This is a genomic window from Sinorhizobium sp. P24N7 (assembly GCF_042436655.1).
Lineage (GTDB): Bacteria > Pseudomonadota > Alphaproteobacteria > Rhizobiales > Rhizobiaceae > Sinorhizobium > Sinorhizobium meliloti_A.
Genome location: NZ_JBHMIW010000016.1, coordinates 55,915 through 113,585 on the forward strand (window position 1 = coordinate 55,915; position 57,671 = coordinate 113,585).

Below are 57,671 nucleotides of genomic sequence, written 5' to 3' on the forward strand. Positions count from 1 at the left end.
CCACCATCTTGTCGATCAGCGCCATGTGTCTGGGATCGACGGCCTTCTCGCCGAGATCGGCGTCGGCCGCCTTCAGGATCTTCTGGCTGAGGTCGATCGCCACCTCGTCGTTGAGCGACAGCGGTCCGACCGGCATGCCGGCCATCTTGGCGGCGTTCTCGATCATCGCCGGCGGTACGCCCTCGATCAGCATGTCATAGGCTTCGTGGATATAGCGGAAGACGCAGCGATTGACATAGAAGCCGCGCGTGTCGTTGACGACGATCGGCGTCTTCCTGATCGCCGAGACATAGTCGAGCGCGGCCGCGAGTGCACGGTCTCCGGTCTCCTTGCCGAGGATCACCTCCGTCAGCATCATTTTCTCGACCGGCGAGAAGAAATGGATGCCGATGAACCGGTCCGGCCGTTTGGAATTCCTGGCGAGGCCGGTGATCGGCAGCGTCGAAGTGTTGGAGGCGAAGATCGCGTCCTCGGCGATCACCGCTTCGACCTTCTCGATCACGTCCTTCTTGACCTGCCGGTCCTCGAAGACCGCCTCGATGACGAGGCCGGCATCCTTGAGATCGCCGTAGTCCGCCGAAGGTGTGATGCGCGAAAGCAGCGCTTCGCCTTCCTCTTTGGTCAAGCGTCCCTTGCCGATCGCGTCCTTGACCAGGCCTTCCGAATGCGTCCTGCCCTTTTCGGCAGCTTCCATGTCGCGGTCGATGAGGGTGACGGGGATGCCGCCTGCCGCGGTTACATAGGCGATCGAGGCGCCCATGAAACCGGCGCCGACGACGCCGATTTTCTTGAGCTCGGTCTTCGGTACGCCGGCCGGCCGGCGCGCGCCCTTGCCGAGTTCCTGCATCGAGACGAACAGCGACCGGATCATCGAAAAGGCTTCGGTCGTCTGCAGGATTTCGGTGAAATAGCGCTGCTCGATCTTCAAGGCCGTATCGAAGGGAACCTGCAGCCCCTCATAGACGCATTTCAGGATCGCGATCGCGCCGGGGTAATTGCCATAGGTCTCGCGGCGCAGGATGCCGGAGGCGGCCGGCCAGAGCTGCGCGGAGGCGGGCGTCCAGATGCCGCCGCCCGGGAGCTTGAAGCCCTTCTCGTCCCAGGGCTGCACCGGCTTCAGGCCGTTCTTGATCATCGCCTTGGCGGCCTCGATCAGTTTGTCCGGGTCGACCACCTCGTGAACGAGCCCCATGGCCTTTGCTCGCGCCGGCGTAAGCGAGGAGCCGGTCGTCATCATCTGCAACGCGTCCTGCGTATTGGTCAGCCGTGGAACGCGCTGGGTGCCGCCGGCACCCGGGAAAATGCCGACCTTGACCTCGGGAAGCGCGATCTTCACCGATTTCGCATTGGAGGCGACACGGCCGTGGCACGCGAGCGACATCTCGAAGGCGCCGCCCATGCAGGTGCCGTTGATGGCCGAGACCCAGGGCTTGCCCGAGGTTTCGAGCTTGCGGAAGAGACCCGTCATCCGGCCGACGAGGTCGAAGAGTCTCCGGGCCGCGTTGTCCGGGTCCTTCTTCTTCTCCTCCGCCTGGAAAGTGAACATCGACTTGATCATCGAAAGGTCGGCGCCGCCGGAGAAGGAGGATTTGCCGGAGGTGACGACCACGCCCTTGACGGCAGGATCCGCCGTCGTCTGATCGATGATGGCGTCGAGTTCCTTCATCACCTCTTCGGTGAAGACGTTCATCGACTTGTCGGGCATGTCCCAGGTGACCAGCGCGATGCCGTCGGCGTCGGTTTCGATCTTGAAGTTCGTGTAAGACATATTCTCTCTCCCGGGATCGGATCAGACGCGTTCGATGATCGTGGCGGTGCCCATGCCGGCGCCGATGCAGAGCGTCACCAGCGCCGTGTTGAGGTCGCGGCGCTCCAGCTCGTCGAGCACGGTGCCGAGGATCATCGCCCCGGTCGCGCCGAGCGGATGGCCCATGGCGATCGCGCCGCCATTGACGTTGATCTTGTCGTGCGGGATGTCGAAAGCCTGGCAGTAGCGCAGCACGACGGCCGCGAAGGCCTCATTGAGCTCGAAAAGATCGATGTCGGAGAGCTTCATGTCCGCCCGCTTGAGGAGCTTCTCGGTGACGTCGACCGGCCCGGTCAGCATCAGGGCCGGGTCGGAGCCGATATTGGCGAAGGCGCGGATGCGGGCGCGGGGTTTGAGCCCCATGGCTTCGCCGCCGGCCTTGGAGCCGATGAGCACGGCCGCGGCGCCATCGACGATGCCGGAGGAATTGCCGGCGTGGTGGACGTAGTTGATGCGCTCGATCTCCGGATGCGCCTGGATGCCGACGGCCTCGAAGCCGCCCATCTCGCCGGGCATCTGGAAGGAGGGGTTTAGCGAGGCAAGTGCCTGCATGTCCGTGCCGGGGCGCATATGCTCGTCGCGGTCGAGGATGACGAGGCCGTTCTGGTCCTTGACCGGGACGACCGAGTTCTTGAAATAGTCCTTCTCCCATGCATTGGCGGCGCGCTTCTGGCTTTCCACCGCATAGGCGTCGACGTCGTCGCGCGAGAAACCGTATTTCGTGGCGATCAGGTCGGCGGAAACGCCCTGCGGCATGAAATAGGCGGGCAGGTTGACCGAGGGGTCCATGAACCAGGCGCCGCCCGACATGCCGAGGCCGACGCGGGACATCGACTCCACGCCGCCGGCGATCACGATATCGTCCGCTCCTTGGGCGATCTTCGCGGCGCCGAAATTGACGGCGTCGAGGCCGGAGGCGCAGAAGCGGGAGATCTGCATGCCGGGCGCACGCGTCGAATAACCCGCCTCGAAGGCTGCGGCTTTCGGGATGACCGCACCCGCATCCATGACCGGGTCGACGCAACCCATGATGACGTCGTCGACCGTCGAAGTGTCGAGCCCGTTGCGATCGCGCACGGCCTCGAGCACCTTGGCGGCGAGCCGGACGGAGGGCACTTCGTGCAGCGCGCCGTCCTTCTTGCCACGGCCGCGCGGCGTGCGCACGTGGTCGTAAACGAAGACTTTCGTCATCTCTTGATCTCCCTTTCGGCGGCGTTTCCTCGGGCCGCGCATTATCAATCGGAGCGGGATTCGGGCGGAAGACCGCTTCTCGCTTTCGATCCGGCTCCAGTCTGAAATCAGAACGCGGCCGCGTCCAGCGCCATCATCGTGTCGGCGCCCGTTTCGATGCGGATCTTGCGCAGCGCCGTTTCAGGCAGGACGCGCTCCATGAAGAACCTCGCCGTGATCAGCTTGTTCTTGAGATAGTCCGCGCGCTGCGTTTCGCCAGCGGCAAGCTTCTCCTCCGCCGTCTTGGCCATCCGCGCCCACATATAGCCGAGGACGACGAGGCCGAAGAGATGCATATAGTCGGTGGAGCCGGCTCCGGCATTGTCGGGTTTGGCCATGGCGTTCTGCATGAACCACATGGTCGCGGCCTGCAGGTCGTTCAGCCCTTTCTTAAGGGCCTTGGTGTAGCCGGAGAGCTTTTCGTCGCCGCGGTTCTCCTCGCAGAAGTCGCCGATCTCCTTGAACAGAGCCATGACGGCGCGGCCGCCGTTCATCGCGAGCTTGCGGCCGACCAGGTCGAGCGCCTGGATGCCGTTGGCACCCTCGTAGATCATGGCGATGCGGGCATCGCGCACATACTGGCTCATGCCGTGCTCTTCGATATAGCCGTGGCCGCCGAATACCTGCTGCGCCATCACCGCGTGATCGAAGCCCTTATCCGTCAGCACGCCCTTGAGGATCGGCGTCATCAGGCTGAGGATGTCGTCCGCCGCCTGGCGCTCCTCTTCGCTGTCCGAACGATGGGCGATGTCCGACTTCAGCGCCGTCCAGAGCGTGAAGGCGCGGCCGCCTTCGTTGAAGGCCTTGATCGTCATCAGCGTGCGGCGGATGTCCGGATGGACGATGATCGGATCGGCCTTCTTGTCCGGCGCCTTGGGGCCGGACAGGGAGCGGCCCTGGATGCGCTCGCGCGCGTAGCTCGCAGCATTCTGATAAGCGACTTCGGCAATCGAAAGCCCCTGCATGCCGACGGCAAGCCTGGCCTCGTTCATCATCACGAACATGGCGCTGAGGCCCTTGTTCTCCGTGCCGATCAGATAGCCGGTCGCCCCGTCATAATTCATGACGCAGGTCGCGTTGCCGTGTATGCCCATCTTGTGTTCGATCGCGCCGCAGGAAACGCCGTTGCGTTCGCTCGGCTCGCCGCTGGCGTCGAGCTTGAATTTCGGCACGATAAAGAGCGAGATGCCCTTTACACCGTCGGGCGCACCCTCGATGCGCGCCAGCACCAGGTGGACGACATTTTCCGCCATGTCGTGCTCGCCGGCGGAGATGAAGATCTTCTGGCCGGAGATCCTGTAGGAGCCGTCGCGGTTCGGCACGGCCTTGGTGCGCAGCAGGCCGAGGTCGGTGCCGCAATGGGGCTCCGTCAGGTTCATCGTGCCGGTCCAGGTGCCGTCGACCATTTTGGGCAGATAGGTCCGCTTCTGGTCTTCGGAACCGTGCACCAGGATCGCCGCGATCGCCCCCTGCGTCAGGCCCGGATACATCATAAGCGACATGTTGGCCGCGGACATGAATTCGCCGACGGCGGTGTGGAGCGTGTAGGGCAAGCCCTGGCCGCCGAATTCCTCCGGGGCGGCAAGACCAAGCCAGCCGCCTTCGCGATAAAGGTCATAGGCTTCCTTGAAGCCCTTGGGCACGGTGACGGAGCCGTCCTCGTGACGCTTGCAGCCCTCCTGGTCGCCGGAAAGGTTGATCGGGAAGAGGACCTCTTCCGCGAGCTTTGCGGCCTCGCCGAGGACTGCGGCCGTCATGTCCGGCGTCGCATCCGCAAAGCCCGGGAGATTGTGGTAGCGCTCGATGCCGAGCACGTCGTTGAGGATGAACAGGGTGTCGTCGACCGGAGCCTTGTAGATGGGCATGCTTTTCCTCGCCTTGATGTCCTTTCGGGCCGCGCCGCACGGCAGACCCGCTTCCCACTGTGTCGAGCGCGCACCGGTGCCGGTGTGCGACTTGGACGGATGCTATCGAATTTTGACGTTTGCGTAAACGTCAAAATTTCCCGCAAGGCGAAAGTTTCGCTCCTGCGGCCAGCCGCCCCAAATGGCCATGCGGCGAGGGATGCGGCGTAGCGGGCGACAATAATCGTTAAAAATCGGATCGGTTAACGGCTTATTTACCACGTTTAATGAATTGTGCGCTTTGAGATGGTCAAAGCTGCAACCGGTCCCGTCTTTGCATTGTTGCGGTTTTGCCCACATCGGCGGTGCCGCCGAAATCGGAGCGAAAGCCGGGGAAGCCCGGGCTCCTTCGGCGGCTTCGATGACGGTCGAATTAATAGGGCCAAAGCGACACAGGGGCGAAGAGGCAATGAACGGATCGCGATCCACTTCTCAGCGCATGGGCAGCCCGTCCTATGGCGACCGGCCGTCGCTCGATGCCCTGAACCGCACCATCGAAGGGCTCGAAGCGCGCATCGAGGGGCTCATGAGCAGCGTCAGCCGCGAGACGCGGCAGCCCGAGCGGCCGCGTCCGGCCCCAAGCGAAGCGGTCTCCGAAATCATCGACCGTCAGCGGGCGCTCAATGCGGCGCGCGAGCGGTCGCCGCTGCGCGAACGCGCTGCGCTCACCGACCCCGATCGCCTCGCTCCCACCCGCCTCGCGGTAGAGCCACGCTACCAGCCCTCTCAGGCAGCAGCCGCGCCATCGGGACGCTCTTCGGCTGCAGCGGATATCGCCGAGGCGCTGGTCGGTCTGCGGCATGAGCTGAAGCGCGATCTCGATGACGGCCTGTCCCGCGAGATGCATGCGCTGCGTTCGGAAATCCGCGGCATCAAGGCCGAAGCCGCCCAGGACCGCCGATTCGCCGAGGACGTGCGACACGATATCGAGCGGCTTTCGGCCGGCATCAAGGAACTTGGCCGGCAGGCTTCGCCCGCCGAGGCCGATGCGCTCAGGATCGAATTCGATGACCTGAGGTCCATGCTCGAAGGCCTCGCGCGCGAAGACAGCATGCGCCGCATGGAAAACCGATGGACCGGCGTCGAGGATCGGCTGAACGCCTTCGACCAGAACCGCGACGATGAGTTGGTGGCGCTCGCCTACCGGCTCGACGAGATCAAGGCGCAGATCAATTCCCTGGACAGGGGCACCGGGATCGAGGTGCTGGAAAGCAAGCTCGTCGCGGTCGCCCAGGCGATCGAGATGCTCGGGCGCCAGATCCAGCCGGACGAGAGGCGCCTGGCGCCGCAATTCGCCGACCTCGGCAAGCGGCTCGATGAGATCAGCCGGGCGATCAACGCAGGCAGCGGTAATGTGGCCGGCACCGACGGTTCGTTCGTCGATCGTCTGGAGAACAGGCTCGGCGATCTGTCCCGGCAGATCGGCACCCTCTCCAATCCCGCCGATTCCGGCCTCGGCGCGCGGATCGAGGCGCTGGCAGCTCGCGTGGAGGACCTTGCCGGCGAGAAGGCGGCGGCCAGATTGGAAGAGCGCCTGGACCAGCTTTCCGCGGTGCTGGAGCACAATCGGCAAGGTGCGGAGCCGGATCTTACAGATCGTCTTGCCGACATTTCGCGGAAGATCGAAGCCCTCTCGGGCGACAGCGTCACCGATGCACTGGCCGAACGGCTCGACGATCTCGCCCGCCGTATCGATGGGCTTGCGCGAAATGTCGAGCCTACGGCGGACCCGCGCTTCGATCGCCTCGAGGATCGCTTGGCAGGTATCGCCCAGCGCCTGGAGGAGACGCATGCCGCGCCGTTCGACGACCGGCAGGCGCTGCGCAATCTCGAAGCTCAGATCGGAAATCTCTCGACTCTGATCAGCCAGTCCCACGGTGAGACGGTAGGCGTGCCCGCGGAATTCGAGAGCCGCATGAACACGCTGGAAGACTATCTCGCCACCAGCGACGAATACATCATCGAAGCTGCTCGGCAGGCTGCGGAAGCCGTGATGGAGGCATATTCCAGAAACACCGCACCGCAGATGGCGGCGAGTACCGACATGGCGGCGATCTCGGCGCTCGCCGAGGATCTGCGTACATTGGAGGAGCTCAGCCGTTCGAGCGACGAACGGACGGCACGCACCTTCGAGGCGCTGCATGAAACGCTCGTCCATATCGCCGAGAAACTGGAGCGGCTTGAAGAGCGGGAGCCCCTGGCTTCTCATGGTCCGATGCCCAAGGCTGCGCCCGTCGAAGCCGCGGACCCTTCGACGATGGCGGAAAGCGACGAGGACGTGGAACGCGCGCCACAGGCGTTGGCGGCCGCAAGCGAAACCTCCATCCACGCACCGATGCCGGCCGCAGCCGAGGCGAATGATGCCGCCGAAGTCGCAATGGTCGAAGACGGCGAGATCAAGGTGGAGGCCCGTGCGGCGAAGACGAGCCTGCTTGCCGGTCTGACTCGGCGCTTCGCGCCGAGGCAGAACGAGGGAATGCCGATCCAGGCGCGGCAGATGGTCGAGCCCACCCCCTCGATCGACCCCTCCGAAATGCTCGCTCCCGAGGACGCCAATCAGCTCCTCGAGCCGGGCTCCGGCGTGCCGGACGTCAAGAAGATACTCGAACGTGTCCGTGCCGGTCAGATGGCCCGTGGCGCGCAGGAGGCGAACGACGGCGAAAAGGCGGACTTCATCGCCGCCGCGCGGCGCGCGGCGCAGCTGGCCGTCGAGGAATCCGATACGCTCAATCGCGTCAAGGAAAGCAAGGCACCATCCGCCGTCGGCGGCGCGCTCGCCCGCCACCGCCGTCCGATCCTGATCGCAGTCGGTGCCGTGCTGCTCGCGATCATGTCCTATCCGCTCGTCAGCACGGTGCTGAAAGGCAAGGAGGCCCCGAGCGCTCCGCCGGTTGCAGCGATCGAGCGCAAGGCAGAGGTTGCGGAGCCGAAGGCCGCCGTCGAGCGCCTCGTCCAAACGGCAGCTACCGCGAAGGCTGGAGAAGAGCCGAGGGCTCCCGCTGGCATGGAGAAGACGGATGCGCCGCCGATAGCGGCAAAGCAGCCGCCAAAGCAGCCAACCGCTGCCGAAGCCCGCAAGGTTGACAATGCCATTGGTGGCGCTGGCGACGGCCAGGCGGCCTTGATGCGGCCGGCGGAGGCGCGAACGCCTGGACCCGTCTCGACCTTGCAGCCGCCTTCAGGAAGTTTAGCCGCTGAGCCGGCCAGGATGAGCGAGATCGTTCTGCCGGAGGGCTTCGGACCGCCCGCGCTCGTAACCGCGGCCAAGGGCGGCGATCCTCTCGCCTTCTATGAAATAGGCGCCCGCTTCACGGAAGGGCGGGGGGTCGAGGAAGATCGGGCGGAAGCCGTCAAGTGGTATCAGCGCGCCGCCGACGCCGGCGTGGTACCGGCCGCGTACCGGCTTGCCAACCTTTATGAGAAGGGCGCGGGCGTTGAGCGCGACGCTGCAAAGGCCAAGGCGCTCTATCTCAAGGCGGCTGCAGCCGGCAACGCCAGTGCGATCCACAATCTCGCCGTCATGCTCGCCGGCGGCCGGGACGGCGGGCCGGATCTCGCCGAAGCGGCCAAATGGTTCGAGAAAGCCGCCCGTCTCGGCGTTCGCGACAGTCAGTTCAACCTCGCCGTCCTCTATGCGCGGGGCGACGGTGTGGCCCGCAATCTGGAAGAATCCTATAAATGGTTTGCTATCGCGGCCCGCGACGGCGACAAGGACGCGGCAGAAAAGCGCGACGAGATCGCCAAGGCGCTGAAGCCCGAGGAGCTTTCCAGTGCCAAGGCAAAAGTCGACGCCTGGAAGGCTCAGCCTCTCGACGCCGAAGCAAACACGGTGGAGATCCCGGATGCCTGGGTCGGTCCGCCGACCAAGACGGCCACCGTCGATATGACCAGAGCCGTTCGCAACATCCAGGCGATCCTCAACAATAACGGCTTCGATGCCGGCAAGCCGGACGGCCAGGTAGGCCAGAAGACGATTGCCGCCATCAAGGCCTTTCAGAATTCGGTCGGCCAGGAGCCGACGGGTGAGATCACCGATGGGCTGGTCCGGGAGCTTCTGAAGCGGAACAGCTGAACCGTTTCGGCCGTACCGCGCATGACGTGGCGCCACAAGGTCGCAGGCGTGCCTGCGGGGCCGCGCATGTGCCTGAAAAGGTTGACAGCTCTGGTCCGGGAGCGCATGAGAGAAAGTGTCGCCCGTTTCTCCCTCGGGGGCGCGAACGGTCCACCCATATACCCCCCGTCCGTGGTTAATCATGTACCACTTCGAAGGACAGCGCCGTGCGCCTCTTCGAGCGCGTGAGGCTTGAGAATAGTGAAACATTGCACAATTCCTCAATTGTTTGCGGTTAGGAATTGTGGAGGAGCAATTTCCGCCCGCAATGCGGGCCGCTGGCATATCGAGGTTCGGCCGTGACGGTCTATCTGCCCATTGCTGAGTTGTCGGTGAACATCTTCGTCATTCTCGGCATGGGCGCGGCCGTCGGTTTTCTGTCCGGCATGTTCGGCGTCGGCGGCGGATTTCTGATCACGCCGCTTCTGATCTTCTACAATATTCCGCCCGTCGTGGCGGTGGCGACCGGCGCCAACCAGGTGGTCGCCTCGTCGATATCAGGGGCGATCGCCCATTTCCGCCGCGGCACCATCGATATCAAGCTCGGCACGGTGCTCTTGTGCGGCGGCCTTGTGGGCGCGACCGTCGGCGTCTGGCTGTTCTCGCTGCTCAGGAGCGTCGGCCAGCTCGATCTGGTGATCTCGCTGCTTTATGTGGTGCTTCTCGGCTCGGTCGGCGCGCTGATGCTGTGGGAGAGCATCGGCGCAATGCGCAAGGCAGCGAAGAACCAGCCGGCGCAGCTCAGACGGCCCGGGCAGCACAATTGGATCCACGGCCTGCCGCTGAAGATGCGCTTCAAGAAGTCGAAGATCTATCTGAGTGTCATCCCTGTGGCGACGCTCGGCTTTTCCATCGGCGTGCTGACCTCGGTGATGGGCGTCGGCGGCGGCTTCATCATGGTGCCGGCCATGATCTATCTGTTGCGCATTCCGACCAGCGTCGTCGTGGGCACATCGCTCTTCCAGATCGTCTTCGTCTCCGCCTATACGGTGATCGTCCAGGCCTCGACCAACTACACCGTCGACATCGTGCTGGCCTTCGTGCTGATGATCGCCGGCGTCATCGGGGCGCAATATGGCGTGCGCGTCGGCCAGCGGCTGCGCGGCGAGCAGCTCAGGGCACTGCTGGCGCTGCTCGTTCTCGCCGTCGGCATCCGCCTGGCGGTCGAGCTCGTCATCCCGCCGAAGGACATTTACTCGGTCGTATCCGCGGGGGCCGGTTTCTGATGCGCTCGCTTCTCCTTCACCCGATCGTCGCCCTGGTCCTCGCCGTCGCCACCCCGGCCGCAGCGCAGGTTCTGGAGCGCCAGGTCACCAATTTCACCGAGAAGCTCGAGATCGGCATTTCGACGGAAGAGATTGCCATCACTTCCGATTTCCGGGGCGCCGACCTGACGATCTTCGGCGCCATCGATGGTTTCGACGCCAGCCTCCTGGCGCAGGGCAAGTACAATATCATCGTCGTGCTGGAAGGGCCGAAGGACAACGCCACGGTGCGAAAGAAGGAGCGGGTATTCGGTATCTGGGTCAATACCCAGTCGATGACCTTCGAGCTCGTGCCGGAGGCCTACTCGCTTTCGAGTACCCGCGCCATCGAGACGATTGCGCCGCGGCGCGACATCGCCAATATGGGCATCGGCGTCGACCATATGCGGCTGGTGCCGCTCGGCTTCGTCGGCGACGGCAGCACGCTCGGCGAGTTCCGCAACGCCTTCCGGACGATTCGCGAGACGAGCGGCGTCTATCAGCGCGATCCGGGCGGGGTGCAGTTCATCAGTTCGAGCCTGTTCAAGGCTTCGGTGCGGCTGCCGACCAATGTCCCGAACGGCATCCATGTCGTACGCGCCTATCTCTTCCGCGACGGCGTCTTCGTCGCCGCCAAGGCTCTTCCGCTCAGGGTGGTGAAGACCGGCCTCGAACAGGCGATTACCCGCGCCGCGCACGATCAGCCGCTGATCTACGGCCTTCTGGCCGTAACCCTCGCCGTCGTCACCGGCTGGGGTGCCAGCCTGCTCTTCCGCAAGGAGTGAGGGAGCCGGCAAACCGAGTTGGCGTTCCATTTTGCGTTATGGCGGTTTAAGGAAGCACGGGCATCGGCGGCAAGCGATGCGAAACTTGAGGAAACCCCATGAAACCGATTTTCGTGCAACTGCAATGCGCCCCCGGCAAGACCTATGAGGTGGCCGACGAGATCTACCGCAGGGAGATCGTCTCGGAGATGTATTCGACCAGCGGCGACTATGATCTGCTACTGAAGGTCTATGTCGAGGAAGGCCAGGATATCGGAAAGTTCATCAACGACAATATCGCCAGCGTTCCGGGCATATCCCGCTCGCTGACGACGCTGACGTTCAACGCGTTCTAGGGCCGTGAAACTACGCACTTCCGGACGGAAACCGTTACACGCTTTTCCTGGAAGTGCTCTAACCTCACCCGAGAAGGTTGGCGAAGCGCACCGAATAGATTCGGTCGCGGCCAAGCATATGGGCGACGAGCTGCTGCCGCTCGAAAAGGCCGCTCATCTCACGGTGCCTGAGGTCGAGACCTCCCGTCGTGACCCCGAAAGCAGGCATGACGAGGCGCTTGCCGTCGGTCGCGAAGCAGGCGCGCCTCACCGATCTTTCCCGTCGCCTCACGGTCGCCGAAGGATGCAGGTGGCCGGCGATCTCGCCGATGCCGTCGCGTCTCGAAGGCTCGTGCCGGAAGACCAGGCCCGCGTGGCGGAGCTCGTCCATGGAGGCGCCGGGAAGCCCCTGTGCGCCGTCCGGATCATGATTGCCGTTGATCCAGATCCATTCGCGGCCGCAGGCCATGGCCGCGATCATCTGGCGGAAGGTCTCCGGCATTGCAGCCGATCCCTTCCGGTCGTGGAAATTATCGCCAAGACTGATGACGGTCGCGGGGTCGTGGCGGGCGATGACCGCCTCCAATATCCTGAGCGTCGCAAGCGTATCGTAGGGAGGCAGCATCATGCCGCGCCGCGCAAAGGCGGAGCCTTTTTCGAGATGCAGGTCGGATACGACGAGCGTGCGGCTTTCGGGAAAGTAGAGACCGCCGAGCGGATCGCAGATCGCGGCGATTCCATTGATGGACGTGCGCGCGTGCAGGGATGGGCTGACGGCAGGTGATGTCGCGTAGATGAGCCGATGCATGGTCATTGCGGTGTTCTTGTGTGTGGGCGAAAAAGGCTTCTTTCCTCCGGCTTGCCCCTCACCCTAACCCTCTCCCCGCACACGGGGAGAGGGGACGTGCCCCACGATACCGGTGAAAACGGTAGCGGCGGCGCTTGCCGCGGGTCCCTTCTCCCCGCCTGCGGGGAGAAGGTGCCGGCAGGCGGATGAGGGGCGCCGCGGAGGGGTTGGGGGCTTGGGGAGGATTTTCGCTCTCTCATAATTCTCTCATCCATCCTTACCGTGGCCGCTCATCGCCTCGTTGATCAGGTCGTCGGCCGCTTCCGTGAGCAGGAAGTCCTGGGCTTCTCCATGCACCGATTCCCGTCCGATCTCCAGCATTACCGGGATGGCAAGCGGCGAGATCTGATCGAGCCTGCGATGGGTGATATGGCCCTTGATCCGCTTTAGCATGGAGCCGAGGCGGCCGATGTCCAAAAGTCCCGTGGCCGCATCGTTGCGCGTCGCCTCGAGGAGAATGTGATCCGGCTCGTGCGCGCGCAATACGTCATAAATGAGATCGGCGGAAACGGTGATCTGCCGCCCGGTCTTCTCCCTGCCGGGGTGGCGCTGCTCGATGAGCCCGGCGATGACCGCGCAATTGCGGAAGGTACGTTTCAGGAGGAAGGATTCGTTCAGCCACGCCTCCAGATCGTCGCCCAGCATATCCTCGTCGAAGAGCTGCCCGAGCGACGGCGCCCGCGCCCGGAACGCCGCGCCCATGTCGTCGAGCGCCCAGATGGCGAGCGAATAGTCGGTCGCCACGAAGCCGAGCGGCTTCAGCCCGGCACGGTCGAGACGGCGGGTAAGGAGCATGCCGAGCGTCTGGTGGGCGAGCCTGCCCTCGAAGGCGTAGATGACCATGTAGTGCCGGCTGCCTCGCGGGAAGGTCTCGATCAGGAGTTCGTCGTCGCGCGGAAGCATCGACACGTCGCCCTGCAGCGCCAGCCAGTCCCTGACCTGGTCGGGCAGACCTGCGCGGCGGGCCGGATCGGCGACCATCTTTCGCACCTGTGCTGCGAGATAGGTGGAGAGCGGAAACTTGCCGCCGGCATAGCTCGGCACCTTGGGATCGAAGGAAAAGGCCTGCGAGGCCAGGCACTCGTTCTCGCGGATGCCTTCGAAGCGCAGCACCTTGCCGGAAAAGACGAAGGTGTCGCCCGGGGAAAGCATTTCCAGGAACGACTCCTCGACTTTGCCGAGCGACATGCCGCCGCGGCCAAGCGAACCGCGCTGGTTGCGCTTGACCATGCGGATGTTCAGCATCGGCGATTCGACGATCGTCCCGACATTGAGGCGGTATTGCTGAGCAACCATCGGGTTGGAGACCCGCCAGAGCCCGTCCTTCGTCTTGCGGATGCGGGCATAGCGCTCGTAAGTGCGAAGCGCGTAACCGCCGGTGGCGACAAGATCGACGGCGCGCTCGAAGGTTTCCCAGGGAAGCCGGGCATAAGGCGCAGCGCTGATCACCTCTTCATAGAGTTCAAGCGCATCGAAAGGCTGCGCGCAGGCCATGCCCAGGATATGTTGCGCCAGCACGTCGAGAGCGCCCTTGCCGATCGACGGCGTGTCCTGAGCGCCGACGTAATTGGCGTCGAGCGCCGCCTGGCACTCCATAACCTCGAAACGGTTGGCCGGAACCAGAATCGCGCGGCTCGGTTCGTCCATGCGGTGGTTGGCGCGGCCGATGCGCTGCGCAAGCCGGCTTGCTCCCTTCGGCGCCCCCACATGGACGACCAGATCGACGTCGCCCCAGTCGATGCCGAGATCGAGGGTCGACGTGGCGACGACGGCGCGCAGGCGGTTTTCGGCCATCGCCGCCTCGACCCTGCGGCGCTGGGCGACATCGAGAGAGCCGTGGTGCAGAGCGATCGGCAGATTGTCGTCGTTGATTTTCCAGAGTTCCTGGAACAGCATCTCGGCCTGGCTGCGGGTATTGACGAAGAGCAGCGTCGTTCGGTGTTCCTTGATTGCAGCGTAGACATCCGGGATTGCATAGCGCGCCGAATGCCCGGCCCAAGGCACCTGGTTCTCGGTCCGCAGGATGGAGATCTCGGGCTTTGCGCCCCCGGAAACGGTGATCAGTCCTGCATGGTTCTCCTTGGCGAGAGATTGAGCGACCAGCCAGCGCTGCAGATCCATCGGATCGGCGACCGTAGCCGAAAGACCCGTCGTCTGGAGACGGGGCGCCAGGCGGCGCAGCCGCGCGAGGCCGAGCGAGAGGAGATGGCCGCGCTTCGACATCACCAGCGAATGCAACTCGTCCAGCACCACATAGCGCAGGTCCTTGAAGAAGCGCTCCGCCTCGCCATTGGCCAGAAGCAGCGCGAGCTGCTCCGGCGTTGTGAGCAGTATGTCGGGCGGGTTGAGCTTCTGCCTCTGCCGCTTGCCCTGCGGCGTGTCGCCGGTGCGGTTTTCGATGCTCACCGGCAGCCCCATCTCGCCAACCGGTTTCATGAGGTTGCGCTCGATATCGACGGCAAGCGCCTTGAGCGGCGAGATGTAGAGCGTGTGAATGCCGGTGAAGGCCGCGCCGGGCGGGATCCTGCCGCGCCTGGTGATGTCGACGAGGGAGGGCAGAAAGCCGGCAAGCGTTTTGCCGGCTCCGGTCGGCGCGATCAGAAGCGTGCTCTCGCCCGCCTCGGCGCGTGAGAGAAGTTCGAGCTGATGGGCGCGCGGACGCCAACCCTTTTCGGCGAACCACCGGAGAAAGGGTGAAGGCAACGTCAGGGCGTCGCCTTCCGGCGACGGAGAATCGATCCTGTCCACGCAGAACAAAGGTAGATCAAACGCGGCAAAAGAGAAGCCGGCATTCTTCGTGCTGCTGCAAGGATTGACTCGGAACGAGAATCATGGATAAAATTTATCTACGATAGGAGATGCAGATGAAACTCGGCGACGGCGTCGAACAGGCCATTCACAGCGTGACGATGCTGAGCTGTCTTCAGCCCGGCAGTACCCTGTCGGCCGCAGCGCTTGCCGAGTTCCACGGCGTCTCGACCAGTTACCTGCTGAAGCATCTGCAGGCGATGTCGGGGGCCGGACTGCTCGAAGCCGTGCCGGGGCCGAAGGGCGGCTACCGGCTTGCGCGCGCGCCCGAGAAGATCACCCTGCTCGATATCGTCCTCGCAGTGGAGGGGGCGGAGCCCGCCTTTCGCTGCAACGAAATCCGCCTTCGCGGCCCCAATCCCTATTCCTGCAAGCCGGCCGCGCCGTGCACGATCAATGTCGCGATGCTCAGGGCCGAGCAGGCCTACCGCGCCGAACTCCGGCGCGTGACCATCGCCGGTATCATGGCCGACCTGAAAGCTATCGACCGCGACGGGGCGATCGCGGCGCGAACGAACGGCTTTCTCGCCCTTCATGAACGGAAATCGGGCAGCGCCGCCTGATGTGAACCACCATCCAATCAGCCAAACAGGAGAAGATCATGCAGTCACGTCTGAATTTTGCGAAAGCCGCTCCGGACGCCTACAAGGCGGTCGCCGCGCTCGACAGCTATGTCAAAGGCTCCGGAATCGAGCCCCGCCTTATCCACCTGATCAAGCTGCGCGCCTCGCAGATCAATGGCTGCGCCTATTGCGTGGACATGCACACCAAGGAGGCGCGCCACAGCGGCCTCAGCCAGCAATGGATCAACCTCGTCTGTGTCTGGCGCGAATCGCCGCATTTCGACGAGCGCGAACGGGCGGTCCTCGGCTGGACCGAGGCGCTGACCAATGTGGCCGAGACACGTGCGCCCGACGACGCCTATGAGGCGCTCAAGGCGCATTTCAACGAGGAGGAAATGACCAAGATCACCGTCGCGATCGGCGCCATCAACGTGTGGAACCGGCTGTGCGTCGGCTTCCGCGCCTTGCCCCCGATCGACGAGCCGGCCGTGGCGGCTTAGAGCGGGATGAGGAAAAGTGTATGCGGGTTTCGGTCCGCACCACGCTCTCTAACCACTGAGACTACAAATTCCCGGAAGCGATAGGGCTGTTACAGCGCGATGTAGCGGTCGGCGCGGTGGTTGATCGCCACGAAAAGGTTGAGGACGACCGCGCCGAGCACCGACCAGATGACGACCGTCGGCGTCGTCACGAAGAATGCTGCCGCCAGAACGATCATGTCGATCGCGAGTTGCACGAGACCGGCGCGAATGCCGAAGCGCTCCTGCAGGTAGATGCCCAATATGCCCACGCCGCCGAGGCTCGCGCGGTGGCGGTAGAGCGCTAGGAGACCGTATCCGAGGAGTAGGCCGCCGATGAGAGCGGCCCAGCCCGGGTGAATCTGCCCGATCTCGAAAAGACGCGATTGCATGTCGGTCAGGAACGAGGTGAGCGCGATGGCAATGAAGGTCTTGAGCGTGAAGGCCGGACCGAGCCGCTTCAGCGACAGGTAGAAGAACGGCAGATTGAGCAGGAAGAAGGTGAGACCGAAGTTCACGCCCGTGGCGTAATGCAAAAGAAAGGCGACGCCGGCGGTGCTGCCGGTCAGAAGTCCGGCGCTCGCCAGGAAGTAGAGACCGAGGGCGGCGACGAGGCTGCCGGAAAAGACGCCTTGAACGTCCTCCACGGGCGTGTGCCGTGTGGGACTTGTATTCCAGAGACCGAAAACGCTGCTTGCCTGTGCCATGGCTGACCCTCAGATCGCGACGACATCACCATTGCTGCAGCGCACAAAAAAATTCAAGCAAAATATGTAAGCAATGCTGACCTATTTTCGCCGCACGCGTCGGGGAGCTGCATCAAGACGGCTTGCGCGCGAGGAATAATATCCCGGCGACGGGCTCGCCGGCATCCCTGCGGATGGTCGTGCGCTCGGTCGCGATTATGGATAGACCGCTCTCTTTGCAGAGGGAGGCGATATAGCTTTCCGGATGCGCGTAGCGCAGCGACGGACGCAGCACGAAGCCGTCGGCCCCGCCTGCATCCTCGGCGGAAAACGCGAAGAGCCCGCCCGGTGCGAGCAGGCGGTCGGCGATGACGAAGACACCTTCGAGATTGCCGAGATACATCAGAACGTCCGCCGCGCTGACGAGGTCGGCACGCCGCTGTTCCAGCCCGCCGAACACGCCCGAATCCTCCGGAGCCAATGAAAGGTCCGCCTGGGCGAGGCGGTCATAGACACCCTTCGCTTCGGCCTTGGCGAGCATATTGGCGGAAAGATCGAAACCCTCGAGGAAATCGGCGCGATCGCGGATACGTTCGCCGAAGAGCCCGGTGCCGCAGCCGAGATCGGTGACGTGGCGAAAACGCCCGACGCCGTTCACCCGGTCGATCAGGGCCGCAAGTTTCTCCGGGACGCTGTAGCCGAGCTTTTCGACGAGCGCGTGGTCGAAGCGCTCGGCATAGTCGTCGAAAAGGCGCTCGACGTAAACACTCGGCGGCTGTTCGGGCGTCTCGGTAGCGCCGAGCAAAGCGAGCTTGAGGCTGGCGCCGAAGATGTCTTCCGGATTGAGCCGAAGCGTATTGCGCAGCGCGTCGACGGCTGCCTCTATTCGGCCCGATTTCTCTTCATAGTCCGCCAGCCGGAACCAACCGGCCGCCCATTCCGGGGCAAGCTCCAGCGCCTGGGCCATGAGTTCCGCCGCACCTGGCGCATCGCCCGCTTCCGCAAGCATCTTCGCGTAGTCGGCGCGGCGGTCGGCGATCAGGTCGCCGGAGGAGAGCTGGTTGAAGGTCATGGAGATGCGGCTTGGTTGCGATGGACGCTTCTGACGCCGCAAAAGGCAAAATACAAGCGGATTCTGAAAGCGGCACCTCGGGCCGTCATGCCTTGCACGCTTGGGAATGGCGGCTTATGTGAAGGGAAACAGGAGAAGTTCTCGCTGATGTCGGACGGAATAAATAAATTCTTGGGGGACTCGCCGCTACGCGTGCTCGTCAAGCTGCTGGTGGTGTCGATCCTGGTCGGCTTCGTGATGAGGGTCTTCGACTGGTATCCGGCAGATATCTATTACGGTATCCGCAACTTCCTCCTCGATCTCTGGCGGACCGGATTCGCGGCTCTCGGACGGGTGGGCGACTACCTGCTCCTCGGCGCGGTCGTCGTCATTCCGCTCTTCATCATTCTGCGTCTCTTCAGCTATCGACGGTAAGCATGCACGACCAGATCTTTGTCGCCCGCAGACGGCTGCTTCTGCGTGCCGGTGCCGTGGCCTCCCTCGGCCTGATCACCGGCTGCACCACCTCGAACCTCCTTTCTCCGGGCAACGGTACGGGCAGCGATCAGACCGAAGCGACGCTCGGTTACGTCAACACGCTGCGCAAGGGCAGGGGTCTTCCTGCGCTTTCCGGCGACCCGGTCGCTTCCGTTGCGGCCATGCATCAGGCGGCACGCATGGCGAGCGCGGGCAAGATGCGGCACAATATCGGCTGGCGGGACAGTTTCTACGATCGGATGAAGGGGCAGGGCGTCACGCTGCCGGCCGCCGAAAACATCGCCGTCGGTCAGAAGGACGCCGGGCGCGCCTACGATGCCTGGTTCAATTCTCCGAAGCATCTTGAAAACATGCTCGGCAATTACCGGGGGCTCGGCGTCGCCGTGGCGCAGAATTCCGCTTCCGGAAACCGCCCCTATTGGGCCATGGTGCTCTGCAGCTGAGCTGATTCCCGGGTGACCTACGGAATCGGACCGTAGGGACAGGATCATGACGGCTACGCAAAGCCTCGAACGCGACACGGACAACCCCGAAGCCGGACCTTTCCTGGTCACCAACCGGCTTATCTTCTCGATCGCCCTGCCGATGACGCTCGGCTTTCTGACGACGCCGCTCCTCGGCCTCGTCGACACGGCCGTCGTCGGCCGGCTCGGCAAGGCAGAGCTGCTCGCAGGTCTCGCGGTCGGCGCGGTGATGTTCGACCTCATCTTCACCACTTTCAATTTCCTGCGTGCCGCAACCACGGGTCTCGTCGCGCAAGCCTATGGACGGGGAGACCGGCGCGAACAGCAGGCGGTCTTCTGGCGTTCGCTCATGATCGCGCTCGTCACCGGCGGCACCATCGTGCTTATATCGCCCATCCTGCTTTCCGCCGGCCTCTGGCTTATGGGGCCCGGTCCGGAGGTTGCGGAGGTGACGCGAACCTATTTCCTCTATCGCATCCTTTCCGGCCCGGCCGCCCTCGCCAACTACGCCATCCTCGGATTCGTGCTCGGGCGCGGCGAGGGCACGCTCGGCCTGATGCTGCAGACGCTGATCAACGGCACCAATATCGTACTCTCGATCCTGCTCGGCCTCGTTCTGGGCTGGGGCGTGGCCGGCGTCGCGATCGGCACCGTGGCGGGTGAGGTGATCGGCGCGCTTGCGGGTTTTGCCGTCGTCTACGGCCGCTTCGACAGGAAGGACGCGCCCGGTTGGGCGATGATCTTTGCCGGCGACCGCCTGAAGAAACTGTTCGGCCTCAACCGCGATATCATGATCCGCTCGTTCGCCCTTCTGGCCGCCTTCACGCTCGTGACCCGGATCGGCACGTCCTTCGGGCCGGTGACGCTTGCGGCAAACGCCGTGCTGATGACGATCTTCCTTGTGGCCGGCTATTATCTCGACGGGCTTGCCACCGCGGCCGAGCAACTGACGGGTCGGTCGATCGGTGCCGGTTATCGCCCCGCTTTCGACCGGGTTCTGCGGATGACTGCCCTGTGGTCGCTGGGCCTCGCCGCATCGACCACGCTCGTCCTGCTCGCTTTCGGCAACACCGTGGTGAACATGCTGACGACTGCGCCGGACGTGCGCGCGCTCGCCTATGAATATATGCCATGGGCGGCCGTGACGGCGCTGACCGGCGCACTCGCCTTCCTGATGGACGGCGTCTTCATCGGTGCCGGCTGGTCGCGCGACATGCGCAATATGATGCTGGCCGCCTTCATCGGCTACGTGGCGGCGCTTGCCGTGCTCGTCCCTGCCTTCGGCAATCACGGTCTATGGGCCGCGCTCAACCTTTTCCTGCTGCTGCGCGGCGCTTTCCTGCTGCTGATGGTGCCGCGCCGGGCGGCTCAGACGTTCCGGCCGCTCCAGTAGTCGAGCCGGCTGTCGCGGATGTCGCGGATCGAGGCAAGTTTCTCGCGCTCGCAAAGGGCCGAGAGGCCGCGCACGATCCGGCCCGGCAATCCCGGTCCCTCATAGACCATGCAGGAATAAAGCTGGACGAGATCGGCTCCGGCGCGGATCTTTTCCGCTGCGGTTTCCGCCGAGCACACGCCGCCGACCCCGATGATCGGCAAGTGCGGTCCTACCCGCTTGCGCATCCGGGCGAGCACTGCCGTCGATTTCTCGAAGAGCGGCTTTCCGGAAAGGCCGCCGGCTTCGTTGGCCTGGCGCCGGTCCTTCAGACCCTCGCGCGAAAGCGTCGTGTTGGAAACGATCAACCCGTCCAGACGATGCGCCAGCACCTCGGCTGCGATGTCGTCCATGCCTTCTTCGGTCAGGTCCGGAGCGATCTTGAGGAAGACCGGAACCTGTCGGCCGCTTTTTCGCGCCTCATCGTCCCGGGCGGAAAGCACGGCCGAAAGCAGCGCCGAGAGACTCTCGCGCGCCTGCAGATCGCGCAGGCCCGGCGTGTTGGGCGAGGAGATGTTGGCGGTGAAATAGCGTGCCACCGAATGGAAGGTATGGATGCCTGTCACGTAGTCGGCGATCCGGTCGGCGCTGTCCTTGTTGGCGCCGATATTGACGCCGATCAGCGCCTCGCGCGAGCAGGCCTTGAGCCGCGCCAGCGCCGCCCCGTGCCCCTCGTTGTTGAAGCCGAGCCGGTTGATCACCGCCTCGTCCTCGACGAGCCGGAAGAGCCGCGGCTTGTCGTTGCCCGGCTGCGGCCTCGGCGTTACCGTGCCGATCTCGGTAAAGCCGAAGCCGATCTTCAGCAGCGCTTCCGGGACTTCGGCATTCTTGTCATAGCCGGCGGCCATGCCGACTGGGTTGGGAAAAACGAGGCCCGCCACGGTTTGCCCGAGCCGGGGGTCCGCCGGCGCGGCGCAGCTCGGCACCAGGCCGCCTTTCAGCGCCTTGATCGAAAGGCCGTGTGCCGCTTCCGGATCGAAGAGGAAGAGGCCGCGCCGTGCGAGGTGCTCCAACCGGCGGATCATGGGGCGAGTTCCGGGAAGCTGTGCTGACCGTCCGGCCGCAGCGGCAGGGGCTTCTCCCACAATACGGCGTCAAGCGGGAGCGGAGCGTAAAGATGCGGAAACAGCGCGCCGCCGCGAGAGGGCTCATAGACGAGTTTGTCGCCCAGCGCCGGCGCGTCGACCGCAACGAGCAGCAGGTCGCCCTGACCCTCGAAATGCCGGGAGGCGGTTTCGACGACCTGGTCCCGGGTCGAAAAATGAATGAACCCGTCGGCGAGATCGACGGGCGCGCCTGCGAACGCGCCGGTCCGCCGCGCCTCCTGCCATAGAAGTGCCGGAACGATCTTGTATATGGTAGCGTTCATCTTTGTTCGCTTATCCGTCGTGAGCATGAGTGATGGCCTTGCCGCAAATATCGGCGCCTGTCCACCGCACAACATGAGATCGAGGCGGATTTTCCGTAAGCATTCAACGGAGAGAACGTCATGAGACAGGCAGTCGCAATACTCGCAGTCGGGTTGGGGTTCGGTCTCATTGCCCCGGCGGCTGCGCAGGAAGCCTCGCCCGGCCGCTACAGCATGCAGAAGTCGGAAACGGGATTAGCCCGGCTCGACACCGAGACCGGCGAGGTCACCTTGTGCCAGGAAAAGGGCGGGGAGCTCATCTGCAGGATGGCGGCCGACGAGAGAGCCGCATTCGAGCGCGAACTCGACCTCCTCACAAGTCGCATCGAAGCGCTGGAAAAGGCCGTGGAAAGCGGTGAAACCGCGGCCGAACCGGCGCTACCCGACGATGAAGAGATTGACCGGGCAATGAGCATCATGGAAAGAATGGTGCGCAAGTTCATGGGAATCGTGAAGGAATTCGAGGACAAGGGCAGCGATTCCGCCGACGAGGGTGAGAATCTGCCGCAGAAGACCTGAAAACGAGCGGTGACGTGCTGGAGGGCACGCGCCGCGCATGTTCCCTGAAACAGGGATCATTTGGGAATAAGATGATACGGCAGATCCACAGCGCAAAGCTGCAGGATGGCAGCCGAGGCTGTTGGGAGGGAGCGTCATCATGCCGGAAATGACCATCATCATCGCCGACGACCACCCGCTCTTTCGTGGCGCAATGCGCCAGGCGCTGAGCGGCATGGCGGGCGCACCGGCCATCGTCGAGGCCGGAGATTTCGCCGCTGCGCGCAGGGCTGCGGCCGACAACCCGGACGCCGATCTGATGCTGCTCGACCTGACGATGCCGGGCGTGAGCGGGCTTTCGGGGCTGATCGCGCTGCGTGCCGAGTTTCCGAGCCTGCCCGTGATGATAGTCTCGGCCCATGACGATCCGGCGACCATCCATCGTGCGCTCGACCTGGGCGCGGCAGGGTTCCTGTCCAAATCTGCCGGTATCGAGGAAATCCGTGAAGGCATCGCAAAGGTGATGGCCGGCGAGGTGTTCGTCCCGGCCGGTTACGACCAGAACCAGGAATACGAGCCGGAGGTTGCCGACCTGCTGCACCGGCTGCAGACATTGACGCCGCAGCAGTCCCGCGTCCTCTCGATGCTCGCCGAGGGGCTGCTCAACAAGCAGATCGCCTATGAACTCGGCGTCTCCGAGGCGACGATCAAGGCGCATGTCTCGGCGATCCTCCTGAAGCTCAACGTCGACAGCCGTACACAGGCGGTGATCCAGCTATCGAAGCTGGGGACGGTCGCGGCGGCCTGAGCGGCCGCTCCCGACGCTGGAGATTTTTGCCCCTCATCCCGCTGCCGCGACCCTCTCCCCGTTTTTGAGCGGTGAGGGTGCGTCAGGAGTCGGCGGCTTGTCCCTTCGCCCCGCCTGGGGGAGAAGGTGGCCGGCAGGCCGGATGAGGGGCGATCCCGAGCTAAGCCAATTATTCCGCCGCTATTCCGCCGCGGCGCGTCCCGCCGCGGCAAGCTGCGTGAGCCAGGCGCGCAGAGCGGCCGGGCGGACGGGCTTGTGCTGCAGCGAGACGCCGTCCCGTTCGGCGGCGCCGCGCACTTCCGGTGACCGGTCGGCCGTTACCATGAGTGCGGGGATACTCTCCTGCCAGAGGCCGCGGATCGCGGCGATCGCCTCGACACCGGTGCCGTCGCCGAGGTGATAGTCGGCGACGATCGCGTCGGGACGCACGCTCAGTCTGCCGGGCGCCATTTCAGTGCAGGCTGCGAGCGACTCGGCGGTCGTCACGCTGCAGCCCCAGCCGCCGAGCAGCAGGGCCATGCCTTCGAGAATCTTCGGCTCGTTGTCGATGCAGATGACGTTCAGCCCAGCCAGTGCTTCGCTCGTTTTCGCCGCTGCGACGGGTTGCGGTCTGACCCTGCCGCCGGCGCTCTTGTCGAGCGGCACGCTGACCTTGAAGCCGGTGCCTTTCCCGGGCTTCGATTGCAGGCCGACCGGGTGATTGAGAACCCGCGAGATGCGGTCGACGATGGAGAGACCGAGGCCGAGCCCCGACGCGGTTCGCGCGCCTTCTTCGAGGCGCGCGAATTCCTTGAAGACGGTGCGGAATTTCGATGTTGGAATTCCGATGCCCGAATCGAGAACTTCGATCGTGGCCGTCTGTCCGTGCCGGCGCACGCCCACCAGCACCTTGCCCCGAAGTGTGTATTTTATGGCATTCGATACGAGGTTCTGGACGAGGCGCCGGAGCAGGTTCGGATCGCTGCGCGCCGCGAGCGATGTCGGCATGATGACGAGTTCGATATCCTTCGCCCTCGCCATCGGCGCAAAGTCCGTCTCGATCCGCCTGAGCAATTCGTCGAGCGGCACGGATTGCAGGCGCGGCTTCATCGCACCGGTGTCGAGCCGCGAAATGTCGAGCACGGCGCCGAGGATGGCTTCCACCGATTCGAGCGATGAATCGATGTTCTGCACCAGCGCCCGGTTGTCGGAATCTCCGAGTCGCTCGACCAGCGACGAGGAGTAGAGCCGTGCCGCGTTCAAGGGCTGCAGGATGTCGTGACCGGCAGCGGCAAAGAAGCGGGTCTTGCCGATATTCGCCTCCTCGGCGGCGGCCCTTGCCTCGCCCAGTTCGCGGTTGACGCGTGTGAGTTCTCCCGTCCGCTCGGCGACGCGCAGTTCCAGCGTTTCGTTCGCCTGTTTGAGCGCCATGTCGGCCGCGACGCGCTGGGTTATGTCGGTGTAGGTCGTGACGATGCCCTTGTCGGGCATGGCATTGCTTCTGACTTCGAGGATGCGGGCGCCGCCTTCGAGTTCGAGCAGGAACGGCTTGTCGAGCGTCAGGAAGTTGGCGATCAACGCCTTCTCCTCATCCTGGCGGACATCCCCGCGGCGGGCAAGGATCGCGACGATGTCGGCCAGCGGAAAGCCCACCTGTCCGGCGGCCTCGGGGAGATCCAGGAGTTCCCGGAAACGGCGGTTCCAGATGATGAGATTGTTGGCGTTGTCGAAGACGGCAATGCCCTGGTCCATCTGCGAGAGTGCCGTATGCAGCATGTCCTGGTTGTATTGGAGCGCCTCGCTTGCCTGGTCGAGCAGCCAGGCGGTGTCGGAGGAGGTGTCGTCCATGCGCTGCAGGACAAGTGAAAGGACGAGCCGGGCGGAAGACGAGCCGATCGCGCTGCCGAGCAATTGTTCCGAGAAGTGGACAAGCGCCATGTCGGCGGAGGCGTTGTCGTCGAGCCAGCGGCCGGATTGCTGTTCATAGGTATGGAAGGAGCGCTGCATGCGCTCCTCGCCCATGTAACGGCCGATCGTCGTCTTGAGGTCGCGCACCGTCACCTTGGTCTTGCGCCCGCGGAAGGTCCGCTCGGTGCGTGAGCGGCGGGTGATGAAGACGCCCGCCTGGAAACGCTCCAAGGGTTTGGGCGCGCGCGTCAGCGAACCCACGATATAGGCCGCGACATTGACGAGCATGCTGAGAGCCGTCGCATTTACCAGCGGGTCTGAATGGGCGCCGGAGAAGAGATCGGCGAAGGGCAGCAGGAAGCTGAGCACCGTGGAGGCGATGTGGGAATTGTCCGGCCCGCCGAGGCTCGGCAGGAAAAGGACATAGGCCCAGACGAGGAAGCCGCTGACCATCCCGGCGATCGCGCCGCGGGCATTGGCCTGCCGCCAGACGAGACCGCCGAGGAGCGCCGGCGCCATCTGCGCGATGGCGGCGAAGGAGAGCAGTCCGAGCGAGGCAAGCCCGGCGCTGATATCGGCGGCGCGATAATAGCCGTAGCCGAGGAAGAGGACGACGAAGATCGCCGTTCGGCGGATATTGAGGAGCGTACCGGCCATGTCCTCCTGGAGAGAGCCGCGCGTGCCGAGCCTGCGGCGCAGGAATACCGGCATGACGATGTCGTTCGAAACCATGATCGAGAGCGCGACCGAAGCGACGATGACCATGGCGGTCGCCGCGGAGAAGCCGCCGATGAAGGTGAAAAGCGTGACGAGCGGCACGTCGCCGGCAAGCGGCAGTGCCAGAAGATAGAGATCCGCATTGCCGGAGCCGGAGAAGGTCAGGATGCCGGCGATCGCGATCGGCAGGACGAAGGCGTTGATTGCGATCAGATAGAGCGGGAAGAGGATGCCCGCCGTGCGCAGTTCGTTATCGGTGCGGTTTTCCACGACCGTCACGTGGAATTGCCGGGGAAGCATGATGATGCCGAAGGCGGAAAGCGCGATCATCAGAATCCAGCGCGCGACCGGCGTCTGGTATTCGAGCGCGGCGAGCACCGTGGGACTCTGCTGCGCTTCTGCCCATAGATTTGCAGGCCCGCCGAACAGGAAGAAGACGATATAGATGCCCACCGTGAGCATCGCCACGAGCTTGACGACCGATTCCATCGCGATCGCGAGGATCAGGCCGTCCTGGTGTTCCGTCGCATCCGTGTGGCGTGTACCGAAGACGATCGCGAAACAGGCGAGAAAGAGCGTGACCAGAAGCGGCAGGTCGACGAAGTTCTCGCCCGAGCCTATGCCGTAGTCGCTGGTGTCGATCATCGTGGCGACCGAACTCGACACCGCCTTGAGTTGCAATGCGATATAGGGAATGGCCCCGACGAGCGAGATCAGCGCGACGATTGCCGCAACGGCCGGGTTCTTGCCGTAGCGCGCAGCCACGAAATCGGCGACGGAGGTTAGCTTTTCGGTCTTGGCGAGCCGGACGATGCGGCGAATCAGCGGCATGCCGAACGTGAACATCAGGATCGGACCGATGTAGATGCCGGTGAATTCGAGTCCGCGCTCCGCCGCAAGGCCGACGCCGCCGAAATAGGTCCAGGAGGTGCAGTAGATCGCCAGGCTCAGCGCATAGACGAGCGGCCTGCCCTTCTCGGCAATCTTGTTTCGTCTGGCTCGCCGGTCGCCATAGCTTGCAACTGCGAAGAGCAGCAACAGATAGGCGAAGGCCGAGGCAAAAATGACCGAACCCGAAAGCATGCCTCACTCCTCCGCTGCCAGCATAGGGCAAGTCCATTTGGTTGGAAATCGGCGGTGCATCAGTCTTAAGTTCAAGATAACGCGCCGATATCCGCAGCGCTTGACCAAATGCAAGGAGTGCGATTTCCTCACGCGGGGCTTTGGTCTAGATTCCTACCGGCGGTTGCCGCGCAAGACAGGTGCGGGTGGACGTTCGGGGGTATTTCGAGGAGAGAGGCATGCTGAACGAATTCAAGGAGTTTATCGCCCGCGGCAACGTCATGGACCTTGCGGTCGGCGTGATCATCGGTGCGGCCTTTAGCAAGATCGTCGATTCGGTCGTCAACGACCTCGTCATGCCGGTCGTGGGAGCGATCACCGGCGGCGGCTTCGACTTCTCCAACTATTTCCTGCCGCTCTCCGCCAGTGTTACCGCGCCGACGCTCGCAGCCGCACGCGAACAGGGCGCGGTCTTTGCCTATGGCAATTTCATCACGGTGCTCATCAACTTCCTGATCCTCGCCTGGATCATCTTCCTGCTGATCAAGCTCGTGAATCGCGCGCGTGCGTCGGTGGAAAGGGATAAGGCGCCGCCCCCGTCCGCACCTCCGCCGCAGGACATCCTGCTTCTCTCGGAAATTCGCGATCTCCTGAAGCAGCGCGCCTGAGACGCGGATCACGCGGCGGCTCGGTGCCGCCGAGTGATGGAAACATCACAAAATTCGATAAACAGGTCAGAGAAATTCGCGTGATCGCCGACGCCAAAGCGTCTAGAAACGGCGGGCAATCAGGAGCCCGCCGATGACGATCATGACCAGTCTCAGCCCCCGCGCGACGGCAGCGCCCGAAAGCGGCATCGTCGAAGTGGTCAACTATGCGCGCGGGCGCGAAGGACTGATCCCGCTCTGGGTCGGCGAAGGTGATCTGCCGACGCCGGATTTCGTCAGTCGCGCGGCGGCCGACGCGTTGATGGCCGGCGAGACCTTCTACACCTGGCAGCGCGGCATCCCGCCGCTGCGCGAGGCGCTGGTCCGCTATTACCAGCGCCGGTTCCAGAAGGCGCTTTCGCCCGAGAATTTCTATGTTACCGGTTCGGGAATGCAGGCGATCAAGCTTGCGATCGAGGCGGTAGGCTCTCCCGGCGACGAGGTGGTTCTGCTGACGCCCGCCTGGCCGAATTTCGCGGCTGCTGCGGACCTCTCCGGCGTTCGCCCGGTCGCCGTTCCATTGCAATTCGAAGGCGGCAAATGGCAGCTCGATCCCGAACGTCTTCAGGCGGCGATCGGGGAGAGGACGCGGGCGCTGTTCATCAACACGCCGTCCAACCCCACCGGTTGGACCGCCACTTACGAGGATCTCAGGGCCATTCTGGCGCTCGCGCGTAAACATGGACTCTGGATCATCGCCGACGAGATCTACGCGCTCTACTATTATCTCGGGGGCCGGGCGCCGTCCTTCCTCGACGTGATGGAGGAGGATGACCGCATCCTCTTCGTCAATTCCTTTTCCAAGAACTGGTCCATGACCGGCTGGCGTGTCGGGTGGATCGTCGCGCCGCCGGCGATGGGGCAGGTGCTCGAAAATCTCATCCAGTATTCGACCTCCGGTGTCGCGCAGTTCATGCAGCGCGGGGCAGTCGCCGCGCTCGATGAAGGCGACGGCTTCGTCGACGAGAACATTGCCAAGGCGAAGCGCAACCGCGATACGCTCTGCGACGCGCTGATCGCGACCAACCGCGTCGAAACGCTGAAACCCGATGGCGCGCTCTACGCCTTCCTGAAGATCGACGGCGTCACCGACTCGCGGGCCGCGGCGCTCGACCTCGTCGACCGGACCGGCGTCGGTCTGGCGCCGGGGACGGCCTTCGGCGAGGGCGGAGCGCTTTTCATGCGCGCCTGCTTCCTGCGTGATCCGCTCCAGATCGCCGAGGCCGCGGAGCGCTTGCAGCGCTACATCCTCAGCCGCTGACGGGCTATTTTCGGCGACGGTACGGCCAATCGGTAAAATCCGAGCGATCGGTGCGGCGGACCCTTAACCACCCCACCGAGAATAGCCGCTGCGTGCCGGCGAACAGCGCCCCGATTTAGAATTTCTGAAACGCGAACGCGTCTTTTCTGATCCCGCATATGCAGAGGGCAGGGGACGGGAAATGGCCGTATTGGTAACAGGCGGAGCAGGTTATATCGGCAGCCACATGGTATGGTCGCTGCTCGACGGCGGCGAAGCGGTGGTGGTGCTCGACTGCCTGTCGACTGGATTTCGCTGGGCGGTCGCACCGGAGGCGCGCTTCTACTTCGGCGATGTCGGTGACCGGGCGCTGCTCCAGCGGGTCTTTGCCGAGAACGACATCGACTCGGTCGTCCATTTTGCGGGCTCGGCCGTCGTACCGGAATCCGTCGCCAACCCGCTTGCCTATTATGAAAACAATACGGCCAATACGCGCACGCTCATTGCCGCAACCATCGAGGCCGGCGTTCGCCATTTCGTCTTTTCTTCGACCGCCGCCGTCTATGGAACCCAGGATACGTCCGACCCGGTCGGCGAGACCGCCGCCCTGCGGCCCCAGAGTCCCTACGGCCGCTCCAAGCTGATGTCGGAGATGATGCTGCAGGACGCCGCGGCCGCGCATGATTTCCGTTTTGTCGCGTTGCGCTATTTCAACGTGGCCGGGGCCGACCCGCTCGGCCGCGCCGGGCAGTCCACCTTCGGCGCGACGCATCTGATCAAGGTCGCCTGCGAGGCGGCGCTCGGGAGGCGCCGGAAGGTCGATGTCCTGGGCACGGACTATCCGACGGCGGACGGTACCGGCGTCAGAGACTATATCCATGTGAGCGATCTCGTGGCGGCACACAGGAGCGCGCTCGCCTATCTGCGGGCTGACGGTGAACCGTTGGTTGCCAATTGCGGTTACGGCCACGGCTTCTCGGTGCTGCAGGTGCTCGATACTGTGCGCCAGGTCTCCGGCCGCGATTTTATGGTGGACTACGCGCCCCGGCGCCCGGGCGATCCGGCGCAAATAGTCGCCGACTCTTCCGTAGCCCGGCTGAAGCTCGACTGGGTCCCGACGCATGCGAGCCTCGAGCATATCGTCCGGAGCGCCTTCGACTGGGAAAGCCATCTCGGCCGCAAGAACAGCTTCGACGAGGAACAGGACGAGCGGTTGATCGCGAACGGATGAGCCTTTGCGTGAAGCTTCAGGGGTGGTCCTCTCCGAGCAGTTTCCGCTCGTGCGCAATGGCGCGTTCGACGAGTTGTGCCCAGAATCGTTCGTAGAAGTCCGGATCGAGGCCGAGCTCGACCGCGTTCCTGCGCGCGTTTTCCTTCACCTCCGCCACCCGTGCCGGGATGTCCGCCTTGAGGTTGAGCGGGCGTTTGATCTCCGCGGCGCGCTCGATATAGCCCCAGCGTTCGGCGAAAAGCGTCATCAAGGCGCGGTCGAGGCGGTCGATCTCCGCACGTATATCGTCCATCGTCGTGCATTCTGCCGGTGTTTTCTGCATGTCGGATCCTCGCGGAGCGGAGGCCGCCCCATTTGATAGCGCCGAACTGCTAGCAAAGGGGGAGCCGGCTGAGAAGGGGTTAAACCGACGCAGCGTGACGGCTCCGCTGCGAGCGGGGGTTTCACGCGCCGAGAGCAAGCTTGATCGCAAGACCGACAATGCTGACCGCCGCGACGCCGGCGGCCCATAGGCCCACGAACCAGAGAAGCTTGCGGGCAGTGCCGCTGGAGCGCGTCAATGATAGCCCTCCTCCGGATCGACCTTGCCGCGGAACACCCAGTAGGCATAGGCGGTATAGGCGAGAATCATCGGCACCAGCACAAGCGCGCCGACGAGCAGGAAGGCGAGGCTCTCGTCCGGCGCGGCGGCATCCCAGATCGTCAGCGAAGGCGGCACCATGAAGGGATAGAAGCTGATGCCGATGCCGATATAGCCGAGTACGAACAGGCCGAGCGCGGCGATGAAGGGCTGGACATCGTGCCGGTCGCGGATGCCCTTGAGAAGAAGGTAAAGGCAGCCGAGGACGAGCAGCGGCACAATGACGCTGAAGATCGCCGTCGGCCATCCGAACCAGCGCTCCAGATAGACCGGCTCGAGAAACGGCGTCCAGAGGCTGACGACGCCCATTGCCGCAACCGTGGCGAGAGCGGTTCGAAGCGCGACGCCGCGCGCGCGTTCGGCGAGCTCGCCACGGGTCTTCATGACCAGCCAGGTCGCTCCGAGAAGCGCATAGCCGATCACGATCGCCACCCCGGTCGCGATTGAAAACGGCGTCAGCCAGTCCCACCAGCCGCCGACATAGGCCCGGTTCTCGACCGGGATGCCCTGCACGAGAGCCCCGAGCGCCAGGCCTTGCGCGAAGGCAGCGAGCATCGAGCCGCCCGCAAAGGCCCAGTTCCACAGGAATTCGCCACGCTGCGTGCGCCAGCGGTACTCGAAGGCCACGCCGCGGAAGATGAGGCCGATCAGCATGGCGATGATGGGCGCGTAAAGTGCGGGCAGGATCGTCGCATAGGCGAGCGGAAATACGGCGAGCAACCCTCCGCCGCCGAGCACGAGCCAGGTTTCATTGCCGTCCCATACGGGGGCCACGGAGTTCATCATGACGTCGCGGTCATGCTTTTCGGGGAAAAACGGAAACAATATCCCGACGCCGAGGTCGAAGCCGTCGAGAACGACATAGGCAAGCACCGCAAAGGCGATGATCGCGGCCCAGATCAGTGGCAGATCAATGGCCATGATGGCCTCCCTGGTTGGCTGTTGCCGGCCCGGGCGTCACTCCGGCCGTGCGCAAGGGTCCTTCGTCGAGTTCCGGCCTCGCATCGCGCGGAAGGCGTGCCATCAGCCGCAGGATGTAGAAGGTGCCGGCGCCGAAAACGAGAAAATAGACGATGATGAAGGCGACGAGCGAGGCGCCCACAGCCGGCGCTGCGATCGGGGAGATCGAGTCCGCCGTCAAAAGGTGCCCATAGATCGTGTAGGGCTGCCGCCCGACCTCCGTGGTGATCCAGCCGGCAAGCACCGCCACGAAGCCAGCCGGGCCCATGAGCACCGCCGCGCGGTGGAGCGCGGCATTCGTGTCGAGCGTGCCGCGCAGCCGACACCAGAGGCTCCAGAGGCCGAGACCGAGCATGGCGAAGCCAATCGCCACCATCACGCGAAACGACCAGAAGACGATGGCGACCGGCGGGTGCCGGTCCTCTGGTATGGTGTCGAGACCGGCAAGGGGCGCGTCGAGCGAGTGCTTGAGGATCAGGCTCGAAAGCTTCGGGATCTCGAGCGCGTAGTCGACGCGCTTCTCGGCGGAGTTCGGCATGCCGAAGAGGATCAGCGGCGCGCCTTCCGGATGGCTTTGATAATGCCCTTCCATCGCCATTACCTTTGCCGGCTGATGTTCGAGCGTGTTGAGTCCGTGCTGGTCGCCGGCGAAGATCTGGATCGGCGCGACGATCGCCGCCATCCACATGGCCATTGAGAACATCGTGCGGGCGCGCCGCGGCGCGGTCTTGCGCAGGAGGTGCCAAGCCCCGCAGGCGCCGACGACGAAGGCCGTCGTCAGATAGGCGGCGAGCACCATGTGCGTCAGCCGATACGGGAAAGATGGATTGAAGATGACCGCCCACCAGTCGTCGGGAATGTACTGCCCGGCCTCGTTGACGGAGAAGCCGGCGGGCGTCTGCATCCAGGAGTTCACCGCGAGGATCCAGGTGGCCGAGATCAGGGTGCCGAGCGCGACCATGGCGGTTGCGAAAAAATGCAGCTTCGGGCCGACCCGGTTGAGGCCGAAAAGCATGACGCCGAGAAACCCCGCTTCCAGGAAGAAGGCGGTCAGCACCTCGTAGCCCATTAACGGCCCGATTACCGGCCCGGCCTTGTCGGAAAACACGCTCCAGTTGGTGCCGAACTGGTAGGACATGACGATGCCGGAGACGACGCCCATGCCGAAAGCGACGGCGAAGATCGTCTTCCAGAAGTTGAAGAGCTCCAGATAGACCTCGTCCTTCTTCCAGAGCCAGAGCGCTTCGAGAACGGCCAGATAGCTGGCAAGCCCGATGGAGAAGGCCGGGAAGATTATGTGGAAGGAGACGGTGAAGGCGAACTGTATGCGTGCAAGGACAGTTGCGTCAAAGGCTTCGAACACGGCGCTGATCCTTTCGGGCGGAAACCGCAAGCTCAGACGCGAACGGCGTCCGGCATTTGCGATCTGCATCGTGTGATTGAATCTGACGCAATATTGCCAAAGGTCAATGACGGGCGGATCGTCACGTTGTCACACTGCGGCAATCGTTCGCCCGCGGCACTTTGAAGCGGTGCCCATCAGGGCCCCGCGTGCGACAGCGTCCTCTAAGCAGCCTGCCGTGTCTCGCTCTCTGGCCTCATCCCTGTGACGTGAACAGGGTTGAGAGGAAAGCACTCCGAGAAATCACCGGCGCGCGAGGTAGGCCTCGGCGAGCTCGGTCCAGAAGGCAGCGCCGATAGGCAGCAGATCGTCGTTGAAATCATAGCCGGGGTGGTGGAGCGATTTTTCCTCGCCTGTCACCCGCGAGCCCAGGAAGAAATAGCTGCCGGGCCTTTCCTTGAGCATATAGGCGAAGTCCTCGCTTCCCATGAACGGCCGGGCGAGATCGACGACCTTGTCGGCGCCTGCGAAGCGGATGGCGGCCTCGCGGAGGAAATCCGTCTCCGCCTTGTGGTTGATCGTCGCATCGTAGCTTCGCTCGTAATCGACGGTTGCGCGCATGCCGAAGCTTGCCGCTTGAGCCTCGGCGATCATCCGGATGCGGCGTTCGAGCTCGTCGCGGACACCCGGATCGAAGGAGCGTATGCCGACGACGATCTCTGCGCGCTCCGGAATGATGTTGCTGGCGGAGCCGGCGTGGAACGCGCCGACGGTCACGACGGAGGGGTCCATCGGATGGATGTTGCGTGCGACGATGGTTTGCAGCGCCATGACCATGCTGGCGCCGCAAACGATAGGATCGGCGGTCTCCTGCGGTTCGGCGCCGTGGCCGCCGCAGCCGTGAACGGTGATCCGCGCCTCGTCGACCGCCGCCATGATCGGGCCCTCGCGCAGAGCGAACTGGCCGAAGGGCAGGTTCGGTTCGTTGTGGAGCGCGAACACGGCATCGCAGGGAAATTTGTCGAAGAGACCCTCGTCGACCAAGATTTTCGCACCGCCCGCATTCTCCTCCGCCGGCTGGAAGATGAGGTGGATCGTACCGTCGAAATTCTTTCGCTCGGCAAGCGCACGGGCCGCGCCGAGCAGCATCGTCGTATGGCCGTCATGACCGCAGGCATGCATCAAGCCCGGCTTCGTGCTTGCATAGGCGGCCCCGGTTTCCTCCTGGATCGGCAGCGCATCGATATCGGCGCGGATGCCGATCGAGCGCGACCCGGTGCCGGATCTCAGCGTGCCGACCACGCCTGTCTTCGCCAGGCCCGTCGTCACCTCATAGCCGAGTGCTTCAAGATGGCGGGCGATGAAGGCGGATGTCCGCGTTTCTTCGAGCCCAAGTTCGGGATGGGCGTGCAGATCGCGCCGGATGGCGACGAGTTCCGGCATGGCATTGTCGATGGAGGCGGAAAGCTTCATGTCAGGCACCACGGGTGGGTATGCGGTTTTCGAAGTAACGGAAGGCCACGACCAGGATGGCCGTCAGGCACATGTAGATCGCCGCGAGCAGCAGGAGCGGCTCATAGGTCAGGTAGGTTTCCTGCCGCACCTTCGAGATCACCGCATAGACGTCGACGACGGTGATTGTCGCGACGAGCGGCGTGGATTTCAACTGCAGCACGGTCTCGCCGTTGAGGGTGGGCAGCGCGCGGTGGATCGCCCGCGGCAGCCAGATGCGCCGGAACATCGTCCAGCGGCCCATGCCGTAGGCACGGGCGGCCTCCAGCTCCCCGGACGGCACGCCGGCGAACGCGCCGCGCATGACCTCGCCCTCATAGGCGGCGAAGGATACCGTGAGCGCCGCTACGCCATAGGGCCATGCCTCGCGCAGATACGGCCAGAGAAAGGATTGCCGGATTGCGGGGAACTGCGGAAAGAGCGAGCCGAGCCCGTAATAGAGAAGCCATAGCTGCAGCAGCAGCGGCGTACCGCGGATGACGGTACAAAAGATGCGGGCTGGAGCCTTGAAGAACCAGGGGCCGGTCACCTGGGCGAGGCCGAGCGGCACGGCCAGGAGGAAGCCGAGGATCGCGGTGCTGAAGAGCATCGCCAAGCTTACGAGAATGCCGGAGCCGAGCCTCGGCAGGTAGCGCGGCAGCCAGTCCCAGCGCATGAAGACCGCGACCGCCACCACGAGCGCCGCGAAGAGAAGCATCAGCACGATGCGATGGGGTTTGAGGAAACTCTCCTTTCTCGGGAGGTCTTCCGGCGTGTATGCGAGCGCGTGGGTGGTTGCGTCGGTCATCGTTGCTCCGCGAAGCCGCGTCGCGCACGGCGTTCGACCATGCCGATGAAGACATTGGAAACGAGCGTCAGCGTCAGATAGAGCGCGCCGGCGGCGCAGAAGAAGAGGAGATAGGCCTTGGTGGCGCCTGCCGCCTGCCGGGTGACCAGCGTCAGCTCGCTGAAACCGACGACAGCGAGCAAAGCCGTGTCCTTGGTGGCGATCAGCCACAGATTGGCAAGCCCGGGGATGGCATAGGGCAGCATCGCCGGAAGCGTGATGCGCCGCAGCACCAGGAGCGGCGACATGCCGTAAGCACGCGCCGCCTCGATCTGACCGGCGGGAACCGCCTTGATCGCTCCGCGAAGCACCTCCGTCGAATAGGCGCCCTGCACGACCCCGATCACGAAGATGCCGGCCACGAGCCCGCTGATATCGACGGCTCCGACCCCGATGGCGCCCAGGAACTGGTTCAGAAGATCGGTGCCGGCATAGTAGAGAAGCAGGATGAGTACCAGTTCGGGCACCGCGCGAACCACCGTCGTGTAACACTCCAGAAGATCGCGAAGCACCGGCCCGCCATAGAGCTTGCCGAAGGCCCCGCCGATACCGAGTGCGAGCCCGAGCGCATAGCCGCCGACTGCGATCTCGATCGAGCTGAGGAAACCCTGCAGCAGGACGCCGCCCCAGCCGGGCGCCGAGAGCGAAAGCAGGCTCCAGTTGATAAAGGAATCACCGAGCACGGCAGCCTCTTAAACAGAGCGGGATCACGGACAATGTCTGCAATCCGCATCCCGCTCGAACACGAATTCAGGCCGGCGATCGCCCGGACCGCCGGCCGCTTGCGGTTATCCGCCGTAGATGTCGAAGTCGAAGTATTTCTTCGAGAAGGCGTCGTAGGTGCCGTTCTCGCGGATCGCCTTGATCGCCGCGTTGATCTTTTCCTTCAGTTCCGTCTCTCCCTTGCGCAACCCTACGCCGACGCCGGGCCCGATGACGTCGACGTCCTCGGCGACCTCGCCCTTGTAATCGCAACACTGCTTGCCCTGGTCGCTTTTCAGGAAGGCATCGAGGGCGATCGCGTCAGCCTGGACGGCATCGACGCGGCCGGCGGCGAGATCCTGGTTCGCCTCGTCCTGCGTCTGATATTCCTTCACTTCGACGCCGGCCGGCGCAAAGTGTTTCACGGCATAGGCCTGGTGCACGGTCGACACCTGCACCCCGATCGTCTTGCCGGCGAGACCCTCCGGCGTCGGCTTGATGTCGTCGCCCTTGGCGCCGATGATGCCGGTCGGCGTATTGTAGTACTTGTCGGAGAAGTCGATGGTCTTCAGCCGCTCCGCGGTGATCGACATCGAGCCGATGATCATGTCGATCTTCTTGGAGGTCAGCGCCGGAATGATGCCGTCCCAGGCAACCGGGGTGACGACACAATCGAGCTTGGCCTCGGCGCACATGGCCTTCATGAACTCGATCTCCCAGCCTTGCCAGTTACCGCTGGCGTCAGGCGAAGTGAAGGGCGGATAAGGCTCCGCCGCAATTCCCACCTTGACCTGTTGGGCCGAGGCGGCGGCCGCACCCGTGATGGCCAGGGCGGCGGCGAGCGCCACGAGTTTCAATGTCTTCTTCATGCCGTTCCCTTTTTGGTTGTTGAGCATTGCGGAATTCAGTGAATGGAGCTGATGAACTTCTTGAGCCTTTCGGATTTCGGAGCGCCGAAGATCGCCTCTGGCGGACCCTGTTCCTCGATCACGCCGTTGTGCAGGAAAACGATGTGAGTGGCGACGTCACGCGCGAATTTCATCTCATGGGTCACGAGCACCATCGTCCGCTTTTCCCGCGCCAGATCGCCGATGACCGAAAGCACTTCGCCGACGAGTTCCGGATCGAGCGCAGAGGTCGGCTCGTCGAAGAGCATGACCAGCGGCTGGATCGCAAGCGCCCGGGCAATGGCGGCGCGTTGCTGCTGGCCGCCGGACAGGAAGGCCGGATAGGCATCCCGCTTCTCGTAAAGGCCGACCCGGCGGAGCAGCGCCTCGGCCGTCTCAACCGCTTCGGCCTTCGTTTTACCGAGTACGTGCACCGGCGCCTCGATGACATTCTGGAGAATTGTCATGTGCTGCCAGAGATTGAAGCTTTGAAAAACCATGCCGAGCTGGGTGCGGATCCGCTGGACCTGCTTGCGGTCGGCCGGCATCAATCCGCCGTGTCCGTCCGGCTTCATGCGGATCTCTTCTCCGTGCACGCTGATCTGGCCGGCCGAGGGCAGTTCCAACATGTTGATGCAACGGAGAAGCGTGGATTTGCCGGAACCGCTGCCGCCGATGATCGCGATGACGTCGCCCTGCTGCGCGCTCAGCGATACGCCCTTCAGCACTTCCAATGGCCCGAAACGCTTGTGGAGGTCGGTAACCGCGATTGCCTGGGCCGCATCCGTCATCGGCGCGCGGCTCCTCTCGTTCGCGGAACGTTCGTTGAAGCCATAAAAACAGTTCCCCTGGTCGTTCTCTCGTGCAGCATCTTCGGCTTGTCACGCTGTTTCTGGAGGGCATCGTTGCACTTGTGTCGCTATTATTCAAGCGTATAATAACACCCGCGTCGATTTTCTGACGCTCCTCGCAACAACGGTCATTCCCGGGAGCAACGCATGAGCCCAACCGGTTCGCAGGCAATGACGATCTGGCTGAACGGCACGGCGCGGGGCACGCGGTGAACCGGCGCAGCTTCTATCGCGCCCCCGAGGGCGAGCGGCGCCAGGAACTGATCGAGGCGACGCTGGACTGCATTTCGGAATTCGGCCTCAAGGGTGCGACCGTGCGCCAGATCGCCGTTCGCGCCGGCGTTACCGCCGGGCTCGTCCGTCATTATTTCGAATCCAAAGACCAGATGGTTGCGGAGGCATACCGCGCCGTCATCGCCTCTCTCACGGAGAAGGCGAAGAACGTCGAGGGCGATCCGGCGACGCGTCTCAAGGATTTCATCGCCATCAATCTGACCGAACCGGTCGCCGACAGCCGCAGCATCTCTCTCTGGGCCGCTTTCATCAGCCAGGTGCGAGTCGATCCGGTGCTCTCAGAAATCCATCGCGATGGCTACCTCGCCTTCCGCAACGCGTTGCAGGAGTTGCTCAGCGATTTTCTTGCGGCGAAGGGCCGGCCCGCCGGTCCCGAGGAGTGCCGCCGCTACGCAATCGCGATCAACGGCCTCGTGGACGGGCTATGGGTCGAAGGCTGTCTCGCCGGAGATCTCTTTCGCGAGGGCGAACTGGTCGGCATCGCCATGGCCTCGGTCGAAGCCCTGCTCGGTCTTCGGATCGAAAAATAGAAAACGAATGAGGGAGTGAATACTTGCGCTACGCGTCGATCACATCACGTCTTGCCGAGCTCGGTTCCGGCAAATGGACGCTGCACACCCGCGCACGTCAGCTGAAGGCGAGTGGCGCCGAGCTCATCGAGCTCACAATCGGCGAACCGGATCTGCCGCCTGACCGCGCGCTTCTGGAAGAGTGTCAGCGGGCCATGAATGCGGGGCGCTACCGCTATTCAAACGGCCGCGGAGAGCCGGCGGTCGTGGCGGCGCTTACCGAAAAATACCGTCGCCGCCGTGCCGCCGTGACCGCGGAGAACATTCTTTGCTTCCCGGGAACGCAGACGGCGCTCTTTGCCGTGATGTTCGCGCTTGCCGAGACGGGCGACGGCGTGCTCGTCGGAGACCCCCTGTACGCGACCTATGAAGGCGTCATCCGGTCCACGGGGGCCCATCCGGTATTCGTACCGCTTGACCCGGAAAACGGCTTCCACATGCGGGCGGAGGATCTGGAAAATGCGGTCACGCCCGAATGCCGCGTGCTGCTCCTCAATACGCCGCACAACCCCACCGGCGCCGTTTTGACGGCGGAAGAGATTGCGGCGATCGGTGAAGTCGCGCGCCGTCACGATCTCTGGATCGTCTGCGACGAGGTCTATGAGGAGCTCGTCTTCGATGCGCTCTTCGCTTCGCCGTTCGACAATCCCGATCTTGCCGAACGCACCGTGGTCGTCTCGTCCATTTCGAAGTCGCATGCAGCACCCGGCTTTCGCAGCGGCTGGGCCGTCGGCCCGGCCGAGTTCACCGAGCGCCTGCTGCCGATCTCCGAGACCATGCTTTTCGGCCAGCAGCCGTTCATCGCCGATATGACCGCTTACGCGCTGACGCATGACATCGATACGGCGAGGCAGATGCGGAAATCCTACAGCCGGCGTGCCCGGCGGATCATCGACGGTCTTGCGGGGGCGTCCGGGGTTTCGGTGCTGCCGCCGGAGGCGGGTATGTTTGCGCTGATCGACGTCTCCGGCACGGGCCTCTCCGGCGAAGCCTTCGCCTGGGCGCTCCTGGAAGAGGAGGGAGTTGCGGTCATGCCGGGGTCGTCCTTCGGCGACAAGGCACGCAACTTTCTGCGCGTGAGCCTCACCGTTCCGGATGCCGCCATCGAGGAGGCCTGCCGCCGCATCGCCGCACTGGCCGAACGCTGCACCACCCGCAAGGAGCGCCGCGCATGACAGTCGAATCGAAAACCGTCGGCGAGACCCTTGTCGATCTCCTGGAGGCAAACGGAGTGGAGGTCGTATTCGGCATTCCGGGCGTGCATACGGTCGAACTTTACCGGGGCCTTGCCGCATCGAATATTCGCCACGTCACGCCGCGCCACGAACAGGGTGCGGGCTTCATGGCCGACGGTTATGCACGCGTCAGCGGCAAGCCTGGCGTGGCCCTCGTGATCACCGGTCCGGGCGTTACCAATACGATCACCGCCATGGCGCAAGCCCGGCAGGACTCGATCCCGATGCTCGTGATCTCCGGCGTCAACCGCCGGGATTCCCTCGGGCATGGCCGGGGGCTGCTGCACGAGCTGCCCGATCAAAATGGAATGATGAAGACGCTGGCGCTCTATTCGCACACGCTTCTCAACCCCGCCGATCTGCCGCTCGTCGTCGACCGCGCCTTTGCCGTGCTGCTTTCCGGCCGGCCGGGCCCGGTCCATATCGAAATCCCGACCGACGTGATGGCCCTGAAGATCGAGGGTCGTGCGGCAAAGCCGGCGGCGGCGACCCGCCCGCGCTCCGACAGCGAAACGCTGCAAAGGGCGGCGATCCTCTGCGCCGAAGCCGTCCGGCCCGTCATTCTGTGCGGCGGCGGCGCCCTGACGGCGGAAGCCGAAGTGCGGGAACTCGCCGAGCGGATCGGTGCGCCGGTGGTCACGACGGTCAACGCCCGCGGCATGCTTGCCGGCCATCCGCTCCGGGTACCGGCAAGCCCGAGCCTCAAGGCTATACGCGAGCTGTTGCGGGAGGCGGACCTCGTGCTGGCGCTCGGCACCGAAATGGGCCAGACCGATTACGATCTCTATGCGGATGGCGGCTTTCCGCTGCTGAAGAACCTCATTCGCACCGACATCGATGCGGCGCAGCTCGCGCGCGGACCTCAGGCAGCACTTTCGATCCTCTCCGGCGCGAAGGCTGCGACTGCGGGCATTCTGGGCTTCCTGCCGGACCATGCGTCAGCGAAGAATGGAGCCTCGCGGGCGGAGGCCGCGCGCAAGCAGGCGCTGAAGGAGCTGACACCGAAAATGCTTGCGGAAATCGGCGTCGTCGAGGCGATCTACCGGACGCTCCCCGACTGCACCATCGTCGGGGACTCGACCCAGGCCGTCTATGCCGGCAACCTCTATTGCGACGCACCGCGGCAAAGGGCGTGGTTCAATTCGGCGACGGGCTACGGCTCGCTCGGCTATGCGCCTCCCGCCGCGGTAGGCGCTGCGGTCGCCGATCGGGGGCGGCCGGTCATATGCCTCGTCGGCGATGGCGGGTTCCAGTTTTCTCTGGCCGAGATCGGTTCGGCGGTGGATGCGCATGCCAGGGTCGTCTTCCTCGTCTGGAACAATGACGGATACCGGGAAATCGAGTCCTACATGGTCGAATCGGGGATCACGCCGGAGGGTGTAAAACCTTCCGCGCCCGATTTCCTGCTGACCGCCAAAGCCTACGGACTGCCTGCAGAGCGGCTGGCGACCGTGAAGGATTTGCCTCGCGCTCTCGCCGATGCGGCGTCGCGCCCGGGGCCTTCGCTCATCGAAATCCACCAGGAGAGAACCGCCGGCGCTACAGCGTGACGGCCCGGATTTGACTTTTACGGCCCGGAGTGATGTTAAGAGCGCACATGCTCGAATCCGGCCACGTTCTTCGTGTAGCTTGGTGCTCGGGCTGAATTGTCTCGCTTGCGTTCGATCGCGGATAGACCGGACGCAAAGAGAAAGGGACCGCGTCCTAGATGGACCTCATGGGTGGTGGCAGCAGGAGCATGCACGCCGGCCGGCTTCTCGCCGTGCTGTGGCTGTTCTGCGCCTCTCTATCCATGCAGGTCATTGCGGTCGGCCAGAGTGCAGCAAGCCGTGCGGCCGGAGCGCCGGCCGGCAATGTCGCTCAACCCGATACAGGTTCCTCCGACCGGCCGGTCGCCCGCCAGATATGCAGGGCGGTTGCACTGCCCGACCTGCGTTTCAGCGGCGAGCGGGCGGACGGCAAGTCGATGGTCGGCGGCGATCCGGCGCCGTTCATCCAGCTCCAACGCGTTGCGCTCGCTGCGCCCGAGGATTCTCCTGCTCCAACTCTGCCGCGAGCCGAAATCGCAGGCGGCGCACCGTGTCAGAACGAGTGCATCCGCGCGCCGCCACCGCCGGCCGCCATCGTTTGAGTTCGGCAGGGCTTTCGATCCCGCCTCAGCCATTGATGAAAACCCAGCCCGGACGCTGCTCGAAGCGCGTTCAGGCATTTATGGAATTCCCACATGCGTACATCCAGATGGGCGGTCCTCGCCTATGTCGCGATCATCATTTTCGGATGCCTTGCGGCGCTGCCGAGCGTTTTGACGCCGGCCATGAGGGAGCAGGTCGCTTCCGTTCTTCCGTTCAAGCCGGTCACGCTCGGCCTCGATCTTAGGGGCGGTTCGCACCTCGTTCTCGAAGTGGACGGGGCGGGGCTGCAGAAGGCTCGCCTCAACTCGCTTCTCGACGATACCCGTCGCGTCCTGCGCGGTGAGCGCGTCTCCGCCTCCTCTGCGCGTATCAGCGGCAACAGCGTGACCGTAAGCATCCCCGATGCTCAGGACCGGGAAAAGGTTCTGCCGAAGCTGCAGGAACTGGCGACGCCCGTGAGCACTGTGGGTTTTGCCGCCCCCGCTCCCGAGGTCGAGGTAACGACGGCGGGCGATGTCATCACCCTGGCCATGACCGAGGCGGGTCTTGCCGACCGCATGACCAAGGCGGTCGAGCAGAGCCTGGAAATCATCCGCAACCGCGTCGACCAGGTCGGCGTCGCCGAGCCGCTGATCCAGCGCATCGGTTCCAACCGCATTCTCGTCCAGCTGCCCGGTCTCCAGGATCCGACTCACCTGCGTGAGCTTCTGGGTTCGACGGCACAGATGAGCTTCCACATGCTCGACCAGGCCGTCGACGTCACGCAGCCGGCGCCACGCGGGGTCGACATTCTGCCGGGCGCCAATGACGGCAACCGCTATCCGGTCGAAAGCCGCGTCGCCATTTCCGGCGAGCGCCTGGACGACGCCAAGGTCGGCTTCGATCAGCGAACCAACCAGCCGGTCGTCGATTTCAGCTTCGACTCGCTCGGCGCCCGCCAGTTCGCCGACATCACCCGCGAAAACGTCGGCCGGCCGTTTGCGATCGTGCTCGACGGCAAGGTTCTGACGGCACCGGTCATCAACGAGCCCATTCTCGGTGGCCGCGGCCAGATCAGCGGCAGCTTCACGGTCGAGGAGGCGACGGTTCTTTCCGCGCTCCTGCGCTCCGGTGCGCTGCCGGCACCGCTGACGATCATCGAAGAGCGCTCGGTCGGTCCGAATCTGGGCAGCGACTCGATTCGCATGGGCCTCTATACAGGTCTCGCCGGTTTCGGCCTCGTCGTGGTCCTCATGGTCGTGCTCTACGGCGCCTGGGGTATGATCGCCAATGTGGGTCTGGTTCTGCACACGATCATGACGATCGGCGTTCTCGGCCTGATCGGGTCGACGCTGACCTTGCCAGGTATCGCCGGTATCATTCTCGGCATCGGCATGGCCGTGGACGCTAACATCCTGATCAATGCGCGCATCCGCGAAGAGACCGAGGCGGGCGCCGGAGCGATGAAGGCGCTGGATCTCGGCTTCAACAAGGCTTATGCGACGATCATCGACTCCAACGTCACCACGCTTGCGGGCACGGTGCTTCTCTTCTGGTTCGGCAGCGGGCCGGTGAAGGGCTTTGCCGTCACCATGATGCTGGGCATCGGCATTTCGATGTTCACATCCGTTACGGTCGTGCGCCTGCTGATGCGCGAGGTCGTCGTGCGCCGCAAGATGAAGAAGCTGGAAATCCCTTCGCTTTTTGGCAAGGTGCCGCAGCTGCCCAACTTCTCCTTCATGAAGGGCCGCTTCGTCGCGATCGGCTTCTCGGCATTCCTGTCGATCAGCTCCGTCATCCTGTTCTTCACGCCGGGTCTCAACTACGGCATCGATTTCATCGGCGGCATTCAGGTCGAGGCGGTTTCGAAAGAGAAGATCAATCTGCCGACGCTGCGTCAAAGCCTCGAGGAGCTCAATCTCGGCGAGGTGGCGCTCCAGGACTTCGGCGGCGGCCAATCGGTGCTGATCCGCGTGCAGCGGCAGCCGGGCGGCGAGCAGGCGCAGACGGTGGCATTGAACAAGATCAAGGATGCGGTGACGACCGCCATCCCCGGTGCCAGCATGGAGCGGACCGAGGTGGTCGGTCCGACGGTCAGCGGCGAATTGGCGCGCTCCGGCTTCCTCGCCGTCGCTCTCGCCATGTTGGCGATCCTGCTCTACATCTGGTTCCGCTTCGAATGGCACTTCGCCGTCGGCGCCATCGCCGTGCTCTTGCTCGACATCACCAAGACCGTCGGGTTCTTTGCGCTTACGGGCATCGACTTCAACCTGACCGCGATCGCAGCGCTGCTCACGATGATCGGCTATTCGGTGAACGACAAGGTGGTGGTCTACGATCGCATGCGCGAAAACCTGCGCAAGTACAAGTCGATGCCGTTCTCCGATCTCATCGACATGAGCATCAACCAGGTGATCGCGCGATGCATCTTCACCTCGGCTGCAACGGCGCTTTCCCTTGTGCCGATGGCGATCTGGGGCGGCGAGGCGGTGCAGAGCTTTGCATGGCCGATGATCTTCGGCGTCATCGTCGCGACGACCTCGTCCATCTATATCGGCGGCCCGATCCTGCTGTTCCTGAGCCGCTGGTGGAAGGAGCGGGAAGCCGCTCGTTCCACCGGGCAGCAGGCGGAAACGCCGACGGCCTGACGGCCTCGCGCCGTTGACGGATGCGGGCGGAAAACCGTCCGCGCTTTTGCTGATGCCGCCGTGTCGATCGCGGCAAAGGGGCAGCCTCTCCGGGGGCTGCCCCTTTTTCGTCGGAAATAACTGCCTATATTCGACTCGTCCCTTGCACGGCGATTCGGCGCTACCTAGATAGCGAGATAGCCCGGACAGGCGAACGGATTTGCCGAGACGGCAGCTACGGAAACGATATGGGGAATTATTTTTCGCGTTCTCGTTTCTTCAGTTGACGAAATTGGTAGATTATTTTAGTTTGCCATCGTGGGAGGCGGAAGGATTCCGCTTCGATTTGTTCATGAGCGCCTGGCGTCCTGTGCCGGGCCAGCCAAAGGAGAGTGACATGTTCGAATTCTCGACCGCCGCTTTCTGCGGCTCACGTTCCCATTGTCGTGCAACGGTTAAAGGTCTCATTCGCCAACTTCGCCGAATGTGACCGTTCAAACTTACCGAGTTCATCCTTTGCCGAGAATTGAATTATCCGCGCCCGTGGGTGCGGAGGAGCGTTATTTACATGAGCAAGCAAGTTATCGAATATGGTGGCGAAGCCGTCGGAGTCGTCGTTCCTGACCAAGACCGTCTGAAGTTCCTGGCGGTCAAGTATCACGTCTGGGACTTGGACGCTCAGCGCTTCCGTTCGGTCGATGAAGCACGCGCGGCCATTGGCCGGCTCCTTTCCGCCCAGGGCGGGCGGAATCTTACCAGCCGGCCACCCGGCATTGCCGCCGCGTGAGGGCAGAAGTCGAACTGCTTCAGAACCGAATACTCTCAAGAGTACGCATTTCCCGACGGAACGCCGCTGCACAGTTTCGCTGGAAGTGCTTTAGTCCCCATTATCGTTTCAGGACCGCGGACGGGATGCGAGCCTAATATACGCACGCTCCCGCTCCTTGCGTCCATGGATGCCCGTCATCTCCCGGTTGTCGACTATAGCTGTGTGTTGGCAGCGCATTCTTGTGCTATGCCAGGACAAGATTGTATCCGAGGGCGGATCCGGCAATTCTGCGGGATCGGGGAGAATTGGCTCGAATGCTGACGAAGAAGGGAAAATACGGACTGAAAGCATTGGTCGACCTGGCACGGCTTCCACCCGGGCAGACGGCCTTCATCACCGAAATCGCGCAGCGCAACAACATTCCGAAGAAGTTTTTAGACACCATACTCCTGGAACTGCGCAACGCCGGCGTGCTGCGCTCGAAGAAAGGACCGGGCGGCGGTTATTCCCTGTCGCGACCGGCCTCCGAGATTCGCATCGGCCATGTCATAAGGACGCTCGACGGCCCGCTGGCGCCGATACGCTGCGCCAGTCGCACGGCCTACGAAATGTGCGATGACTGCAACGATCCGGAGACCTGCCGGGTGCGCATCTCGATGACATCGGTGCGTGACGCGATGTCGTCCATCCTCGATTCGATGACGCTCGCCGAGTTTGCCGCCGGCGGAGTCCTCCCCCCCGAGACCTCGGCCGAAAAGCGCATCGGCTGAGCCTGACCGTCCCGAAAAGTCGCCGGTTTGGTACAAATGGCCGGCGAAAGACTTGGTTTGTCCGGGAAAAAAGCCTATCTGGCGTCTATCTTGCTGCGGCCCGCTGACGAGGCCGTTTTTTGGCTGCGCACTTCCGGCGGAAAACCGTGACACAATTTTCCCGGAGGTGCCCTACAGGGGGGCGATGATGGGTGTGAGACACGCGACGGCGGATGCGCATGCCGGTGGCACCGTGCTGGAGTCGATCGGGAGGACGCTGACGACTGCCTCGAACGGCATCAAGGCCCTTGCAGACCATCTGACCGGTGACCAAGCCTTCGCCGCCGCCCTCGTCGATGCGGTCGAACTGATGGGCGACGGCGATGGCCGGGTCGTCGTTTCCGGGGTCGGCAAGAGCGGGCATATCGGCCGCAAGATTGCAGCCACGCTCGCATCCACCGGCACCTCGGCCTATTTCGTCCATCCGACCGAGGCAAGCCACGGCGACCTCGGCATGATCACCGCCCGGGATGCGCTGGTGCTGCTCTCCTGGTCGGGCGAAACGGCGGAACTCGCCAACATGCTGACCTACGCCAAGCGCTTCAAAGTGCCGATCATCTCGATCTCCTCGAACCGCGAGAGCACGCTTGCACGCAATTCCGAGATCGCCCTCGTGCTGCCGAAGGTGCCGGAGGCCTGTCCGCACGGCCTGGCGCCGACGACCTCGGCCATGCTGCAGCTTGCCGTCGGCGATGCTCTGGCGATCGCGCTCCTGGAGCGGCGCGGCTTCTCGGCCGAGGATTTCAAGACCTTCCACCCCGGCGGCAAGCTGGGCGCGCAGCTGCGTCTGGTTCAGGAGCTGGCGCATGGCACCGGACAGATGCCGCTGCTCTCCGTAGGTCGCCCGATGAGCGAGGCGGTCATCGAAATGTCGGCCAAGGGCTTCGGCGTCGTCGGCATAAAAGATGAAAGCGGCAAGCTGGTCGGCGTCATCACCGACGGCGACCTGCGCCGTCACATGACGGGCGACCTCTTGGCGCAACCGGTCGAAGAGGTGATGTCGCGCAATCCGCGGGTGATCAAGGGTGACGTCCTTGCCAGCGCCGCCATGGAATTCATGCAGGACCACAAGGTCACCGTGCTGTTCCTCGTCGACGAAGCGGGCGCACCGGCCGGCATCCTGCACATTCACGATCTGCTGCGCGCCGGCGTCGCCTGATCTTCGCTGATTTTCACCGGCTTCTGCCGGGGCGGCGGGTCGACGAAGGCGCCCGGTTCGTTGACGTCGTTGCGGTGCAGCCGCTCCGCGATCGCCTTGGCGCCGGCATCCGTACCCGCACGGGAATAGAAGTTCCCGCGCACCTGGATCGAAGCGGCCATCAGCCTGAACATTGCCCCGCTCAGCACCGGGTCCGGGGCTTCGGGCGCCGTCCAGAACGCGTCGAGCGGCTGCTGGTCGGTGAGACCGGCAATGTCGAAGACGGCCGTCCCCAGGACCTTCACGGGCTTGCCCTGCTTCAGAGCATGCAATCCGGCGGTGGAGTTGACCGTTACCATTCCGCAGCTGTGCTGCGTAAGCGAATCGAGATTGCCGCCGTCGAGATAGAGGACCCTGTCGCCGACACCGAGCGAGGCGGCCTTGTCCGAGGCGATCCTGCGCCAGGGGATCAGGCTGTTGTCGAGCGGGTGCACCTTGATGGCGAGACTGGTTCCTGCCGGCGCATGTCGCGCGAAAGAGGCAAGAATGCCGTCGATCGCTTCCCGCTGGCTGCTGAAGGGTGAATGCGCACGCAATTGATAGTCCGTTTCAAGTTGAAGCGGATAGACGAAATACGGCGCATTTTTCGCCGAAAGCGAGCGGATCAACGCATCCGCGCGCCGCTGCTCGCCTTTGCCGGCCGCCAGCCGCCGGATCCACCCGGCATATTCGGCGAGCGGATGAAAGATTCCGTGCCGGCGGTAGCCGGGAAAGAGGAAAGAGAAAAACACGTTCGGCAGGTTGTAGAGGAGGTCGTATGCCGCCTCTGCAAGAAAGCTCTGCCGGTAGCGCCGCTGCCAGTCGGGCTCGGGCAAGCCCGTTGCCGCTCGCAGGATTTGCGCGGGATCGACCGGAAAGTGCGAGTTGGACGACATGCCGCCACGCTCGAGAGTCAGCCAGTCCGGCCTGAGATAACCCATTTCGACCACGAAGACTCGGATGCCGGCTTTTCGCGCGGCAGCTGTGGCGATCCGGTGATAGGGGCGCTCTTCGCCGAGCAGGACGAGGTCGGTGACGGCGTGGCGGCGGATGAAGGCCTCGACATAGGCCGGCCACCGCGCCGACGAGCCGCGGTAGTTATGGGCGCCCCGGCGTCGCCAGAATATCTGGTCGCCGGGATTGAGGTTGATGCGTAGACAGCAATGGCCCAGAGCTTCGAGATGCCCGGCGACCTTGGCGAAGACCGGCGACGCCGGCCCCTGCAGGAACAGGAAGGTTCTTGGCGGCGCGGGATCGAAGGTCGTATCTGCTGTCATCGGGCGGATTTCCGGAAGACGCTGCTATTGCAGCGCGTCCTTGTGCAGATTGGCGTGCTTCAGCATGGAGCCGAGCAGGTTCCAGGGATCCTCGTCCTTCGCTCGCTTCGGGCTGTGGGCCGCAGCGCGCGCCTTGGCGAGCGGCACGATGAAATAATCCGTGCGGGGATCCGGGAAGGGATCCGCGAAGGATTTCAGAAGGGGTGCGTGGTCGCCGTAAAAGACGAACCAGACCGGCCGGTCGAGCTTGTTGAGGCCGTCGATCAGCTGCTTCAACGCAGCGTCAGACTGCTCGAGGATCGCCAGGTAGATATCGACGGGATGGGTGAGCGTACCGACGCGCCCCGGTTCCCAGGGGCCGTGATTGGCCATCGAGGCGACGAAGAAAAAGCCGCTCTCCTCTTCCGGCAGCTTCTCGACTTCGGCGAGCACGCGGGCTGCCAGCGTGGCGTCCGAGACATAAAGCCCGTCGCGCTCCGGTTTATGGTCGAAGGCATCGAGCATGGTAAGCTTCTCGAATCCGAGGAGCGGCATCGCCTTGTGCCGCAGGAAGAACGTCCGGTCATAGGGATGAATGAAATGCGTGCGCCAGCCGGCGCGCTTGAGCTTTCCGGGCCAGACGACATCGGCATAGTGCGCGGCACGAAGATAGGGATAGCTGGCATCGACGTGGATGTCGTCGGGCACAAGGCCGCTCAGGACGGCAAATTCGGTGCGCAGCGTGTAGCCGCCCTCGAAGACATTGCTCAACCGCCCCCATTGCACCGCCTGCTTGCGCAACCGGTCGACCGTCGGAAGCTTGATCGAATCGACACCGAAATGCCGCATGTCGATGAAGGACTCCGACTGCCATACGACGATCAGCGGGGCCTCCTCGTGGCCGATGAGGTCGTGTACCGCGGCGCGCAGTATTCCCGACAATTCGGCGACGATCTTGTCGCGCTTGACGCCGAGCCAGATGATGAAATGGAAGACGACGGAAGCGAAGGTACCGAAACGCACCGTGTTCTTCTTGACGTTGATCGCTTTCACCAGTCTCTGCACGAGGGCGGCCGTCGGGCGGTTCACCGGCCCGTAAAACAACAGGCCCCAGGGTCCGGCGGCGATCCCCACCATCATCAGAACCCAGAAGAGCCTGCTTCTTTCGGGCAGGATCGTCGGCTCGAAATACATGTAAAGTGCCGATACGCCGAACACGTAAAGGAAGGCGACGATCCAGAACACGATGTTCAGCGAGCTCGCATAGAAGATCGTCTTGTACTTGAAGACATCCGCGACCAGGGCAATATCGGAAAAGACCAGCGGCTCGCGGATGAACTTGAACTTCGCGCGGGAAATGCCGGTGAAAATGATGAAGAAACTCATCGTGCCGGCGGCGGCATAGAGGGGCCGCCACGAGATCGCGAAGAAGCCGGCAAAGACGAGCGCGATGACCGGCAGCCGGGCGAGACGGTCGATCCTGTCCTGATAGCGCCCGTATTTCGGTGCGTTCTTCCTGCGTTCGCGCGCCGGAAGGGCGAACCGGTCGGTATAGAAGATCACCGCGCAGGACAGCAGATAGCACCCGAGGGTCAAGGCTATCGGGTAGTCGTGCAGGTGGAAGGGAATGAGCGCCAAGCCGATACCTTTGAGCCATTTCACCGTCGCCGCCTCGGCAGAAGGCTTCTCCCGACACTTAAAGCCTAATATTGGCTGGCACAAGCATGGCCGGGGGCGCGGCCGTCACAGTCCACTGTTGCGCGCGATCGCCCGATCGAACCACCAATTGAGGAAAGGCCTGACCGCCGGCCCGAAGCGGCCGAGAAGATATAAGATCGCGCCGAAATAAATCTCGAATCGCCGCCGGTCGATCCCCTCGACGATCTTTCGCGCAACCGCCTCGGCCGTCCATGGGCGGACGGTTCCCATGATCAGGCTGGCCTCCTGCGGCCGGGCGGCAAGCTCCCTCGTGAATTGCGGCGTCACGGTATCGGGTGGAAAGCAGATCGATATGCCGACGTTGTGGACGCGTGCTTCGCTGCGCAATGCCTGGGCGAAGCCGCCGAGGGCGAACTTCGAGGCGCAGTAGGCCGTATAGCCGTAGATTCCGATCAGGCCGGCGCCCGAAGAGACCATCAGAATATGGCCGCTGCGCCGCTCCTTCATGTCCGGATAAACGGCGCGCACGGCATGTACCGTGCCCGAAAAGTTCGTTTCCATCTGTCGCTGGAAGGCCGCGCCCTGCATCGCCTCGAAGGACGCCGGTTCGACGACGCCTGCCGAGGTCACGAGAACGTCGCAGGGCCCGAACGTCTCCACACAGCGCAAGATCGCGGCCTCGATCTCCTCTCCTTTGGAGACGTCGGCGGCCTCGATGCGGACCGCTTCGGCTTCGAGGCCGTGTTCGGCCACCAGCTTCTGCGCTGCCTGTTCCAGAAGGTCGCGCGAGCGTGCGACAAGAGAGAGCCTCGCTCCCCGGGCCGCGTAGATCGAGGCGACCGCGAGGCCTATTCCGCTCGAGCCGCCGGTGATGATCACATGTGTCATGGACGCACCCGTTGGCGGCCCGCTTGCGGCGGCTCGTGGTCAGCGCGCCGAGAGCGCACTCAGCATCTTCTCGATATCGACGCCGCCGAGCCCGAAATTGCGGTCGGTAAGATCCTTCAGGCGTTCCGCCGTCAATGTGACGGTGCGGCGGATCTGCTCCTCCGTGTGGTCGCAGGTGATGAAGAAGCGCAAGCGCGCCTGTCCTTCCGGCACCGCCGGGTGGATGATCGGCAGCACGTTGACGCCGGCGGCGAGCAGGTCGTTCGAAAGCTGGACGGCGCGCAGCGAATCGCCGACGATCACGGGCACGACCGAAAAGCCGCCGCTCAACCCCGTATCGAGGCCGGCCTCCTTGGCGAGCTTCAGGAAAAGGCTGCCGTTGCGTCTCACCGCCGCCGTGCGTTCCGGTTCGCTTGCCAGGACGTCGAGGCTGGCGACCGCGGATGCGGCAAGCACGGGCGCGAGGCCGACGCTATAGACGAAGCCGCCGGCAGATGCCTTCAGGACGGCCGCCAGAGCGGCGCTTCCTGCTATGTAGCCGCCGCAGCTCGACGTGGTCTTCGACAATGTTCCCATCCAGATGTCGACTTCGTGCGGATCGGCCCCGAAATGTTCGGCAAGGCCCCTGCCGTGCCGGCCGAGGACCCCGAGCGAATGCGCCTCGTCGACCATCAGCCAGAAGCCGTATTCGGCCCTGAGCTTCAGAAGCGCCGGCAGATTGGCGACGTCGCCGTCCATCGAGTAGATGCCCTCGACGATCACCAGGATGCGCCGGTAGTCACCGGCGACGGTGCGCAGGACATGTTCGAGATCCGCGGTGTCGTTGTGCTTGAAGAAGCGGCGTGCCGCGCCTGAAAGCTTGATCCCGGCGAGCGCGCTGTTGTGGATGAACTCGTCGTGGATGACGAGGTCCTTCGGCCCCATCAGGCAGCTGATTGCGGCGACATTGGTCAGGTAGCCGCTTACGAAACAGACGGCGGCATCGACGCCGTAGAACTGCGCGATCTTTTCTTCGAGCTCCACATGCTGCGGCCGTTCGCCGGCGACGAGGCGGCTTGCCGACGCGGAAATCCCGAAGCCGGCGATCGTCTCGCGCGCACGTTCGAGGACGTGAGCATGCCGGTTGAGCCCGAGATAGTCGTAGGAGGCGAAGTTGATCAGCTTGCGGCCATCGATCATCGTCGTCGCACCGGCTGCCGTCTGATGCGGTCGGTAGAACGGGTTGGCGATGCCGAGCTGCTCGCTGGCGATCTTCTGGGTAAGGACCTGCTTATATTCGGGCAGATCCTCGAAACGCGCCTGCTGGCGACGCGGAGCCGGCGGCAGCTCCCGCTCCGAGCGCGCCATCCGGTTGCGCTCGGACGATTGATGCGTGTTCCGCATCCTGTCCAGCAAACTCTCCTTGAGCGTGCTGTTCATCTTCGGGAAAGTCTGGCCGTTTCCGTCGCTGCTCATTGGCTCAGTGCTTTTTCCTTGTCCGCTCCGACATGGCGTTGCGCAAGTTCCGTGACGAGCTTGTCGTCCCCGGCCTCGGTCTCGTTGCCCTGATCGCGCTTGCTTACCTTTTCATGGAGCTTGCGTGCAATGTCACCGACAGTGGTATTATCCGCGACGCCGCTCAAAGGCATGTCGAAGCCGGTGTTCTGCTGGAAACTCATGCCGAGTTCAACCGCCATGAGGCTGTCGAGGCCGATCTCCTTCAATATTTTTCCGCGAGTGACCGTATCCTTCGACACGCGGAGGATGGCGGCGATCTCGCTCGCAACCAGATCGAAGAGGATGTCCTCGGCCTCTTGAGGGGATTTGCCCTCGATCATCGCGACGAGGTCCATCTTCGTGCCTTCGGCGCCTGTGGCATGCTGATCGGCGCTGCGCAGGATCACCTCGAAGAGCGCGTTGCGGGCGACCGGCAGATTCCGCGCAGCTGTCCAGTCGATCTCGGAAATCATCACGACGGCCGCGTCGACCGTGCCCGGATCCGCGGCGATGTGGTTCTCCACCATGTCGAGCGCCACCTGGGCCTTCAACGCCGTTTTGCCTATGCGCTTGGCGAGCAGGTCGTTGACGTCGGCGTTCTGCGTCAGGTAGCCGGCATCGGCAATCGCGCCGAAGCCGACGGCGAGCCCTGACAGGCCCTCCTGGCGCCGTGCACGGGCAAGGCCTTCGAGATAGCCGTTGGCGGCGACATAGTTCGCCTGGCCGGGATTGCCGACCAGCGTCGTCGCCGAGGAGAACAGGATGAAGTTGTCGAGCCTGTCACCACGGGTAAGGCGATCGAGGATTGCCGCGCCCTTGGCTTTCGTGTCGATGACAGGCCGGTTGCGTTCGCGGCTCAGATTGCTGATCAGCGCATCGTCGAGCACCATCGCCGCGTGAACGACGGAGCGAAGCGGTGCTTCCGAACGAAGCGTCGCCAGAAGCGTCTCCACGGCCGCGGCATCCGTGATGTCGCAAGCGTGGACCGAAGCCGCAACGCCGCCATTTTGCCAGCGCTCGATCATCGCGTGCGTTTCCGCATCCGGCTGGCCTCGGCGGGAGCAAAGCGCAATCCGGCGGGCGCCTTTCTCGACGAGCCAGTTGGCGGCGACGAGGCCGAAGCCGCCGATGCCGCCGACGACGAGATGGACGCCGTCCGGGTCGACCTTCATACCCCTTACAGCCTTCGCGGTCACCTCGTGCCTGCCGGCAACGGGCGGCAGCACCACGATCTTGCCGATATGCCCGGCATTCTGCATCAGCCGGAAGGCATTGCCGATTTCATCGTAATCGAAGGCGCGATAGGGAAGCGGCGTGAGCTTGCCTTCCTCGAAGAGCGCTCCGATCTCCATGAAGATGCGCCTGGTCAGATCCGGCGCATTCACCAGCAGCTGATCGGCGTCGATGCCGAAATAGCTGACATTGCGGCGAAACGGCCTGAGCCCGATCTTGCTGTCGGCGTAATAGTCGCGTTTGCCGAGCTCCAGGAACCGGCCGAAGGGTTTCACCAGCGAGAGGCTCTGCTCCATCGCCTCGGCGAAAAGCGAGTTGAGCACGAGGTCGACGCCTTCCCCGCGGGTGACCGAACGGACATCGTCGACGAAGCCGAGCGAACGCGAATCGAACACATGATCGGCGCCGAGCATCGTCAGGAAGCGCCGCTTTTCGCGCGTTCCCGCCGTGGCGATGACCTTGGCGCCCTTGAGCTTTGCGACCTGGAGCGCGGCGAGGCCGACGCCGCCGGCAGCACCGTGGATCAAAATCGTCTCTCCAGCCTGAATGCGGCCGAGTTCGACAATGGCGTAATAGGCGGTAAGGAAGGCGACCGGCAAGGTGGCCGCGGCCACCGGGCTCATCGCTCGGGGCAGCTTGGCAATGCCGGCGCGCGCGACGACCGCATGAGTCGAGAAGGCGGCGGAGGCGATCGCCATCACCGCATCGCCGACCGCGAGATCGTCGATCCCTTCGCCGACGGCGACCACGTGGCCGGATAGTTCCATGCCGATCGTCGCCCCGGCGAAGCCGTCTTCCAACGCCTCTTCAGGCAACAGGCCCATGGCCCACATCACGTCGCGGAAATTCAAGCCGGTTGCCGCGACGGCGACGACGACCTCGCCGGGGCCCGGGTCCGGTACGCTCGCCTCTTCCCAGGCGATGCTTGCAACCTGCGAACTGACGCGCTGGCGAATGGTCGCGGCCGCGAAGGCGCTGGTTTTCCCGTCGGCCTTGTTCGTTGCGCCGGGTACGGCCCGAAGCTCCGAAAGCAGGCCCGTCTTCTGGTCCAGCAGCCATTCCCGGTTCTGTCCCGAAACCGTCAGCAGGGAAAGCGCTGCGGCAAGCATATCCTTGCGGGCGACGTCGGCAGCGCCGGCAACATCGAGCGCATGAATGTCGATGAACTCATATTCGTTCTGAAGGACGCGGGCGAAGGCCCACAATCCGGAATTCAGCCCGGAGCTCGCCGAGGCTGACAGGGGAGCGCCGCCCGGGGCCACGAGCACGAGGCGCGGCCGGTCGTCGCCTTCCGGCTCGACGCCGGCGAGATGCTGTTTCAAGGCCTCGGCAAAGGCGCTGAGCGCCAATACGCGCGTCTGCAACAGGTCCGAACCGTCGCCGCCGGCGCGCTCCGCCTCAGACGTGAAAACCGCGCGCAACGGTCTGTCGCCCAGGGCTTCGAGGGCTGCACGGAGCGTCGCCATGTCTGCGGCAAGGTCGCCTGGCACCCGGACGGGAGTGGCACTTCTTCCACCGGCCGCGACCGGTTTCGGGGCAGTGGCAGTCTCGATCAGCAGATAGGGTGTCGCGGCTTCGCCCGGCTCGGCGCCTGAGCTTGCCGCCGCCGTGCCCCGGGCCTCGATCAGGATGGTGTTCCCATGCGGGCGTTCGCGATCCGTCACGACCACGTCGCCGAGGTCGAGATCTGCGAGACACTTCTGCCAATGGGGTACGGCAGCGATCCTGCCGATCGGGAATTCTGCCGTCTGGCTGCGCTCGAACCATCCGCCCGAGAGACCCAAGGCGAAATCGGCGAAGATCGACGGCGCGCTTACGGCCGCGACGAGCCCGCTTCCGGTGAGCATCGAGCGAAGGGCGGTGCGCACCCCGCTCTCCTCTTCGATCAGCTGGTAGAGATTGTCCGAAGCGCTGACCGCGAGGTCGAACGGCCCGATATCTGCGAATTCGCTCTTCTTCAGAACGCGCACATGCGCATCCTCCTCGAAGGCGATTTCCAGACCCCGTTGTGCATTGTCGCGCGGCTCGAAAATGGAAAGTACCGCACCGTTGCGCGCCGCGAGATCGGCCAGCCGGCGGCTGAAGCCGGCAGAGACGCTGCCGAGTTCGACGAGCCGCAGACGGGCGCCTGCCGGCTGCGCAGCGAGAATGCGTTCGACCGTGTGAAGCACCTGGTCCATGCGCGACCGGCTCGCCACGGAATGCACGGCCTGATGGTCGAGCGTCGCTTCGCTGACGAAACCGGCATTGAACGAAGCCGCGTCGTCACCTGCAGGTAGGGGAGCAAGCAGCGCGTCGAGACGGCTGAGCGCTTCCGCATAGGCGTTGTTGACGAGCACCGCTTCGACCGCACGGTCGGGGCGGTCGCCATAGAGCTCCCCAAGGATCTCCGGCACGGTCGGAAGCGTGAATTCCCGTGCGACCTTCCAGTTGCCGTTCTGATGTTCGCAAAGACCGGCATCCTCCAGCGTCAGGAGGCAGCTCGTCAGGAAGCACTGGAAAGCGAAGTCCCCGGGCAGCGCGTCGGCTCGCACTGTGGCGGTCCCCTTGCCGAGCTTCAGGGCAATTTCCTGGCAGGCGCGATAGATGGCCGCGTTGAAGAGCAGGGTCGCGTTGTCGACGCCATCGCCATCTATCGGCTCGGCCAGCGTCGCAGGCATGGCCGTCGCAACTTTCATGCCGGGCACGGTCGCGTTGGACAGAACTGCCTCATAATGGAAGGACAGGCCTTCAAGCGTCTTGTGCTTGCGCAGATAGGTACGGCGGAAGCGGCAATCCTCGAAATGTGCGATCGCGACGCCGGTCTCGTCGAAGAAATGGAACCGTGCCTTGATCGAGTTGGCGCTGACCCGCTCGATCTCGATCGTCGCGCGAGCGATCGCCCGGCCGGCATTGACCACGCGTACGGAGCCGAAACGGACAGGAATATAGGGGGCGCCGCCCCTGTCGCCGGTGAAACGGTCGAAGAGCGCGACCAGGCCGTGGAAGGTCGCGTCGACCGAGATCGGATGAAGGGCGTAGGTGACGTGGGGGTGCCCCGTCGCCTGAGGATGCTTCAACTCGACGTCGATGAGCCGGTCGCCATAGGCCACGGCTTTGGAGAGAAGCTGGAATTGCGGGCCGTAGTCCAGCCCGAACTGCTTCGCCGTTTCATAGGCCTTGGCCGCCGTCACGGTCGCCGTCTTCGCCAAGCCTTTGGTGGACGGACAGCCGTTGCTCGTCGTCGGCAAGGGCTTGCGGCTTCGCGCGACGGCATGCACCGTCCAATCGTCCTCCGAGAGACGTTCGCGCGACCGGATCTCGATGTCGCCGGTCTCCGGCGACAGGATGGTCGAGAGTTCCATGATCCGGCTGTCGCTCAGTTCGAGCGGGCGGACGATCTCCAGATTGGTGATCTCGACCTCGTCGCTGCCGTGATATTGCTGTGCGGCGGAAACGGCGATTTCGATGAAACCGCTGCCCGGGAGGATCGCCTTGCCGTCGACCACGTGTTCGGCGAGGTCAGGAAAGAGATTCGCGTCGACGTGGTTTTTCCAGCTTCCCGCATTGGGGTCGCCGCGCCAGCCGTTGAGACGATAGGGCTTTGCGGAGCGTCCGAAGAGATCCGTCGCATCGGTCGTGACTGCCGGCCGCAGCTCTACCGGCTCGAAGGGCAGCGCGGGCAGTTCGATGAATGCATCCCGCTTGCCATAGACACGCGACCGGTCGACGGCGGCACCGTGGGCGACTGCGCGCGCCATCGATGCCGAGATCGGATCGTGGCCGTTCTCGCCGGCATCGCGCAGCAGTGTCGCCACCACCGAAGCCGGCACCGCCGCCTGCTTGATCGTCTCCTTGACGTAAGATCCGAGAATGGGACGCGGCGAGATCTCGATGAACAGCGTGCAGCCGAGATCGAGCGCGGCCTCGGCAGCGGCCTGGAAACGCACCGGCTCGCGAACGTTCTTCCACCAGTAGTCGGGATCGAGCGCAGTCCCGTCGAGCGCGGCACCCGTGACGGTCGACAGATAGGCCAGCTCCGTCCGGCG

At 63.9% G+C, this 57,671-nt stretch carries 45 protein-coding genes (2 of these 45 only partly in view); 22 read left to right on the top strand and 23 right to left on the bottom strand.

The window, feature by feature from the left end; translation table 11 throughout:
- From ACFHWW_RS25370 to ACFHWW_RS25380, 3 genes are all read right to left on the bottom strand, one after another.
- Positions 1–1,768: the 5' portion of a 3-hydroxyacyl-CoA dehydrogenase NAD-binding domain-containing protein gene (locus ACFHWW_RS25370; RefSeq protein WP_379941589.1), read on the bottom strand. The gene continues 446 nt to the left of window position 1, outside the view; 1,768 of the gene's 2,214 nt are visible here — the first part of the coding sequence; it begins with the start codon at positions 1,766–1,768; its stop codon lies beyond the left edge, outside the window.
- A gap of 21 nt (positions 1,769–1,789) precedes the next feature.
- Positions 1,790–2,998 carry an acetyl-CoA C-acetyltransferase gene (locus tag ACFHWW_RS25375; protein ID WP_379941591.1) on the bottom strand — a complete coding sequence of 403 codons (1,209 nt, stop codon included), beginning with the start codon at positions 2,996–2,998 and terminating at the stop codon, positions 1,790–1,792.
- Positions 2,999–3,105: 107 nt separating this feature from the next.
- Positions 3,106–4,902 carry an acyl-CoA dehydrogenase C-terminal domain-containing protein gene (locus ACFHWW_RS25380; RefSeq protein WP_379941593.1) on the bottom strand — a complete coding sequence of 599 codons (1,797 nt, stop codon included), beginning with the start codon at positions 4,900–4,902 and terminating at the stop codon, positions 3,106–3,108.
- Between the two features lie 448 nt (positions 4,903–5,350).
- Between ACFHWW_RS25380 and ACFHWW_RS25385 the strand changes: the two genes are divergently transcribed.
- The 4 genes from ACFHWW_RS25385 to ACFHWW_RS25400 all read left to right on the top strand — a co-directional run bounded on the left by ACFHWW_RS25385 (position 5,351) and on the right by ACFHWW_RS25400 (position 11,416).
- Positions 5,351–9,013, top strand: a complete 3,663-nt coding sequence (locus ACFHWW_RS25385; protein ID WP_379941595.1) for a peptidoglycan-binding protein — start codon at positions 5,351–5,353, stop codon at positions 9,011–9,013.
- A 338-nt stretch (positions 9,014–9,351) separates the two neighbouring features.
- Complete coding sequence (locus ACFHWW_RS25390; RefSeq protein WP_018094125.1) at positions 9,352–10,278, top strand: sulfite exporter TauE/SafE family protein; 927 nt, start codon at positions 9,352–9,354, stop codon at positions 10,276–10,278.
- Complete coding sequence (locus tag ACFHWW_RS25395) at positions 10,278–11,081, top strand: TIGR02186 family protein (RefSeq protein ID WP_100669663.1); 804 nt, start codon at positions 10,278–10,280, stop codon at positions 11,079–11,081. The genes ACFHWW_RS25390 and ACFHWW_RS25395 overlap by 1 nt, the downstream gene beginning before the upstream one ends.
- 98 nt (positions 11,082–11,179) lie before the next feature.
- Positions 11,180–11,416, top strand: a complete 237-nt coding sequence (locus tag ACFHWW_RS25400) for an Lrp/AsnC ligand binding domain-containing protein (RefSeq protein ID WP_018094127.1) — start codon at positions 11,180–11,182, stop codon at positions 11,414–11,416.
- Between the two features lie 64 nt (positions 11,417–11,480).
- Here ACFHWW_RS25400 and pdeM read toward each other — a convergent pair whose 3' ends face one another.
- Complete coding sequence (gene pdeM / locus ACFHWW_RS25405; RefSeq protein WP_100669662.1) at positions 11,481–12,209, bottom strand: ligase-associated DNA damage response endonuclease PdeM; 729 nt, start codon at positions 12,207–12,209, stop codon at positions 11,481–11,483.
- Between the two features lie 240 nt (positions 12,210–12,449).
- The gene (locus ACFHWW_RS25410) at positions 12,450–14,999 is read right to left on the bottom strand and encodes a ligase-associated DNA damage response DEXH box helicase (protein WP_100669661.1); all 2,550 of its coding nucleotides are present in this window, start codon (positions 14,997–14,999) and stop codon (positions 12,450–12,452) included.
- 107 nt (positions 15,000–15,106) lie between these two features.
- On the opposite strand from ACFHWW_RS25410, the gene ACFHWW_RS25415 reads away from it, so the two are divergent.
- Together ACFHWW_RS25415 and ACFHWW_RS25420 are read left to right on the top strand one after the other, a co-directional pair.
- Complete coding sequence (locus tag ACFHWW_RS25415; protein WP_100670018.1) at positions 15,107–15,613, top strand: Rrf2 family transcriptional regulator; 507 nt, start codon at positions 15,107–15,109, stop codon at positions 15,611–15,613.
- A 38-nt stretch (positions 15,614–15,651) separates the two neighbouring features.
- Entirely contained in the window at positions 15,652–16,113 is a 462-nt protein-coding gene (locus ACFHWW_RS25420; RefSeq protein WP_100669660.1) for a carboxymuconolactone decarboxylase family protein, read from the top strand.
- Positions 16,114–16,202: 89 nt separating this feature from the next.
- Here ACFHWW_RS25420 and ACFHWW_RS25425 read toward each other — a convergent pair whose 3' ends face one another.
- Together ACFHWW_RS25425 and ACFHWW_RS25430 are read right to left on the bottom strand one after the other, a co-directional pair.
- On the bottom strand, positions 16,203–16,838 hold the full coding sequence (locus ACFHWW_RS25425; RefSeq protein WP_324762855.1) for a YitT family protein: 636 nt from the start codon (positions 16,836–16,838) through the stop codon (positions 16,203–16,205).
- Positions 16,839–16,950: 112 nt separating this feature from the next.
- Positions 16,951–17,889, bottom strand: a complete 939-nt coding sequence (locus tag ACFHWW_RS25430) for a methyltransferase (protein ID WP_379941599.1) — start codon at positions 17,887–17,889, stop codon at positions 16,951–16,953.
- 147 nt (positions 17,890–18,036) lie between these two features.
- Between ACFHWW_RS25430 and ACFHWW_RS25435 the strand changes: the two genes are divergently transcribed.
- The 3 genes from ACFHWW_RS25435 to ACFHWW_RS25445 are packed head-to-tail and all read left to right on the top strand — an operon-like array spanning position 18,037 to position 20,223.
- On the top strand, positions 18,037–18,303 hold the full coding sequence (locus ACFHWW_RS25435; protein ID WP_379941602.1) for a DUF6460 domain-containing protein: 267 nt from the start codon (positions 18,037–18,039) through the stop codon (positions 18,301–18,303).
- Between the two features lie 2 nt (positions 18,304–18,305).
- Complete coding sequence (locus tag ACFHWW_RS25440) at positions 18,306–18,809, top strand: CAP domain-containing protein (RefSeq protein WP_379941604.1); 504 nt, start codon at positions 18,306–18,308, stop codon at positions 18,807–18,809.
- Between the two features lie 46 nt (positions 18,810–18,855).
- Positions 18,856–20,223, top strand: coding sequence for an MATE family efflux transporter (locus ACFHWW_RS25445; RefSeq protein WP_100669657.1), 1,368 nt, complete (start codon positions 18,856–18,858; stop codon positions 20,221–20,223).
- Here the strand turns inward: ACFHWW_RS25445 and ACFHWW_RS25450 are convergent.
- Together ACFHWW_RS25450 and ACFHWW_RS25455 are read right to left on the bottom strand one after the other, a co-directional pair.
- Entirely contained in the window at positions 20,199–21,287 is a 1,089-nt protein-coding gene (locus tag ACFHWW_RS25450; protein ID WP_100669656.1) for a quinone-dependent dihydroorotate dehydrogenase, read from the bottom strand. The genes ACFHWW_RS25445 and ACFHWW_RS25450 overlap by 25 nt on opposite strands.
- A complete protein-coding gene (locus ACFHWW_RS25455) occupies positions 21,284–21,631 on the bottom strand; it encodes a DUF952 domain-containing protein (RefSeq protein ID WP_100670017.1) in 348 nt (115 codons plus the stop codon). The genes ACFHWW_RS25450 and ACFHWW_RS25455 overlap by 4 nt, the downstream gene beginning before the upstream one ends.
- Before the next feature lie 120 nt (positions 21,632–21,751).
- On the opposite strand from ACFHWW_RS25455, the gene ACFHWW_RS25460 reads away from it, so the two are divergent.
- A complete protein-coding gene (locus ACFHWW_RS25460; protein WP_100669655.1) occupies positions 21,752–22,189 on the top strand; it encodes a hypothetical protein in 438 nt (145 codons plus the stop codon).
- Between the two features lie 139 nt (positions 22,190–22,328).
- Positions 22,329–22,976 (top strand): response regulator transcription factor, encoded by a 648-nt coding sequence (locus tag ACFHWW_RS25465; RefSeq protein WP_029959395.1) that lies wholly within the window; start codon positions 22,329–22,331, stop codon positions 22,974–22,976.
- A 180-nt stretch (positions 22,977–23,156) separates the two neighbouring features.
- On the opposite strand, the gene ACFHWW_RS25470 is transcribed toward ACFHWW_RS25465, so the two are convergent.
- Positions 23,157–26,663, bottom strand: a complete 3,507-nt coding sequence (locus ACFHWW_RS25470; protein WP_379941609.1) for a PAS-domain containing protein — start codon at positions 26,661–26,663, stop codon at positions 23,157–23,159.
- A gap of 218 nt (positions 26,664–26,881) precedes the next feature.
- Between ACFHWW_RS25470 and mscL the strand changes: the two genes are divergently transcribed.
- The 3 genes from mscL (at position 26,882) to galE (ending at position 29,820) form a co-directional block, all read left to right on the top strand.
- Positions 26,882–27,310 carry a large conductance mechanosensitive channel protein MscL gene (gene mscL, locus ACFHWW_RS25475; RefSeq protein WP_018094141.1) on the top strand — a complete coding sequence of 143 codons (429 nt, stop codon included), beginning with the start codon at positions 26,882–26,884 and terminating at the stop codon, positions 27,308–27,310.
- A gap of 133 nt (positions 27,311–27,443) precedes the next feature.
- Positions 27,444–28,610: a pyridoxal phosphate-dependent aminotransferase gene (locus ACFHWW_RS25480; RefSeq protein ID WP_379941612.1), complete on the top strand. Its 1,167-nt coding sequence runs from the start codon at positions 27,444–27,446 to the stop codon at positions 28,608–28,610.
- A gap of 181 nt (positions 28,611–28,791) precedes the next feature.
- Complete coding sequence (galE, locus tag ACFHWW_RS25485) at positions 28,792–29,820, top strand: UDP-glucose 4-epimerase GalE (protein WP_018094143.1); 1,029 nt, start codon at positions 28,792–28,794, stop codon at positions 29,818–29,820.
- A 16-nt stretch (positions 29,821–29,836) separates the two neighbouring features.
- Here galE and ACFHWW_RS25490 read toward each other — a convergent pair whose 3' ends face one another.
- From ACFHWW_RS25490 to ACFHWW_RS25525, 8 genes are all read right to left on the bottom strand, one after another.
- Positions 29,837–30,142 carry a chorismate mutase family protein gene (locus ACFHWW_RS25490; protein ID WP_100669651.1) on the bottom strand — a complete coding sequence of 102 codons (306 nt, stop codon included), beginning with the start codon at positions 30,140–30,142 and terminating at the stop codon, positions 29,837–29,839.
- A 234-nt stretch (positions 30,143–30,376) separates the two neighbouring features.
- Positions 30,377–31,381 (bottom strand): cytochrome d ubiquinol oxidase subunit II, encoded by a 1,005-nt coding sequence (gene cydB, locus ACFHWW_RS25495; RefSeq protein ID WP_018094145.1) that lies wholly within the window; start codon positions 31,379–31,381, stop codon positions 30,377–30,379.
- Positions 31,371–32,852, bottom strand: coding sequence for a cytochrome ubiquinol oxidase subunit I (locus ACFHWW_RS25500; protein ID WP_379941614.1), 1,482 nt, complete (start codon positions 32,850–32,852; stop codon positions 31,371–31,373). Before ACFHWW_RS25500 ends, cydB begins: the two co-directional genes overlap by 11 nt.
- 213 nt (positions 32,853–33,065) lie before the next feature.
- Positions 33,066–34,235: a M20 aminoacylase family protein gene (locus tag ACFHWW_RS25505; RefSeq protein WP_379941616.1), complete on the bottom strand. Its 1,170-nt coding sequence runs from the start codon at positions 34,233–34,235 to the stop codon at positions 33,066–33,068.
- A gap of 1 nt (position 34,236) precedes the next feature.
- Positions 34,237–35,061 (bottom strand): ABC transporter permease, encoded by an 825-nt coding sequence (locus ACFHWW_RS25510; RefSeq protein ID WP_379941618.1) that lies wholly within the window; start codon positions 35,059–35,061, stop codon positions 34,237–34,239.
- Positions 35,058–35,783 (bottom strand): ABC transporter permease, encoded by a 726-nt coding sequence (locus ACFHWW_RS25515; RefSeq protein ID WP_018094149.1) that lies wholly within the window; start codon positions 35,781–35,783, stop codon positions 35,058–35,060. Before ACFHWW_RS25515 ends, ACFHWW_RS25510 begins: the two co-directional genes overlap by 4 nt.
- A 105-nt stretch (positions 35,784–35,888) precedes the next feature.
- On the bottom strand, positions 35,889–36,671 hold the full coding sequence (locus ACFHWW_RS25520) for a transporter substrate-binding domain-containing protein (RefSeq protein ID WP_100670015.1): 783 nt from the start codon (positions 36,669–36,671) through the stop codon (positions 35,889–35,891).
- A 35-nt stretch (positions 36,672–36,706) separates the two neighbouring features.
- On the bottom strand, positions 36,707–37,480 hold the full coding sequence (locus ACFHWW_RS25525; protein WP_018094151.1) for an ABC transporter ATP-binding protein: 774 nt from the start codon (positions 37,478–37,480) through the stop codon (positions 36,707–36,709).
- Positions 37,481–37,749: 269 nt separating this feature from the next.
- On the opposite strand from ACFHWW_RS25525, the gene ACFHWW_RS25530 reads away from it, so the two are divergent.
- The 8 genes from ACFHWW_RS25530 to ACFHWW_RS25565 all read left to right on the top strand — a co-directional run bounded on the left by ACFHWW_RS25530 (position 37,750) and on the right by ACFHWW_RS25565 (position 47,113).
- Positions 37,750–38,364 (top strand): TetR family transcriptional regulator C-terminal domain-containing protein, encoded by a 615-nt coding sequence (locus ACFHWW_RS25530; protein WP_018094152.1) that lies wholly within the window; start codon positions 37,750–37,752, stop codon positions 38,362–38,364.
- Between the two features lie 23 nt (positions 38,365–38,387).
- Positions 38,388–39,578, top strand: a complete 1,191-nt coding sequence (locus tag ACFHWW_RS25535; protein WP_275596810.1) for a pyridoxal phosphate-dependent aminotransferase — start codon at positions 38,388–38,390, stop codon at positions 39,576–39,578.
- Positions 39,575–41,188: a 5-guanidino-2-oxopentanoate decarboxylase gene (locus tag ACFHWW_RS25540; RefSeq protein WP_324762866.1), complete on the top strand. Its 1,614-nt coding sequence runs from the start codon at positions 39,575–39,577 to the stop codon at positions 41,186–41,188. Before ACFHWW_RS25535 ends, ACFHWW_RS25540 begins: the two co-directional genes overlap by 4 nt.
- A 158-nt stretch (positions 41,189–41,346) precedes the next feature.
- Entirely contained in the window at positions 41,347–41,769 is a 423-nt protein-coding gene (locus ACFHWW_RS25545; RefSeq protein WP_198516584.1) for a hypothetical protein, read from the top strand.
- Positions 41,770–41,862: 93 nt separating this feature from the next.
- Complete coding sequence (gene secD, locus ACFHWW_RS25550; protein WP_379941621.1) at positions 41,863–44,397, top strand: protein translocase subunit SecD; 2,535 nt, start codon at positions 41,863–41,865, stop codon at positions 44,395–44,397.
- A 547-nt stretch (positions 44,398–44,944) separates the two neighbouring features.
- Entirely contained in the window at positions 44,945–45,163 is a 219-nt protein-coding gene (locus ACFHWW_RS25555; RefSeq protein WP_018094157.1) for a hypothetical protein, read from the top strand.
- 296 nt (positions 45,164–45,459) lie between these two features.
- Complete coding sequence (locus tag ACFHWW_RS25560) at positions 45,460–45,915, top strand: Rrf2 family transcriptional regulator (protein ID WP_100669644.1); 456 nt, start codon at positions 45,460–45,462, stop codon at positions 45,913–45,915.
- A 184-nt stretch (positions 45,916–46,099) separates the two neighbouring features.
- On the top strand, positions 46,100–47,113 hold the full coding sequence (locus tag ACFHWW_RS25565; protein WP_018094159.1) for an SIS domain-containing protein: 1,014 nt from the start codon (positions 46,100–46,102) through the stop codon (positions 47,111–47,113).
- On the opposite strand, the gene ACFHWW_RS25570 is transcribed toward ACFHWW_RS25565, so the two are convergent.
- The 5 genes from ACFHWW_RS25570 to ACFHWW_RS25590 form a co-directional block, all read right to left on the bottom strand.
- Positions 47,083–48,408, bottom strand: coding sequence for a capsule biosynthesis protein (locus ACFHWW_RS25570; protein ID WP_379941624.1), 1,326 nt, complete (start codon positions 48,406–48,408; stop codon positions 47,083–47,085). The genes ACFHWW_RS25565 and ACFHWW_RS25570 overlap by 31 nt on opposite strands.
- Before the next feature lie 24 nt (positions 48,409–48,432).
- The gene (locus tag ACFHWW_RS25575) at positions 48,433–50,049 is read right to left on the bottom strand and encodes an LTA synthase family protein (RefSeq protein WP_379941626.1); all 1,617 of its coding nucleotides are present in this window, start codon (positions 50,047–50,049) and stop codon (positions 48,433–48,435) included.
- 81 nt (positions 50,050–50,130) lie between these two features.
- The gene (locus ACFHWW_RS25580; protein WP_379941628.1) at positions 50,131–50,934 is read right to left on the bottom strand and encodes an SDR family oxidoreductase; all 804 of its coding nucleotides are present in this window, start codon (positions 50,932–50,934) and stop codon (positions 50,131–50,133) included.
- A gap of 39 nt (positions 50,935–50,973) precedes the next feature.
- Complete coding sequence (locus ACFHWW_RS25585) at positions 50,974–52,389, bottom strand: aminotransferase class I/II-fold pyridoxal phosphate-dependent enzyme (protein ID WP_379941630.1); 1,416 nt, start codon at positions 52,387–52,389, stop codon at positions 50,974–50,976.
- A protein-coding gene (locus ACFHWW_RS25590; protein ID WP_379941632.1) for an SDR family NAD(P)-dependent oxidoreductase crosses the window boundary here: on the bottom strand, positions 52,386–57,671 show its 3' portion. Its footprint extends 2,223 nt past the window's final position; the window shows 5,286 of its 7,509 coding nt (coding positions 2,224–7,509); the start codon falls outside the window, past its right edge — the gene reads right to left on this strand; the stop codon is at positions 52,386–52,388. The genes ACFHWW_RS25585 and ACFHWW_RS25590 overlap by 4 nt, the downstream gene beginning before the upstream one ends.

Excerpts from the sequence above, each read along its gene's own strand:
- ACFHWW_RS25435 (WP_379941602.1), top strand. The coding sequence starts at position 18,037 with ATGTCGGACGGAATAAATAAATTCTTGGGGGACTCGCCGCTACGCGTG.
- ACFHWW_RS25520 (WP_100670015.1), bottom strand. The coding sequence starts at position 36,671 with ATGAAGAAGACATTGAAACTCGTGGCGCTCGCCGCCGCCCTGGCCATC.
- ACFHWW_RS25375 (WP_379941591.1), bottom strand. The coding sequence starts at position 2,998 with ATGACGAAAGTCTTCGTTTACGACCACGTGCGCACGCCGCGCGGCCGT.
- ACFHWW_RS25570 (WP_379941624.1), bottom strand. The coding sequence starts at position 48,408 with ATGACAGCAGATACGACCTTCGATCCCGCGCCGCCAAGAACCTTCCTG.
- ACFHWW_RS25380 (WP_379941593.1), bottom strand. The coding sequence starts at position 4,902 with ATGCCCATCTACAAGGCTCCGGTCGACGACACCCTGTTCATCCTCAAC.
- mscL (WP_018094141.1), top strand. The coding sequence starts at position 26,882 with ATGCTGAACGAATTCAAGGAGTTTATCGCCCGCGGCAACGTCATGGAC.
- ACFHWW_RS25450 (WP_100669656.1), bottom strand. The coding sequence starts at position 21,287 with ATGATCCGCCGGTTGGAGCACCTCGCACGGCGCGGCCTCTTCCTCTTC.
- secD (WP_379941621.1), top strand. The coding sequence starts at position 41,863 with ATGCGTACATCCAGATGGGCGGTCCTCGCCTATGTCGCGATCATCATT.
- ACFHWW_RS25555 (WP_018094157.1), top strand. The coding sequence starts at position 44,945 with ATGAGCAAGCAAGTTATCGAATATGGTGGCGAAGCCGTCGGAGTCGTC.
- ACFHWW_RS25525 (WP_018094151.1), bottom strand. The coding sequence starts at position 37,480 with ATGACGGATGCGGCCCAGGCAATCGCGGTTACCGACCTCCACAAGCGT.
- ACFHWW_RS25430 (WP_379941599.1), bottom strand. The coding sequence starts at position 17,889 with ATGACCTTCAACCAGCTCTCCTCCGGCGACCTGATCGCCGACCGCCGC.
- ACFHWW_RS25400 (WP_018094127.1), top strand. The coding sequence starts at position 11,180 with ATGAAACCGATTTTCGTGCAACTGCAATGCGCCCCCGGCAAGACCTAT.
- ACFHWW_RS25500 (WP_379941614.1), bottom strand. The coding sequence starts at position 32,852 with ATGCAGATCGCAAATGCCGGACGCCGTTCGCGTCTGAGCTTGCGGTTT.
- ACFHWW_RS25455 (WP_100670017.1), bottom strand. The coding sequence starts at position 21,631 with ATGAACGCTACCATATACAAGATCGTTCCGGCACTTCTATGGCAGGAG.
- ACFHWW_RS25420 (WP_100669660.1), top strand. The coding sequence starts at position 15,652 with ATGCAGTCACGTCTGAATTTTGCGAAAGCCGCTCCGGACGCCTACAAG.
- ACFHWW_RS25565 (WP_018094159.1), top strand. The coding sequence starts at position 46,100 with ATGATGGGTGTGAGACACGCGACGGCGGATGCGCATGCCGGTGGCACC.
- ACFHWW_RS25385 (WP_379941595.1), top strand. The coding sequence starts at position 5,351 with ATGAACGGATCGCGATCCACTTCTCAGCGCATGGGCAGCCCGTCCTAT.
- cydB (WP_018094145.1), bottom strand. The coding sequence starts at position 31,381 with ATGGCCATTGATCTGCCACTGATCTGGGCCGCGATCATCGCCTTTGCG.
- ACFHWW_RS25505 (WP_379941616.1), bottom strand. The coding sequence starts at position 34,235 with ATGAAGCTTTCCGCCTCCATCGACAATGCCATGCCGGAACTCGTCGCC.
- ACFHWW_RS25470 (WP_379941609.1), bottom strand. The coding sequence starts at position 26,663 with ATGCTTTCGGGTTCGGTCATTTTTGCCTCGGCCTTCGCCTATCTGTTG.
- ACFHWW_RS25490 (WP_100669651.1), bottom strand. The coding sequence starts at position 30,142 with ATGCAGAAAACACCGGCAGAATGCACGACGATGGACGATATACGTGCG.
- ACFHWW_RS25480 (WP_379941612.1), top strand. The coding sequence starts at position 27,444 with ATGACGATCATGACCAGTCTCAGCCCCCGCGCGACGGCAGCGCCCGAA.
- ACFHWW_RS25460 (WP_100669655.1), top strand. The coding sequence starts at position 21,752 with ATGAGACAGGCAGTCGCAATACTCGCAGTCGGGTTGGGGTTCGGTCTC.
- ACFHWW_RS25560 (WP_100669644.1), top strand. The coding sequence starts at position 45,460 with ATGCTGACGAAGAAGGGAAAATACGGACTGAAAGCATTGGTCGACCTG.
- ACFHWW_RS25585 (WP_379941630.1), bottom strand. The coding sequence starts at position 52,389 with ATGAGCAGCGACGGAAACGGCCAGACTTTCCCGAAGATGAACAGCACG.
- ACFHWW_RS25545 (WP_198516584.1), top strand. The coding sequence starts at position 41,347 with ATGGACCTCATGGGTGGTGGCAGCAGGAGCATGCACGCCGGCCGGCTT.
- ACFHWW_RS25540 (WP_324762866.1), top strand. The coding sequence starts at position 39,575 with ATGACAGTCGAATCGAAAACCGTCGGCGAGACCCTTGTCGATCTCCTG.
- galE (WP_018094143.1), top strand. The coding sequence starts at position 28,792 with ATGGCCGTATTGGTAACAGGCGGAGCAGGTTATATCGGCAGCCACATG.
- ACFHWW_RS25580 (WP_379941628.1), bottom strand. The coding sequence starts at position 50,934 with ATGACACATGTGATCATCACCGGCGGCTCGAGCGGAATAGGCCTCGCG.
- ACFHWW_RS25440 (WP_379941604.1), top strand. The coding sequence starts at position 18,306 with ATGCACGACCAGATCTTTGTCGCCCGCAGACGGCTGCTTCTGCGTGCC.
- ACFHWW_RS25425 (WP_324762855.1), bottom strand. The coding sequence starts at position 16,838 with ATGGCACAGGCAAGCAGCGTTTTCGGTCTCTGGAATACAAGTCCCACA.
- ACFHWW_RS25445 (WP_100669657.1), top strand. The coding sequence starts at position 18,856 with ATGACGGCTACGCAAAGCCTCGAACGCGACACGGACAACCCCGAAGCC.
- pdeM (WP_100669662.1), bottom strand. The coding sequence starts at position 12,209 with ATGACCATGCATCGGCTCATCTACGCGACATCACCTGCCGTCAGCCCA.
- ACFHWW_RS25415 (WP_100670018.1), top strand. The coding sequence starts at position 15,107 with ATGAAACTCGGCGACGGCGTCGAACAGGCCATTCACAGCGTGACGATG.
- ACFHWW_RS25395 (WP_100669663.1), top strand. The coding sequence starts at position 10,278 with ATGCGCTCGCTTCTCCTTCACCCGATCGTCGCCCTGGTCCTCGCCGTC.
- ACFHWW_RS25510 (WP_379941618.1), bottom strand. The coding sequence starts at position 35,061 with ATGACCGACGCAACCACCCACGCGCTCGCATACACGCCGGAAGACCTC.
- ACFHWW_RS25465 (WP_029959395.1), top strand. The coding sequence starts at position 22,329 with ATGCCGGAAATGACCATCATCATCGCCGACGACCACCCGCTCTTTCGT.